Here is a 57,671-nt window from a genome sequence, read left to right as displayed (position 1 = left end):
CGGTGGTATTTTGGTTGTCTCCGCAGCAGATGGCCCCATGCCTCAAACTCGTGAACATATTCTTTTAGCGAAACAAGTTGGTGTACCTCGTCTTGTCATCTTCTTAAACAAAAAAGACCTAGTAGACGATGAGGAATTAATTGAGCTAGTCGAACTAGAAGTACGTGAACTCTTGAGCGACTATGGTTTCCCAGGAGATGATACCCCCATCGTTGCGGGTTCTGCTGTCAAAGCTTTAGAGGCAATGGTAGCCAACCCCAAAACCGTTAAAGGTGACAACGAATGGGTAGATAAAATCTATGACCTGATGACCGCAGTAGATGAATACATTCCTACCCCTGAAAGAGAAATTGATAAGCCCTTCCTGATGGCAGTAGAAGACGTATTCTCCATTACAGGACGGGGTACAGTAGCGACCGGACGGATCGAACGCGGTAAAGTCAAAGTTGGCGAAAACGTCGAACTCGTCGGCATTAAAGCCACCCGCAGTACCACCGTTACAGGTGTAGAAATGTTCCAAAAATCCCTCGAAGAAGGGTTAGCTGGAGATAACGTAGGTTTACTTCTTCGTGGTGTGCAGAAAGAAGATATCGAACGGGGTATGGTTATCGCTAAACCAGGTTCGATCACTCCTCACACTCAGTTTGAAGGAGAAGTTTACGTTTTAACTAAAGAAGAAGGTGGTCGTCATACCCCATTCTTTAAAAACTATCGTCCTCAATTCTATGTACGGACAACCGACGTAACTGGAACCATTAAAGACTACACCTCTGATGATGGAGATGCCGTAGAAATGGTTATGCCTGGCGATCGCATCAAAATGACCGTAGAATTGATCAACCCGATCGCTATTGAAGAGCAAATGCGTTTTGCGATCCGTGAAGGCGGTCGTACCATTGGTTCTGGAGTTGTTACTAAAATTCTGAAGTAGGATGACCTAAAAAATAATGGAGCAGATCATTGGCATTTTGTCAAGTATTTAGTCTGCTCCATTCTTATCGTTTATTATTCATTTGGCACCTTGAAAACTAAAGACTAAAACTATGGCTACACTTCAACAACAAAAAATCAGAATTCGTCTCAAAGCATTTGACCGCCGTCTACTCGACACCTCTTGCGAGAAAATAGTAGATACCGCTAATCGTACCAATGCTACAGCAATTGGACCTATTCCTTTACCTACCAAGCGTAAGATTTATTGTGTACTGCGATCGCCTCACGTTGATAAAGATTCCCGTGAACATTTTGAAACTCGTACCCATCGACGCATTATCGATATTTATCAACCTTCTTCTAAAACCATTGATGCTTTGATGAAATTGGATTTACCGGCAGGGGTAGACATTGAAGTTAAGCTATAAATATCCGTAGGGGTCGCGGAAGGCGACTGCACGCCGTTTCGCTGACTTTAAAAGTCAGCGAAACGGCGTGCAGTTTGGTTGTCAAACCCTTTTTAAAATGCTTGGTAACCAGTAATCAAAAACCGCCTTTGCTACAGACAAAAGCGGCTTTTAAACATTGGAAATCGGGAAAAACGGCTAAAGATACTTTTCGAGGGTAGTAGCTAAAGTCGTTTTGGGAACAGCACCAACCACCATATCAACTCGTTGACCCCCCTTAAAGATCATCAGAGTTGGAATGCTGCGAATTCCGTATTGACTGGCAATATTAGGATTTTCGTCTGTGTTGAGTTTGACTACCTTAATTTGGCCGGCATATTGTTCAGAAATCTCATCGACAACGGGAGCGACCATACGGCAGGGTCCACACCAAGGAGCCCAAAAATCCACCAGAACAGGAATTTCGCTATCTAAAACCTCTTCTTTAAAACTTGAATCTGTAACTGGGGCTGCTGTTGACATATTGAAAATCCTTTACTGAGCGCATTACTATCTAAGACTTGACAAATTCTATCGAGTGACATACCCACGATAAATCAAGGGTTTCTTGGGCTGAATAACTCTAGTTATTCATGTCCTACCCGAAGCACTACTTTTAGGTAGCCTCCACTTAACGGATAGATCCCACAAGCGTATATTTCCGTATGCCCTACGGTATATGTCTACTTTACAACGGGTTGGGAGAGATTTCAATATCTTAAGTGAGATTCATCTTTTATTTTAACTGAAGTTTTGTATCAAAAAATGATAAACAGCTTATTTTAAAAGACTTCTAGTATTAATTTGATTGACTGGGGATGCTCTTTGTTTCTTTGTGTTTCTTAACTATTGATAGACCAGTTGCTTTTCGTCCAACAATAGCCAACAAATTCTATCATTACCCAATGACTTAAATTATATCCCTCGTTATCATCAGTACTCTATATCTTAAATAAGCTGATCATAATCAAATCGGTTTATTTAACTTAATAACGTGCAGTAAATTAATATAATAACTTAGCTCAGGTTGACCTAAATATGACTATTAAAATAAGCTTAATTAATTTATATATTTTCTTTAAAATGGGCGATACAGGATTTGAACCTGTAACATCCTGCTTGTAAGGCAGGCGCTCTACCGTTGAGCTAATCGCCCTTTTCACACGCTTTACTAGGATAACATATACTTTTAAGAATTGACAACTATTTTTATCTTTTTTTTCATGCCTTCAGGTCGCACACACGATCGCATTACCCTTTGGTCATTGCCTTGGCTCGTCGTTTTATCCTTACTGCTCAGTCGAAGTGGCGAACTCACCTTAATTATATCGAGTGGCTTTCTATTTAGCGGGCTAATGTTTGGACCCGATCTCGATATCTATTCGGTTCAGTACAAAAGATGGGGATTTTTGCGCTGGATCTGGCAACCCTATCAGTCAATGATCCGCCATCGTTCTTGGTTATCTCATGGCTTGTTAGTTGGTACTTTTGTTCGTATACTTTATCTTAGTTCTGTGCTAATTTTGCTCGGATTGCCGTTTATTTTGACCATACAATTATTTTGGGGGAATAATTGGAATAAGGAGCAAATATTTGATGAAATATGGCAATTATTAACGCGAGTATATCCTTATGAGGTTATAGCACTTATAATCGGCTTAGAACTCGGAGCAATGAGTCATAGTATAAGTGATTGGTTAGGCTCGTCATACAAAAGGCTAAAACGGAGATCTAAGCCACAAAAACGCAAAAAAAGACGCTAGAACCTTAAATATCTAGCAGTTTAAAGCATTCTGAAAAAAAGAAAAAATTAATGGCAAAAAGCCCGAATAACCTTATACTGCTAGAGCGATCTTTTTAGCATTAAGCCACAGAAAGTGTCAAATTATCCTGACAAACGTTTTTTCTCTGGAATCAGATCATCTAGGATTAAGCATATCAGCCTAAAGGACAAGTAAACATGGAGAACATCTATCTATCTGAAACTGAAAATAGCCTTGCTCCGACTATTGAACCTACTATTAAAGTAGAAGACGATCGCACCGGAATGAGTCCTAAAGCACTCAAACGGGCTTTCTTCGATAATCTTTTCTTTTTACAGGGAACAAATAGGGCTGATGCCTCTCTGTATGATTATTATGTTGCTCTGGCTTACACAATTCGTGATCGACTTTTACTACGTTTTCTCAAAACGGTAGACACCTACAAAACCGAACAAGGAAAATTAGTTTGCTATCTATCAGCAGAATTCCTCATGGGTCGCCATCTGGGTAATAATCTAGTTAATCTAGGAATCTATGACGAAGTACGCCAAGTGATCGAAGAATTGGGCTTAGATTTTGATGAAATTCTAGAACAAGAACCCGATCCAGGTTTAGGAAATGGCGGTTTAGGACGTTTAGCCGCTTGTTTTCTCGACTCTCTAGCGAGTTTAGAAATTCCCGCTATTGGCTATGGTATTCGCTACGAATTCGGGATCTTCCATCAAATGCTAAAAAACGGATGGCAAGCCGAAATTCCCGATAATTGGCTCAGATTTGGCAATCCTTGGGAGTTACCTCGTCCTGATGAAACAGTCGAAATTAAATTAGGTGGCTTTACCGAACTCTATCACGATGATAAAGGAAATACAAAAGTTAATTGGGTTCCCGAACGAATCGTTTTAGCGATCCCTCATGATACACCAGTACCTGGCTATAAAACCAATACCGTTAACCCACTACGGTTATGGAAAGCTGAAGCAAGCGAAGCATTTAACTTTGATGCGTTCAACTCTGGGCAATATGATCAAGCAGTCGCCGAAAAAATGGACGCTGAGACGATCTCAAAAGTTCTCTATCCGAATGATAATACTCCTGCCGGTCGAGAATTACGGTTAGCTCAACAATATTTCTTTGTCTGTGCTTCCTTACAAGACTTGATCCGTCTTCACCTGAAAACTAATAAAAGTCTAGACAATTTCTACGAACGATTTTCAATTCAGCTTAATGACACTCATCCTGCAGTTGCGATCGCTGAATTAATGCGTTTACTGGTTGATGAAAATGGCTTAACTTGGGAACAAGCGTGGTCAATAACTCAAAAAACCTTTGCTTATACCAATCATACCCTAATGCCAGAAGCCCTCGAACGTTGGCCCGCCAGTTTGTTTGGAAAACTCCTACCCCGACATCTTGAAATTATCTATCTCATTAATCATCACTTCTTAGAAGATGTACGCATCTGGTTTCCCGATCAAGAAGAATTAGTCTCTAAACTTTCTATAATCGAAGAAGTAAGAGGAGAAAAGCTAATTCGTATGGCTAATTTAGCTTGTGTGGGTAGCCATTCGATCAACGGTGTTGCAGCCCTCCATACTGAACTCTTGAAAAAAGATACACTACGAGAATTCGCGCTATTATGGCCAAAAAAATTCTTCAACAAAACCAATGGAGTTACCCCGCGACGCTGGATATTACTCAGTAACCCGAAACTTTCTCAACTCATTAGCGAAAAAATTGGGGATAATTGGCTTAAAGATCTCTCGGAAATGAGACAACTTGAAGCTTATATTGATGATCCTGAGTTTTGTACCCGTTGGCGCAATATTAAACAAGAAAATAAGCAGAATTTAGCCGCTTATATTCTAAAAACGCGCAATATTGAAGTTGATGTTAATTCGATCTTTGATGTTCAAGTCAAACGTATTCACGAATATAAACGCCAACATCTAGCCGTATTACACATCATTGCTTTGTACAATCGGATTAAACAAAATCCCAATGTCGAAATAGTACCCAAAACCTTTATCTTTGGTGGTAAAGCCGCACCTGGCTACTTTATGGCAAAATTGATCATAAAATTGGTCAACTCTGTCGCTGAGATCGTCAACAAAGATCCCGATGTTGCAGGTCGAATAAAAGTCGTCTTCTTACCTAATTTTAATGTTTCTCTGGGACAACGCATCTATCCTGCAGCCGATTTATCCGAACAAGTTTCGACAGCAGGGAAAGAAGCTTCTGGTACAGGTAACATGAAATTCGCTATGAATGGCGCGTTGACCATTGGTACACTCGATGGGGCTAATATTGAGATTCGAGAAGAAGCAGGAGCCGAAAACTTTTTCCTTTTTGGCTTGACAGCAGAGGAAGTTTATGCTAAGAAAGCAGAGGGATACAATCCGATGGATTACTACACCCATAACCGAGAACTCAAAGGCGTAATCGATCGCATTAAGAGTGGTTATTTTAGCTACGGTGATCCTGATTTATTTAAACCCATTGTCGATTCACTGCTGAATAATGATCAGTATATGTTGTTAGCTGATTTTCAATCTTATATCGATTGTCAGGAAAAAGTTAGCCAAGCTTATAAAGATCAAGAACAATGGACAAGAATGTCGATCCTCAATTCGACTCGGATGGCTAAATTTTCTAGCGATCGCACGATTCGAGAATATTGCAATGAAATTTGGAAAGTTAGCCCAGTTAAAATCCAATTAGAAGATTAGTTTCGCTCTCTCAATCGGGTTTGTAATAAGCTTTTACAGATGTAAGAGTCTAATTACAAATCCCAACAAATTTACTTTTCATATATCCAAAGAATTAAAAATCTCATACCCCTCAACAGAGATTTTGCTCCTCAAGGGAGATAACTAAAAGCCAGACCTTCCATTAAACTTTAATGTAATCTAGGTAAAAATTCTTATTGAAATTACCTTAAAACATAAAAATATTTTTTAGATTAGCATCTAAAACGTCGATTTTGTCAATAGTCTAAGTGCCGATGTTCGGTAATCCCTACTTGTTTATTGTTTCTTAACAAAACTAAATTGTATCAGTAAAGATACAAAAGGATCACAAACTTAGAAACCAGACGAAACATCAATAAATTCATAAAAAAAGGAGGAATAAGCATGAGGATAGCCCAAATTGCACCCCTGTGGGAACGTGTCCCACCTCCCGCATATGGCGGAACTGAATTAGTAGTTGGTTTACTGACAGATGAATTAGTCAGAAAAGGACACGATGTAACCTTGTTTGCATCAGGCGATTCAATAACTCTCGCCAAGCTTGAATCAGTACACCCTCAAGCTTTACGCCTCGATCCAAACATCAAAGAATACGGGATTTATGAGATGCTGAATCTCAGCCGAGTTTATGAACAGGCTGATCAATTTGATATTATTCATTCTCATATAGGCTGTGCCGCCTTACCCTATGTCAATTTAGTCAAAACGCCCACCGTTCATACCTTGCATGGTATTTTCACCCCCGATAATGAAAAGCTGTTCATCCATGCAAAAAAACAGCCATTTGTCAGTATTTCTCAGGCACAACGGGAAAAAAGATTAAATCTGAATTGTGTAGCAACGGTTTATAACGGAATTGATCCAAATCGCTATACTTACCATCCTCAACCAGATAACCCACCTTATCTGGCTTTTTTAGGCAGAATGTCATCCGAAAAAGGACCTCATTTAGCCATTGAAATCGCCAAACGCACAGGTTTACCGTTGAAAATGGCAGGTAAAGTCGATTTAGTCGATCAAGAATTTTTTGCAACCCAAGTTAAACCTCATATTGACGGAAAACAAATCCAATACCTAGGAGAAGCGACACACCAAGATAAAAGCCCTTTACTCGGTGGTGCAATTGCAACCTTATTTCCGATAACATGGCGCGAACCTTTTGGTTTAGTCATGGTTGAATCGATGATTGTCGGAACACCCGTCATTGCAATGAACTTAGGATCTGTACCCGAAGTCATATCTCACGAGAAAAGTGGCTATATCTGCAATTCGGTCGATGAATGTGTTGCCGCAGTTGAGAGAATATCAGAACTAAAGCGTCAAGACTGTCGAGATCATGTGTTAGAGAACTTTAGTGCTAAACGGATGGCAGACGGTTACGAAGCTGTGTATCGCCAACTTTTAGCCGAAAAATTCGCCAAAAATGGTCATACACGAAAAGCAATGATTTCTAACTTCTCGTACTAAGGATTAGGTGAATTATGATTAGTAATAACCGTCAAGCGATCGCTTTAATCTCAGATCATGCAGATCCTGCCGCCGTGATTGGCACTGAAGAAGCAGGGGGACAAAATGTATATGTCCGTCAAGTGGGAGAAAATCTGGCTGCTTTGGGATGGCAAGTAGATATGTTCACCCGCAAAGCAAATCCAGACGATCCAACTATTGTTCAACATTCTCCCTATTGTCGCACAATTCGCCTAAAAGCCGGGCCAGAAACCTTTATCCCCAGAGATCGACTATTTGAGCATATGCCAGAGTTTGTTAAATCCTTTTGCGATTTTCAGACTTCACAAGCATATTACTATCCTTTATTACATACCAACTATTGGCTATCCGCTTGGGCTGGACTACAATTACAACAAAAAACAGGAATACAATTAATTCATACTTATCATTCTTTAGGTACCGTTAAGTATGATGCAATATTAGAAAAACCAAAAATTGCTCAAACCCGTATTGCGACTGAAAAGAAAATTTTAGAACAAGCAAGTTGTGTTGTAGCAACCAGTCCCCAAGAAAAAGAAATCCTTAGAACACGAGTTTCTCAAAAAGGACATATTGAAATTATCCCCTGTGGAACCGATACGAGTAACTTCTGTGCCATTCCCCCATTAAGTGCTAGAAAGAAACTCGGTTGGCATCCCCAAGATAAAATTGTTCTTTATGTTGGACGTTTTGATCCCCGTAAAGGAATTGAAACTCTTGTTCGTGCCTGTGCTGTTCTCAAAAATCAAGGCTGTGATAACCTTAAACTCGTTATTGTTGGCGGCAGTATAAACGATCGCATCGATGGACAAGAAAGACAACGTATTGAACAAATTGTCCAAGAAATGGGCTTAAGCGAAGTAACTTTATTTACTGGCCAAGTTGGACACGATTTGTTACCCTTGTATTATAGTGCGGCTGATGTCTGTGTCATTCCCAGTCATTACGAACCCTTTGGTTTAGTAGCGATCGAGGCGATGGCTTGTGGAACACCCGTTATTGCTTCTAATGTTGGAGGATTACGCTTTACAGTCCTTCCCGAAGAAACTGGGTTACTCGTTTCACCCAAAGATGTAGAGGCTTTTGCTCAGGCGATAGAGCGCGTTTTATTAGACGAAGTTTGGGCGAAAAAACTTAGAAAACAAGCGTCAGCCAATGTAAATCAACGATTTACATGGAATAACGTAGCCATTAAACTAAGCCATCTTTACCGTTATACTCTAGCTCGAACCATTATGCACGAGCAACCTTGGAATCCGCCCCTCACCTCTCCTTTATGGACTCCTGTACCTGTAGCAGCAGAGGCTAAACAATTAGCGGTATAATTCTTGTTGTCTGATTCGTGGTTCATCGGTTTGAGAGAAACAAAGTTTAACTTTTTCACTTACATTCCGTTTGAACGCGAATCATTTTTTGTCAGCTAGATTGCTACACTATACATTTTGTTTTAATTTTATTGTTGACCACCTAGGTTCACTATGACAGAAATAATTGAATTTGAAGGACGAAAATTTGTTCAGTCCGATTTATATGCTTCTGATGATTGGTCTTGCGCGATTGATAATGAACATCCAGTCCCCACTCTGACTTTAAAAAATGATGATATTTTTTTGATTACTGATACATTAGGTAATGTTGCGAGTTCTCGCTGTTCAACCAACGGAGTTATTAACAGCATGGGACTATTTTGTAAAGATACTCGCTATCTGAGTCGTTTAGATTTACAGATTAATAGACAAGCACCTATTTTACTCAGTAGTACGGCTCAAAAAGGCTTTTCTTTAACAGTTTTAGCAGCAAATCCTCAGATTAATAATCCCGATTCTGAAGAACCCATTTTAGCGGAAACAATTGGTTTTGAAAGAGAAATTATTATAGAAGGCGGTTTATTTGAAGAAATAAAAATTACTAATTTTAATACATTTGCAGTTGAATTTACATTAAGTATTACTTTTGATGCAGATTTTTTAGATATTTTTGATGTCCGGGGTTATAGTCGAGAAAAAAGAGGAAATAAATTACAATTCTTAGAATATTATTTGGGTAAAATTTATCATCCCGAACCAGAAATAATTTTAGCATATCAAGGTTTAGACGGAATAATCACAGAATCAAGAATCCAATTTAATAATTATTTACCCGATAAAATCCAGGGAAATACAGCAATATGGACAGTGCAATTAGAGGCTAGAGAAAATAAAGTATTAGGCTATCACGTTCAATTTTTTAGTGATAATAAATCAGCTTCAAACATAGACGATTCAACAACTTTAAGACAAGCAAAAGCAGCCGAATTAATGGAGGCTCATCACTGGCGCGAACAAGCTACTAAAATTCAAACAGATGATCAAGAAATTAATGAAATTATTCAACAAGCTGAACAAGATATTTATCTACTCAGACAATCAATTGAAGGTCGTTATGTTTTAGCGGCGGGTGTACCTTGGTTTTCTACGCTATTTGGGCGAGATTCGATTATTGCAGCCACTCAAACCCTCAGTTTAGATCCCTGTCTTGCTCGTGATACTCTTTACGTTCTAGCGCAATATCAGGGGAAAACGGACAACGATTGGCGTGATGAAGAACTGGGTAAAATCATGCACGAGATCAGATACGGCGAAATGGCAAGATGTCAAGAAATTCCCCACACGCCTTATTATGGAACGATCGATGCAACGCCGTTATGGTTGATGCTGTATGCAGAGTATTTCGCATGGACAGCAGATGAACAGACATTAGAAGACTTATGGGATAATGCACTAGCAGCAATGGACTGGTGCGATCGCCGTCTCAAAGATACAGGTTATATCCATTATTATTGTCGTTCCCAAAGAGGATTAGTCAACCAAGGTTGGAAAGATTCAGGTAATTGTATTGTAGATCGTAAAGGCAAACTCGCAGAAGGCGCGATCGCACTTTCGGAAGTACAAGGATATGTCTATGCAGCCAAAATTCGTTTAGCAGAAATTGCCTACCGCAAAAAATTATATGATTTAGCTGATCGTTGGCGCAAAGAAGCTAAAGAGCTAAAAATTCGATTTAATCATGATTTTTGGCTAATCGATCAAGGCTATTTTGCAGTAGCTTTGGATGGAAAAGGAAAACCCGTCGATAGTATTACCTCTAACCCTGGACATTGCTTAAATACTGGTATTGTCGACATCGAAAAAGCCCCCAGTTTAGCCGAACGTCTGCAAGCGCCCGATATGTTTAATGGCTGGGGAATTCGGACTCTAAGCAGTCTTAATCCAACTTATAACCCGATGGGCTATCATATTGGGGCGGTGTGGCCTCATGATAATGGTATGATTGCGACAGGGTTGCGATCGCTCGGTTTTGTTGAACAAGCCTTAGAAATCGCCCAAGGACTTTTTGATATGACTCTAGCACAGCCCTATCATCGTCCACCCGAATTATTTTGCGGTTATGAGCGTTTCGATTCAAATTCACCCGTTAAATATCCTGTAGCTTGTTCCCCGCAAGCTTGGGCGAGTGGATCGATCTTCCAACTTATTCTCATGATGTTAAATTTGGTCCCTGATGCACCAGGAAACTATCTACGCATCATTGATCCAACGCTTTTACCTTCAATTCATTGGTTATCGATCCAAAATTTAAGAGTAGGAAAAACTTTACTTGATTTAGAGTTTGAAAGATCGAATGGAACAACCGCTTGTCGGGTGGCGAAAAAACGCGGTAACTTACGGGTTGTTATTGAAGCGTAAGAGTTTATGCTGTAATCATTTCAGGTTTTGAATCAAATGATACTGGTTCAAAACGTAAAATGATTATCTGTTCTGGATATAAACCAATAGATTCATAAGTACGCCCATTACGGTCACTAAATTCGACTTCAAAAGCCGTACCACCCGCTAATAATTCTACTACTGTACCAACTTGACCTTGCCATAAATTGTATTCAGGAAGATCAACAGCTAGAGCAACTACATCCAGTAACTTCGGTGTATTCGTTTTCATTTTTTATTATCTCCAGATTCTCATATAGGATAGCAGGTTGTTAATTTTGGAATATTAGAATGATGTTCAATGATCCAGCCACTCCTAACTATCGCACTTCTATTTTGCCATTCGAGAGTAAAGTCTATGGTATAGCGCTGTCCAAAATGATCACGTCGTCCCAATTTTGTCTCATATGTTTGAACGATCTCTAAAAGAATTTGTTGTAATTCATCAGCATTCTCTACAGTCATCCCCAAAATTGAGCTAAAAAGTCGAGCTTTATGTTTTCCTTCGTCATGTTCTAAGTTTAAACAGTATTCACGCAGTTTGCGAATATCAACAACTGCATTTTTTGCATTTGGGACTAGCATTAACTTTTTGAGTTGGGATAAAATTATAGATTAATTAGCTATATTAATAATTATGGATTCAAATGAAATTATAGTTGATAATATGACAAACCAAGAAAGAATCGAACAAATCTTACTTAATGAAAGAAAATAATAAAACAATTCCTCTTATGCTACGGAAGTCTAGTATTGTTTGGATTTCTAACTTATCAAATGAGCGGCCGACAATTAGATAAGCTTCATGTTCTAAAAAATCTGAAATTAAAAATGAAGAAACTCCTGATTTATCGAATTAAATACTTTAGTTTTACCGCCAAATCTCTTTTAATAATTCTTGAAACTTAGAACGTGAAAGCTGTTCTTCTTGGGGTGATAAATCTAATTTGGATAATTGGGATAAAAGGGGAATGACTTCCGTATCTAGTGCAGGACGAAAAAAATTAAAAGGAAAAATCAGATCAGAAACACAACGAACATCAAAAACGTCTTGGGAATCATCCTGATCTAAATGAAAAACTAATAATAATGGACGAACCCAACAAGATTCACGTTGTAATATAACTTGAATAACTTCGCTATAAAGCAAATAGTTTTGATGTTCTAAACAAACAATTTGACAAGGATAAAATTGCTCCATAACCTTCAATTTTATTTTAACTAGCCGTTGAAGAAACTTCACAATTAAGCATTTCTTTAAAACGAACTTCATCCCGATGGGGATCAGCATTTTTAACTTGTAAACTCATGCGATCGCCTAAAGATACAGGTCGTTCAAAACGATGGGGTAATTCTAACCCTAATTCTTCAAGCAAAATTAACCCTAAATTTTCCTCTTCTCTTAACCAACGCAATAACAACGCTTGCCAAACTTCATTTTCATTGCGGCGTAGGAATTCTAGACTCCAATAACGATTTGTTTGACGTTCTACTGATGAAGCTTCTTGCGCTGAAGAAGTGACGCTATAAATAATCTCTTGCATCTGTTCTCTAGTAAACGGTAGTTGATCCCCTCGTAAATGGGCTTTAATTTGAAAATGAGCCAGTAAATCGGTATAACGACGAATTGGCGAAGTTACTTGAGTATAAGTATCTAACCCTAAACTGGTATGACGACTTGGTGTAACGCCCATCTCACTACGAGGCATACAACGACGCAAAGCACAAGAGCGAACCGGTCCAGCCGGAAGTAATAATAACTCTTCTTCGGAGGGTAATTCGGGTTGGGGTTGTCCGCGAAAAGGAACGGGTATATTATGTTTTTGGCAATAGCGTCCTGCGACTTCCCCAGTTAGGATCATCATTTCTGCGACTAACTGACGCGAGGGAGAAACTTCTAATATTTCAACGGTAATCTCATCATTATTCTTGACTTTGATCATCGATTCTGGCATCTGAATATTAATCGAACCTTGAGATTTACGCCATTGATGACGTAATTTAGCTGACTGGGCTAATACTTTTATTTCTGGTTCTGCTTTGATATCCATCAACAACATCTCATCTACATCGTGGTAAGTGAGACGATAAGTCGGTTTAACGTGGGTAACTTGAATTTGATAGTCTTGAACTGCCCCTGTTTCGTCTAAGATCACACCAAAACTTACGGCGGGACAGAGTTTCCCTTGTATTAAACTCATTGGCCCGGTGGCTAATTCCCCAGGAAACATCGGGATCATTCCCGTCGGTAGATATAAACTGGTACTACGTTTCCTTGCTTCGAGATCGAGTTCATCGTTAGGGGCGACAAAACGAGATGGATCAGCAATATGTATCCATAGCCTAACTTGTCCATTTTCTAGGTATTCTACACTTAAACCGTCGTCGATTTCTTCGGTACTTTCATCATCAATCGTGTAAATTTTGAGATGAGTCAGATCCAACCGGTTAACATGAGGATCATCAGGAGGAGACTGCAAGCATTTATGAGCCACTTCGAGTACCTTTTTCGGAAAGTGAACAGGGTAAGAACTACGTCTAAGAAAGAGATTTTCGTTTTGACTCCACCATCCTAACTCAACAAGCAACTCAAAGGTTGCCTCTGGAGTTTGCGATCGCCCGAAAATGGTTAGGATCTCTTGTACTATATTTGATTTTTGTTCAGGCTGCAAAACAAATCGTTCTAAAGCCTCTAAGCGATTGCGATCGCTATCTTTCCATTCTACCTTTTCTTTGGCTAAAGCTTGTTTAACCCTTTTCAAAAAGCCCTCTTTTTCTTGAGAGCGTTGCTGTTCAACTAAAAATTGATGTTTAATTTCTTCAACTTGTGTCGTCGAACGGGGTTCATAGCCATCACCTTTACGCTTGAAATAGATCTTATCTTCGGCTAATAAACTGTGTGCCGCATAACAAACGACTGGTGTTTTTGATGAAAATAATAATTGTGCTAAATCTTCTGGTGTTATGTTAAGTCCTTCTTCGACTAATATTTCCCAGGCGACTTCTAGACTATCAGGATCAATATAAGGCTGTGCTTGTTGCACAAAACCGCGAATATCCGAAGAGTTATAAAGTCCTTTGATTTGATATTCTACTCGTTGAGGACGAATTTTATGGGCTTGTCCTCCAGAGTCGATCACGATCCAATCTTTTTTCCCTTCAGGGCGATCAACAACCGCTAACCGGCGTTCTCCTTGTATTCTAATCTCAACGAGAGTTCCCTTATCCACCAGTGTTCTATCTACTTATCTCTTTATTAAATGAATGCCTTTATACCAATCTATCATTGTCAAGGAACTCATGGCGAGAGGGCTAGATGAAGTTTTACCGATGTTTCCGATTTTCAATATGAGAAAATTATGAAAATTTGTACGCTAATTACTACCTATAGACACTATCCTTGAAGCCGGAAAGATCGATATCCTATAAATAAAGGCGAGAAAATTTAGAATTGTTCTATGATTAACGAACTACTGTTTAAGCTTAGATCCGTGATCAAACCGCTCTTAAAACCGTTGATCGCTGCTGGTTTATTGATTTCCTTAACTTTAGGTCATCCTAGTGAATCTTTAGCGGCTGGTAGCGGAGGACGTATGGGAGGAGGAGGCTTTAGCTCCCCTCGGATGGCACCGACACGGACTTATCAACCTGCTCCTAGTGGTGGTTATGGTTACGGATATGGTTACGGTGGTGGTGGGTATGGCTTACCCTTTGTGTTACCCCTTTTCTTTGGGGGAGGTGGTAGCTTATTTACCGTTCTAGTATTTTTTGCGATCGCTGGGTTTCTCATTAGAACGATCCGAAGTTCGGGTGTAGTGGGCGATGGTTATACAATGGATAGCCCGACAACAACAGTGTCTGTAGCCAAAGTACAAGTCGGTTTACTGTCTAGCGCACGTTATTTACAAAAAGAACTAAATCAAATTGCTCAAACTGCTGATACAAGTTCTGCGACTGGACGTGCCGAACTTCTGCAAGAATCAACTTTAGCATTGTTACGTCATCCTGAATACTGGATTTATGGTGCGACGGACTCCGCTCAAGCGGCTTTAAATAGTGCTGAAGCTAAGTTCAATCAATGGTCTTTAGCTGAACGCAGTAAGTATCGTGCTGAAACTTTGTCGAATATGAATAATCAACTCAAACAAGCCTCACAGAACGCTTTACTGGGTGCAGGTGGAGAATTAGTACATATAGACGAAGATAATGGAGAATATATCATCGCTACGATTATTGTCGGTGTTGAAGGTCGTCTAGAACTTCCCCCAGTTAGGGATTCTCAGGATTTACAAACGGTTGTCAGACAACTCGGTAGTATTGGTAGCGATCGTTTATTAGCGGTTGAAGTTCTTTGGAGTCCCCAAGCGGAAGGCGACGTGTTGACCAAAGATGATATTATCGCTCAATATCCTAATCTTACTTTGGTATAGTTGACAAAATTACTATAATAGTGTAAGCATTTTTAGGGGTTGAAGTTTTTCGCCCCTATTGTTTTTCTGATTTTTTTCGGTAACTTATAAAATTCTTTTTACGGGGTGCAGTCGAGGAGGCATAGAGGGTGCCAAACTTGTTCGGCATACAGCCCCTTGCCTACAGATATACAATTAATTTACGCGCTTTTTTTCTTAACTTTTGTTAAGATTCCACCGATTCCTAAAATGAGTAATCCTAACCCTGTTGTTGGTTCGGGGGTTGTTGCTGCTGCATATATAGTTGTTGTTCCACTGACTTCATTTGTTGTGATAACTAAAGATTGATTGGTTGGACTATCAATCGAAGGAATAAATAATACACCTTCTGGAGCAAAATCGCCCTCTGTTCTGGTATAAGTGACAAAAGTCGGATTGAGTGGATTAGTGATATCGTAGACCATTAAACCGCCAGTTCTTTCTAATCCAATAAAAGCATAGAAGCGATCGCCTATTTTTCCAACGGTTAATCCTTCGGGTTCTGGCCCTTTGTTATCGCTGCGACTATCAAAATCTGCGGCTTCTCCTTCGGAATTAAATAGACTGGGAATTAACGATGCTGTAATTTGTTCAAACGCATCACCACTATCATAGATTAGATTCCCGTTAGAATCCCAAATAGAAAATGAACGCCCACCATAACTATACAATACATCAAAATCACCATCTTTGTCAAGATCACCATCAACGCTGGACACATTCAATCGTCCTAAGTTTTCATCTTCAAGGAGTTGCGCGGCATTAGGAAACGCTGTGGGATCTAGCGTTAGATCGCTAATACGTTCGTTTTCTCCTCGATCGTCTCCTTCATTTGCTGTAATAATGTAAGTCTGACCATTTATTTCAACGGTGGCGATACTATCGGGCATATACATTCCAGATATCGGCCAATTTTGGATATTAATTCCACCATCCTCGTCACTAGCATCTAAACCATTTCCAAGAGTATTATAATTTTTTAGACCCAAGGGCAAAATATCAGTAATGGTTGCACTGTCAATATCTAAAACAGCGAGTGCATTATTTTCTTGCAAAGATACATAAGCTTTTTTATTGTCTTTGGAAATTGCAATATATTCGGGTTCGACATCTTCTGCTACCGTTGCATTACCGTTTTGTCCAAATATGCGGACTCCTGCTGCTTGTAATGCGGCTTTTTGGCTATTAAATGCGGTAAAATCAGCCGTATTAACTGTGGCACTTCCTACACCACCCGAAAGATCTATAATACTAATTGAACCTTCAGGATCGACAGTTGGGCTAATACTCAAAGGTTCGGGTTCCCCTTCATTAGCAACTAATATTTTGGAACCATCTGAAGTAAAAGTCAACATATCGGGTAATGCACCCACAGTTACAGAATTTAGAAAACTCCCAGACGTATTAAAAAATGCCACTGTACCTGGATTTGTTTTAGGATCAGATCCAATAGCAACCGCAACTAAACCATTTTTTACCGCAACGCTGTTAACTCCCGCACCATAAGTATTTAGATTAATGCTAGAAATCAAAGAAGGAACGCTAGGATTACTAATATTGAGGATATCAATTGAATTTGTAGACCCATTGGTGATAAAAAGATTTTTACTGATGGGATCATACGCAGAAATTTCGGCCGCACCTTCTCCATCTGGTGATACATATGTTCCTAAACGTGTTAGATTTAAAGCTAAAGTTTGATCGGCAAAGGTTCCTAGTACAATAGGAGTAATAATTGCTGTGGTTCCCCAAAAAGGAAGAAAACGAGAATTAGAACGAGACATGACAAGTTCAAAAAATTAATTTCTCGTTTAGCATCTCTGGTTAACTTTAAGAAGACCTAAACACTCGGTTAATATACGACAAAATGCGTTAAATTTATACAAATCTTAAACTTTATCAGTACAATTCGTGATTTTTAAACTAGAGTATGCGATCGCGCTTTGTATCCTTAAATTTATCGCCTAATTTCTATCATATGCTGTATTATTTACCCAGAATTCTTTCAACTGCTATAGATATGTCTGGAAAAGCTAAGGATTGAATAATTCCTTGAGTATATTCTGTCTGGGTTCGATAATCTTCTGAAAAGGGATCACAGAAAACTTTCAATAGTTGAGATTTCGCATTAACCACCCAATATTCAAGAATACCAGCACCAGCATAAATTTTTTTCTTCTGGTCTAGATCACCTGTTAAAGTACTATCAGAGATCTCGATTATCCAGTAAATATCTTCAGGAATAGGATGACGAGTTCGATAACGTTCAATAGGAAGGCGTACAATAGCGATATCGGGTTCTGGTTCAGAATCTGGTAAAGTTATAGGATGCGCTTCAAAAATTTTAGCTTTTCCGAAAAAGAGGGAACGCAAATAATCAGCAGCAGTATCGGTGACATATCTGTGTAATGGTCCTTCTGGAGTCATTTCTACTATTTCTCCTGCGATCAATTCTAAACGACGATCGACTAAAATCCCCGTTTCGATCATTCGATGATAATCCTCAACTGTCCATTTTGCTAAGGTTCGCATCTTTCAATTGAGTTATAGTTAAACTGTTTTTATTATAGACTGATGTAAAATTAAGCGATTTCCGGCTGGATCATAAGCATAAATTTCTTTACCATGAGAAGCAATGGTCATTTGTCTCGTAGGTGGATAGCCCATTGTAGTCAGAAAAGCGATCGCATCTTCTAAATTTTCCACTTCTAAGCACAAACTCATCCCACTTTGAAAAGAGTTAGCAAATTCTTCTTGATGACTTGTTTTTGGTTTAAAGATACCCAAATTTAAACCCTTAAGTTTAAATTCTGCATAAACCGAGGGTATATAAAGGTTAGGCTTTTGGTTAAGTAGTTTTTGATAGAATTGAACTAACTGATCGAATTCAAGAGCAGCTAAAGTAAGAAAAGCTTTTGTATAGTTAACCATATTAAAAATTATGTCTAATCGTTTGGCCCGTCACCAAGATTTATTGACCGATTTAATAAACCGTTATAAACATAGAGTAGACTTTCTCACCATTCGTTTAGAAGAAGGACAAGGAACGAATATTTTACTTAGAGGAGACAAAGTAGAAACCCTAAGTGAAGGAATTTCTATCGGCGGACAAGTCAGAGCGTGTTACAAAGGAGGTTGGGGATTTGCTACATTTAATCAATTATCTACTTTAGCAGAACGAATCGAAGATGCGATCGCTGCTGCTAGATTAGTCGGTGAAGAAGAAACTATTTTAGCACCCGTAGATCCTGTACAGATTTCTTGTAAACTGCCCTTAACGGGAACTGATCCGCGTTTGATTTCTCTGATACAAAAGAAAGAACTTTGCGATCGCTACAACGATATTTTACGCCATTACAACAACCAAATTACCACGACATCCGTCCGTTATGGCGATAGTACCCAACATATTATTCTAGCCACATCAGAAGGAACTCTCATCGAACAAACTTGGGCAGATATCGAGATGAGATTTTCAGCAACCGCGAGAAATGGTGATATTGTACAAAGTGGTAGAGAAACGACAGGATCTCGCAAAGCTTACGAAGATTTAATTAATTTAGATAAACAGGTGGAGGGTGCGGCTAAACGTGCCGTAGAATCCCTGATTTTGCCACCTGTAAAAGGCAATACTTACACCGTAGTGATCGACCCCATTCTAACAGGATTATTCGTACACGAGGCATTTGGCCACCTTTCAGAAGCCGATATGCTGTATGAAAATCCCGACTTACTCGAAGTGATGAGTATGGGTAAGCGGTTTGGTAATGAAGAATTACAAATTTTTGATGGAGCAGCCCCAGAAGGACATCGCGGCAGTTATCTTTATGATGATGAGGGTACACCTGCAACCACGACTCAACTCATTAAAGATGGAATTTTAGTCGGGCGTTTACATTCTCGTGAAACCGCAGGAAAATTAGGAGAAAATCCCACAGGTAACGCACGTTGTCTAAACTATCATTATGCCCCCATTGTTCGGATGACGAATACTTGGATCGAACGCGGTAAAACTCCTGTAAAAGAGCTATTTTTGGGGATAAAAGAGGGAGTTTATGCAGTAAACTGGCAAGGTGGCATGACAAACGGTGAAATGTTTACCTTTAGTGCGGGGGAAGCATGGATGATCCGAGATGGGAAGATTGCTGAACCTGTGAAAGATGTTACACTCTCAGGGAATGTATTTAAAACTCTAGCCAATATTGAAGCGATCGGCGATGATTTTTATTGGGATGAGTCGGGAGGTTGTGGAAAAGGTGGACAAAGTGGTTTACCGGTAGGCTGTGGGGGACCTAGTTTACGCATTCGAGATGTTGTTGTAGGTGGTGAGGCCGTAGAAGAATAATTTAGTATAATAACCCAGAAAATAGCTCGTTTACGGTTAATTTTAGCTCGCTGGCGAAAGTGGGTACAGAAAGTAATTGATCGCCCTCATCGAATATTTCTGGTTGTTGATTAGGATAATATACAAATACGGTTTGTTCATTTGGATCAATTAACCATCCCATTTGAGTACCATTTTGTAAACTATGCAAAATCTTTTTAGTAACTTTAGTTTGACTTTGCTCAGGTGTTGACACTCCCCGCCCTAAAGGGCTAGGATTCTTGGGCTGAATCTTGCCTCTACTAAGTAAACTTAGCTTTGGTCTTACAGTTTCATGTCTGACTCGACTACACTTTTGACAGCAAGCCTTTTAATGAGCCAATCCCACAAGCGTAAATTTGGGTATGCCCTACCCTATTTAATTTCTTTGTGTCCTTGCCGTGTGGATTCATTTTAATACCATTGACGGTTCAGCTTCCTAGTCTACGGAGTGTCTCTTGTTTCCTCACGCCTAGCAGGTCAACGACCAAATTAATTGTAGCACAAAGCCGTCATAAATGACGGGGTTTTTTACACAATTTTTCGATAAGATTTCTATAGTCCAATCAGGCGATAATAAAAAATCATTTGCGATCGCGCCATTCTCATCACGTTGAATTCTATCCCAAACAAATACCGCAATATCTGGTACAGTTGATCGACCACCAAAAGTACAACGTAGTTCTATAAATGCACGAGCGATTTTTTGAGGTCTAAGAATAGCATTAAGGACAGCAGAAAAATCACCTTGAATAGCACTATGTTTTCCTTTTGGCATAGGTTTTTGTATAATTTGTCCATCAATGTACTCACTAGCGGGTTTAGTTTCTGGTAGCTTGAGAAATTCTGCTAGAGTAAGAGTTTTAGAGGGTGTTTGTACCATTTGGGATAGCTTTAATTTTATTTCATAACTAACAATTCATTTAGCTTATTTTTCAAAACCGACGAAACTAACAAAGGTTTATAAACTTCGCCTTCGTATGGTTTCCAGACGTAACCTAAACTAAATGTGCGAAAAGCTGAAGGTTTATTCATCTCATTCCAAATTGTTTCGGCTAAAACTAATCCAGGAAAAGATAAAATTGAAGAATCTTCTATTAATTCGCTGTAGGTTCTAAACTCGTCAACTTCTACACCGACTAAAGCATAACGAAAATCTGGCGCAGATTGCAAATGTTGATAAAGCAAAATCCCTAATTCTGTCATTAAATAAGCTGTTTCAGGTGTATTAATGCCAATTTCACTAATTTGCTCACAACAAACTCGACACCACCAATTTTCTTCTAGATCCTGAAAGATATTAGCGTAACATTGCGATCGAGTTCCATTTGAGAGTACAAAAGAAATCTGATCAAAGTACTGAGAAAACTTTTCTGCATCAAGAGAGACGCTCCCACATTCAGCAGATAAACTAAAAATCCATGTCATTTTTATTACTCCTTTTAATTTATCTAACTTTCTCCCAATCGTTTTGAGTATTTGCTAAAGCTGCTTCGTATTTTTCTAATAACATTGTCATTCTTGGTAAGATATAGTCTAGCACTGCGACCTACTCGTGGTTTGCCGTTTTGTTCTGCCATTGCTCGATAGTAGAGTATTGTCATGATTTTAACTGCTGACATTGGGGGCAAAAATGAGACGATCGCCCCGCTAATTTTATCCGTTCTATTGGTGTACCACAAACCCGACAAGCTTGACCAAAACGACCATAAACCCAAGCAACACCGCTATAATTTCCATTAACTCCCGTCACACCGCGAAAACTACTAAAAGTTGTCCCACCTTGGTCTATTCCCTTTTGTAAAACCTCTAAAATGGCTTGGTGTAAGCGTTCTATTTGAGTTGGAGTGAGTTTACTAGCGATCGTTGTTGGTGAAATGCCACTTTTAAATAGTGCTTCATCTGCGTAAATATTGCCGATCCCTGCGACTAATTCTTGTTCTAGAAGTAGGGTTTTAATGGCTTTGTGACGCGTTTTAAGACGTTTTGTAAGGTATTCTACAGAAAACTCATCCGAGAAGGGTTCTGGACCGATTTTTTGGAGACCTGTGATGATCTTTTCGGGGGAGGTGTGGGGTGGAATGCCCCAAATTTTGCCGAAAGTTCGAGTATCGACAAAGCGTAATTCTTGGTTATCTGGAAAAAAGAGCCTGATACGAGTATGTTTCGAGACAGGTTCATTTTGTGTTAACCAAAGGAGTTGCCCCGTCATGCGTAGATGTACTCCTAACATCCCTTGGGGAATACCATCAGCATCGACTAACTGAGCGAGTAGATATTTACCGCGTCGGTTCCAAGATGCGATCGTAGTTCCCGTAATTTCGTGTAAAAATTCATCTATAGAAAGAGGGTAGGCAAGTGTACGATGTAACAACACTTCCCCACCCTGAATGGTTTTTCCTAAAGTTAATTGATTTAACCCTCGGCAAACCGTTTCTACCTCCGGTAATTCCGGCACAGTAAGTACAGTTCCTTTTCTAGAGCAGTTATTTAGCTTCAGCTTTTGCTTTTTTTGGTGCAGCTTCGACGACTTGTAATTCGCCTTCAGCAAAGTTATTAGTATTGACTCCAGTTGCACTACCACTGTAGCCATTGCAATTGACACTATCAAAACGAACAATTACAGGATAAATAATCCCACTTTTGTCTACACTGGCAACGGTTCCCACATCGCCATACCAGAAAGACTCTTTTCGTAGGACTTTAACTTTAGCACCACGTTCAATAGCAGCCATAAGCGTTTTGTTAAAAAAATCGGTTCAAATAACAGACTACTACTGGATCGGGCTTCTCTGTACAGTGAAATCTTTAATTTTTATTGCGACTCTTGCCATTGTACCCGAACAAAATACGCTGAACGTCCCCAAAAATCCTTAGTTTGCGTGACATCCACCATTTCTAAATTAAACGGTATAGAAGTTGTTAAGTATTTTTGCGCGGATTGTCCTAAATCGGGTGAAACTTGAAAGGCATATGCTGTAGCGACACCTAAACCGATTAATTGTTCGATCGGGCCTTTGGGTAATAATAAATGAATACCAAAGGCTAACCCTCCTGTCACGAACATTGCCACCGATAAATTAGTTCCGCAGCGAGGATGTACTGCTAAATTCCATTCACCTGTTTTAATCCGATACAAGGCTTGACGTACGGCTCTTTGTAATTCTAGCGGATTGACTTGACCATAAAGATAAAATCCTTGATCCGTTGATAAACCGCCTAAATTCTCATTATCGGCTTTTTCTTCATTATCCCAGTCCGAGCGATTTCTTTGAGATTGCATTTCGCTCAATACCCAGACGGTAGAATGTTCTAGTGCATGTACCTGACGCAGCATTAAAATTTCTTTGAGTCCAGGGAGAAAGCCAAATTGCTTAACAAGTGTGCTATCTTGATCACAATTGGGTTTAATCCAATCTGATTCCCAACCAGTGGCAGATGTTGTATTGTTCATAGAATTGTATGCTCTTAAGAATTGCAGTTTACGCCTCGATGAATTGCAGTCAATCCTAAGTTAGAATTTAAGTTAAAATTTTCCCTCTTCAAGATTTCTTTATTTGTGTCTTGTTTTCTAGCTTTGACGGATGACCTTAAGATCCATTGTAATCAATCCAAGTTTAAGCGTCGAAAAAGTCTTCATCTAAGATTTGTTCAACCGAAAAAGGACAAGAATTAGGATATTCTTTGTCTTGTGGGATGCGTACACCATTTTCTAAGACTTTTCTTTGATTAAGGCTAAACTACTATACAAATGAAAAACTTGATCCCAAAATGTGTCTTCTCGTCGCAATAAATCAAGATGAGGTTGAATTAATTTTAGCGTTTCGGGAAAGTCTAAAGCTGTTTCGGCAAATGGTGTAAACTCGTCATAAACTGGATGATGAGGAAATTGTTTTTTAAAATAAGACATTAAATGATTCCAATGATCTCTAGAGATGGTTGTTTCATCAAGAGTTTGTTTGTCGATAACAGCAGTTTCCTGATTAAATTTATAAGTTTGGTCACATAGCCGTAAAATCATATTACGTTCTTTTAGATGCAAATCACAAACTTGTACATAATCTAAGGTTTTTGTTTTACGTTCGATTTTCCCTCTAAGTCCCATTTCAACGCATTCTTCAAAAATGGGTAACATTCCTTCAACTCTTTGAGATAATTCTGACCAATCAAATTTAAAAATGACGGGTTTACTTTGGGAAAGATGACAAACGACTATTGCAATGGGAAAGACTTCTTTAAAATAATCAATTTGATAAACTTTTACATTCTGAATATCTTTGACAGTGGCACAAAAACAAGGAATATTCACGGCTTTTAATGTTTCGACAAATACCCCCAATTCTCCTATTGTACCTGTTCGATATAACCGCCATGCCCGACTCGGTAACTGTAATCTTGCGGTATAAGGATCAATTTCCATCACTTGTGCAAACTGTTGCGCTGCTTGTTTTTTTTCTTCGGTTGGGATAGGTTCTAAAATTAATATTCCCGCTTCTTGGCTACCTGGTTCTAGTTTCGCTTGAGCAAGTGCTTTAAGATGTTTTTCCTTGACTTTTTCGTGTAATTGTGCTTCAATTTCAGTCAAACGATCGATACCTTGACGAATCTGAGCAATGAGTTTATGATTACTGGTTTGTTGTAATAAATCTCGATATTTTTGATGAGCTAAATCATATTTTCCTGTAACTTCGGCTAAACGTGCTTCATAGAAATCAATCCAAGGATTATCTATTTCTTGTTTTTTCCATTCTTGTAATAAATAATCAGCCTTTTTGTAATTATAATGATCGATCGCTTCAGCAACTTGATTTAACATATAATTATTCTTTTTTTATTGACTTTCGGTGATAGCTGCTACAATCGTCATAGCAACCAAAGGCGCAGTAACAGCCCGCAGAATTCGAGAACCTAAAGAAACAGCCTGAAAACCTTGATTTATTGCTTGTTCTACTTCCTCAGTTGTCCATCCCCCTTCAGGCCCAGTTAAGAGCATAATAGATTGAGAAGATGTTTTCTTGAGTGCTTGCATTAAATGTTCTGATTGTATGCGAGTAACACAAATATAACCGCTTATTTTTGGATCGGCTATCATTGTTAAAGCATCTTTAAAGAGTGTTACATCACTAATAACAGGTGTATTTTGTCGTTCTGATTGTTCTGCTGCTTCTTTCGCTATTTTTCGCCATCGTTCTAATTTATGCGAACTCGGTTGTACTAAAGTTCGTTGACTAATGATGGGTACAATTTGAGTGACACCCATTTCTGTACAACAGCGTACAATTTCATCAAAACCATTCCCTTTGGGTATTGCAACCATCAAAGTAATAGCTATGGGTAATTCGGTAGTTTCTTTTAATAAATCGCGTAATATTGCTGTATTTTCTTGTAATTCGGCATTCCACGCGCTCCCTTGTCCATCCATAATAACAAAGCAAGAACCTGTTTTTAGCCGAAGAACCCGTTTTAAGTAATGTTGTTGTTCAACCGTCAAAATAATTTGACCGTTTTGATTTTGAATGGGGTCGATAATTAAACGATAAACCAAGATTTTTATTAATTATGATATTATTTTACTATTATCAGTTAAATCATTGCAAAATTATGACGGACAACGCGGAAAATAGTGATGATAAAATCATACAACTAACAGAACAACACAGAGAGATGCACGCGCAAACGATGGCCGAATTAAGTGAGTTGAAAACAATTAGCCAACAACAATTACAAATAGCAACACAGCAAACAGAAAGTATTAGAAGTCTTGCTCAAGCATTTGTCGAACAAGCTAGAGCTTATCGTGAATTTAGTCGTAGTTTACCTGATGTGGTAAAAGCTTCAAGACGAGCAGCACAAGCTAGTGAAGCTGCATCATTTATGGCACAACGAACTAAGACAGCAATGCGAGATTTAATTGAAGAATTAAGAGAACAAAGAAATAGTTAAATTATTTGGAATTAGATTTCAATCCCATACAGAGGTTATAAATGTATTGTAGGGGTTTGGTCGCCACACCCAGATTATATTATTCTAAATTTTTTGTCTCTATTCAATCAATATGCTTTTATTACAATTCAGTACATCTCAATATTGCCGTAAAGCGCGTTTAGCTTTGGGATATAAAAAAATTTCATATCAAGTCGAAAATCTTACACCGGGTTTGCATATTCTTAAACTCAAACCGAAAACAGGTTTATCTACTGTACCTGTTTTACTCCCCCAAGAAGACGGACAACCCGAAGTTATTGCCGATTCTACACCTATACTAAAATATTTAGAATCCTATCGACCATTACCCTCTTATATACCTGCTAATCATCAAGAAAAAACGCAAGCTTGGTTATTGGAAGATTGGTTAGATGAGAGCATCGGTACTGCAACACGTTTTGTATATTACCATTATCGCTTAGGAGAAGGAAAAGCGATCGATCCTTCTTTTTCTTCTCAGTTAGTCATTAACATTGTGCGGTTTCAATATAATATTAATCCGTCTTCCGTTAAACTAGCCGAAAGTCGTTTAGAGAATGCGATGCAAGTTTTATCACCTTGGCAAACTCAACCGTATTTAGTGGGTGAAAATATTAGTGTAGCCGATATCGCAGCCGCAGCATTATTAAGTCCATTAGCTTTAATTCCTCATTATCGTCAGACCTATCCTTGGTTATTTCAAAGAATTAAAGAAATACATCACATTTGTAACGAAACATTACCACCAGGATTGGATTAAAGTTACATAACATGGCTCGTAACAATACTCTTGACGATCAATTCGCTCCGTGAGAGTATTATTATTAAATTGTTAAATTAACATTTTTTGGCTCACAAATATTTAAGATTTTTGTATTTTCTTGCTTGCTATGCGCTGATTGTACTCCATTGAACAATAGTCATTATCAAATCTACGGAGATAATTAAATAATGCCTTCCTCTATAGCTTTTAGTTCTTCGCTGTTCAGCGTTAACGAAGACGGTACACTTATTAATACGATTACTTTAACTCGTAGTAATGATAGTGTGGGTGAAGTTAGCGTTACTCTAACCCCTACTGACGGTATTGCCACGTCACCTAATGATTATAACTCTACAGCGCTTATTGTTAATTTCGCAAATGGGGAAACAACTAAAACGGTTAATATTCCTATTGTTAATGACCAACTCAGAGAAAAAACGGAAACAATTAATCTAACATTATCTAATCCCACTAATGGAGCAACATTAGGCATTCAAAATACAGCACTTTTAACGATTGTAGATAATGAGAATTCAGTTGGGACACTTCTTTCGCAAAATCTTCCATCTTCGAGTTATACTGCTAGTCAGTCTTGGACTTCCGAGCTTTCACCCGATAAAGCTTTTGATGGTGATGAAACAAAAAATTGGAATGCTGGAAACTATGCGACTCAGTGGATTGAAGTAGATTTAGGTCAAGTATATTCTTTATCTTCAATTCAGCTTTTAATTGCTCAACTTCCAGAAGGTGATACTACACATAAAATCTGGGTTTCTAATCAACCTATTGGTAATTCAACCAGTAACGCGACTTTAGCAAGTACTTTCCAAAGTTTAACGGATAATGGGCAATGGTTACAGGATGATTTCAATAACACTACCACAGGTCGTTATGTTCAAGTTAAAACCGTTGCTTCACCATCTTATGCTTCATGGTTTGAAATAGAAATTTATGGTCAGTCTTCCCCTCAATCAACTGTTTCTGTTTCTGTTTCCTCTACCAGTGTCCTCGAAAACGGTACAACAAATCTTGTCTACACCTTCTCTCGTACGGGTTCTTTCACCTCACCTTTAACTGTCAACTTTAGTGTTGCAGGTACGGCTACTTTCAACACTGACTATACTCAAACAGGGGCAACCAGTTTTAATGGAACCACAGGAAGTATTACTTTTGCTGCTAATTCTGCTACCAAAACCTTAACGCTTAATCCTACAGGTGATACAACGATAGAACCTGATGAAACGATCGCTTTAATTCTAACTCGTAATGCAGCTTATAACATCGGTACAACAGATATAGTAGTTGGCACTATTACTAATGATGATGGTGTTTTACCCACTCTCTCCATCAACGATATCACTTTAACTGAAGGCAATAGCGGCACGAAAAACGCTACTTTTACTATAACTCGAACTGGTACAGCAACCCAACCGATAACCGTAAACTTTGCCACTGCAAACGGAACCGCAACCGCAGGAAGTGACTATACTGCTACTTTGGGTAGTTTAACCTTTGCGACAAATGAAACCACGAAAACGATTAATGTTCCAATTATTGGAGATACGACAGTAGAACCCAATGAAACTTTCTTGGTTAACCTAACTAACCCGACTAATGCGACTCTTGCGGATGCACAAGGTTTAGGAACAATTACCAATGATGATACAAATGCTAATGTAACTCTCGCTCTAGACTATAGCGGTATCAGTGAAAACAGTACTACCAACTTTACTTATACTTTCACTCGTACAGGGAATCTCACTAATTCTCTCATCGTTAATATTAACGTAGCAGGAACCGCCACATTTAATACAGACTATGTACAAACGGGTGCAACAAGCTTTAGTAATACTACTGGAACAATTACATTTGCTGCGGGTTCTGCAACCGCAAACTTAGTCATCAACCCAACCGGAGATACAACGGTAGAACCCAATGAAACAGTTGCTTTAACCTTGACAAGTGGGTCAGAATATGATATAGGAACAACATCAACCGTCACCGCTACCATTATTAATGATGAAACACGTCGTCAAGTTGCCACCAATGGTAATGATGTAATTCTGGGTAGTAGTAAAACTGATGTAATTATCGGTGGTTTGGGTAATGATACTCTAACTGGGGGAGGAAATGGCGATTTATTTACCTTCACTAATCCCAATGAAGGAATCGATCGCATTACCGATTTTACCCCAAGTGATGATCTAATTGTTGTCAAAGGCTCTAGTTTTGGTGGTGGGCTAACTTCTAGCGATATTATCAAAGCTACTCAATTTGTTATCGGTACTGCCGCGACAACTGCCAAACATCGTTTTATTTATAATTCTGCCACAGGTGCATTATTATTCGACAAAGATGGAACAGGTACAACAGCAGCGATACAGTTTGCTACCCTGAATACGGGTTTAGCTTTGACTTATGAGGATATTTTTGTAAGTTAGGGGAAATTAGAAAGGGTTTGGTTTTACAACCCTTTTTTATTCTCTAATTTCCAGTCAACGAATCAGAAATCCTTGTCTATTGTGAAAACAGATACACTTTTCTATCAACTCTTTCAAACATTTCCTTACTGCTTTTTTGAACTGCTTAACCTGCCAGTGCGATCGCTATAATTTTTGCTCTTAGGATTTAATCTACCACTGATCAGTCACTTCAATCAAAGCACTTGTGATACCAGGTTCAGTCATCGAATGACCCGCATCAGGAACAATAATTAATATAGATTCGGGCCAAGCTTGATGCAGTTCCCACGCGCTAACCATTGGGCAAACAACATCATAACGACCTTGTACAATAATACACGGAAGATGTCGAATTTTCTCAACATTTTCAATTAACTGATTATCCGTTTTCAAAAAACCTTTATTAACAAAATAATGACATTCAATTCTAGCAAACGCTTCAGCAAAACGGTTCTCCCCAAAGCGTTTAATTGTTTGATCAGAAGGAAGTAACTTACTCGTACTACCTTCCCAAATTGACCAAGCTTTCGCCGCTTCTAAACGAATAAATGGATCAGGACTGGTTAATCTTTTATAATAAGCTGATAGAAAATCATGTCTTTCTTCTTGAGGAATAGGTTTAATATATTCTGCCCAGGCATCGGGAAAAATATTACTACAACCTTCTTGATAAAACCATAATAACTCTTTGCGTCTTAATAAAAAAATGCCTCTTAAGATTAAACCTAAACAAGAGTCAGGATAAGTTTGACTATAAGCTAAAGCGAGGGTACTTCCCCAACTTCCCCCAAAAACAACCCATTTTGTTATCCCTAAATGATGACGAATTTTTTCAAGATCATTGACGAGATCCCAAGTCGTATTTTCTTGTAATTCAGCATAGGGGGTACTTTTCCCGCAACCCCGTTGATCAAAAATAATAATTCTCCATTTTTGCGCGTCAAAATATTGACGATAAATAGCATCAATTCCGCCACCAGGTCCACCATGCAAAAATATAACAGGTTTTCCCGTAGGATTTCCCGCTTCTTCATAATAAATTGTATGTAAATCGGATACTTGTAAATAACCCTGATAGTATGGATTGATCGGAGGATAAAGTTCTGGCATCTTTGGTAACTAAACACAAGAAACTAAACAATAAACTTTACAATAAAAGTAAAACACGCTGTTAGGCTATGTATATGCCATTGAGTATCATATAATATGGTGTGTCAAATACAGGCGGTAGTTTTTAGAAGGTGAAATAATAGTTAAGCCTAGACCCCCCGCTCCAACCGTTACATTCATTGATACATACTGTAAATTATACCAAGACTTATTTATAGAAGTTAGAGCTTATGAGTGTTTTAAATATATTTATGTAGGGCTAATAAGTAATATTAAAAAAAATTTTACCAGAAATAGCAAAAGTAGTGGGATTACATCATTTGCTAACTGATTAGCCTTGGAGCAAAAAAGACTTAGAAAAAAGAGAAATCGAGGTAACTTATTTATTTAATAGATTAACATTTAAAAAGCTCCCTTATTTTTAGTAGTATTCTTAGGTTTTCATACTTAATGGGCAAGGAAAAATGTGCGGCTAATCTTGAGAGGCGTACAAGATCCGTTCAATTTTCACGTGTTTATAGATTTGTAGCAGCCAGACGAGGATCTTTAGAGTTAACAATTGCGCCTGAGTGAATTGACTTGATAAATGGATGCGATACAATTCTGGTAAAAATATGTTCAAATCTGTCTGCTAACATTTTTGAAAGCGATCTTTTTTTACCATGAATTGTCTTACATCTTTCCTAAGCTACCTTTGAGTGTGGTTGTCACCTCGTCAAGCTTCGTCTGTACTCAAAATTTGAGGCACTTTAAAAAATTCCCCTTCTGGTTCGGGTGATTCCTTAAGTAATGCTTCTCGACTACCATAAGGAAATGTGGTATCAGAACGAGTAATATTACTTAATTCAATTGCTCTTGTGGTAGGTGGTACGTCGGTTGTATCTAATTCGCTCAACTGTTCGGCATATTCTAGAATACTGCTAAGTTGTGTGGCAAATTGTTCTTCTTCTTCGCTTGTAATGTCTAAACGGGCAAGAAGGGCGATTTTTCTAACTTGTTCTCGATCGATCATTTGGCAATTTATCTGATGGGTAAAATAGTTAATTTAAGAAGGGTATAAATACCAAAGGGTTTGGAGACCAAACCCCTACGAGACTCTAGAAATAAACATCCATTTCAGAACGTCCAGTTATTTTTAACCAGTTTTGCGCTTCTAAATAGTTATTTGGTGCGAGACGTACTGCTTGTTTCCAATATTCGGCCGCTTTATCAAATAAAGCTTCTGCTTCATCATTTTGGCCGTTTTCTTTAGCTTTTTCGCCTTGATAATGGTAAATTACCGCAATATTATTAAAAGCAGAACTATATCTAGGATTAAGTTCGGCCGCCTGCTCATAATATTCTAGAGCCTTTTCGTGTTCCCCATTACTGGCGTGAATTAGCCCAATATTGAATAAAATATAACTGCGATCGTTTGCATCTTCTTCTAGCGTCAGGGCTTCGTGATAGTTTTCTAACGCTTCAGCATATTCCCCCTCAGCTTGAGCGGACATTCCATCTCGGTAGTAAACAAATGCTTCTTTTGCTTTTTTATTGACTGGCAGAGCTTTTAAAATAATATCTGCCATTACTGTAAAAGATTTATCGATAAAATTATCGTTGCGTTGAGTTCTTGGCATAGTACAACATTAAAGAGGATGACTAACTTTTAAAATCCTAGCGTTTTTTCGAGTGCTTAGAATTCAAAATTTTCTTGGGTACTACCTTGATGAACTGTTTTAACCCATTTTAGTCGTTTAGGCCGAACCGACATTCGAGCCGTAATACTAGGGATAATAACAAACCAGTGCATCATATACACAGTCCCTTTAAAAGTAACCCAAGCAATATTCATCAAGTTTGCAAAACTTAACTTTTCTTCTGCTTTAATACGTCTTAGTCCAGTTGACATCCCCAAAAATGAGAAAAATAATAGCAGCCCCGTAACAGGAGTCAATAAAGGGGGTCGATGGCGCGTTATAACCATAAATAGATCGGGTATTGCTGCCGTCGGGAGAATATATTGCAGAAAGAGAAAATAGAGCAAATCCATTTTTTTCTTGAGTCCCATCGGTGCATTAATCATCCATCGCCAGTAGTCCATATAACGCTGATAACCACCTTCTGCCCAACGGTTGCGTTGATGCCAAAGGGCGAGAGCATTTGTCACCCCTTCTTCACCCACCGCAGGAGTCATCAAAATTCCGATTTTCCAATCATCCAAATGTAACCTAATCGTTAAATCTAAATCATCGGTAATGGTTTGTTCATTCCAACCGCCACAACTTATCGTAGCGGTTCGACGGACAAACTGACCATTTCCTCGTAGTTCACCCATACCACCAATGGCGATACGCTGTTGTTGGTAGTAGCTATCCACAGCCATTTCGGCCATTTGTCCTTTAGTCCAAAAGTTTACGCCGTCGTTGGTGATGGCTTTGCGAACTTGTATTGCTCCCATACGGGGCGCTTCAAACATAGGAACAACGCTTCTGAGGAGATCTGCACTAATAAGAGCATCGGCATCAAAAACCCCAATGATATCGCCTTTGGTGAGCCGTAGAACTTGATTTAATGCGCCAGACTTACCCCCCCCTGCATTCGCTGGCCGATGGATTACATTTAACTGAGGGTATTGCTCAACCAGTTGATCTAAAATAACTGGTGTTTTATCGGTACTAGCATCATCGATCATCCACACGTCATATTTGTCTGATGGATAATCTAAATTACATAATGAAGCAACCAGACGGCTAATAACCGCTTCTTCGTTTTTGGCGGCGACAAGAATAGAAACATGAGGCGCGGTGAGCAAAGCTTCATCAGATAAAGGTGTTGGAGTTGCTTCGGGTTTGGCTAACATTAACCGTAGCCCTTGAATGACTATAATTGCAGTTAAAGCAAGAACTACCCACATCCCCCAATTAACGAGATGTAGTGCGATCGTCACAGTCCAAATCGTGATTAGCACAAAAGCTGCTTTTTGTCTACGCCCTGCTAAACCTTGAAAAAAATCACTTCTAAACTCTTCTTCGTCTTCTTCTGGATCTGTCCATTCTGATAGTAGAGAGCTAATGGGATCGAGTTCCTCAGAAGATTCGTCTGACCAATAGTTTTTTGTCATAATGATTTAAAATGCTGATCACGATTGCTGTGACTAAAATTATTAATTGTTTTATTTTAGCTAATGTTGTTCAAGTTTTTGGCGATTTTATTCGGTTATTTGGGTAAAAACAGGATAGATTTTTCTTAAATAAAAGATTAATCTCATTCAAGGCGAAGTTTTTTAGACATCAACAAATTAATTATTATAAGGATTAGATAATGTTAACGATCGCCATCATATCAGGGTTGATTCTTGTTTCAATTCTTTGGGTAGAAATCATCAGAGATAGTTATCATGCTCTGTCCCATCATTGGACACCCTTATATCGTCTTCATATTTGGCATCATAAGGTATTCCGTCCCGACTTAACCGCAGCCAGTGAGGAGATTTATCGTCAAGCTCATTGGTATAATGATGTTCCTGAAGCTTTGGTGATGTTACTTCTTAGTTTCGTTCCTCTGTGGTTGGGTTATTTGTTTAATTGGCCGTTTTATTGGGTGACAAGTGTAGGATCGCTTTATACAGCTTTTTTTCTCGTTTGTGCGATCGCTAGAGGTTTCGGTGTTTCTGGTATAGATGAACTAACGGATATTACACATCGTCCTGGTCAATTTGAAAGTTTACCCGCAGAATGGTTTATTAATCGTACCTATCATTGGCGACACCATTTCGATGACCAAAAAGCTTATTATAGTGGTACTTTTGCACTGGTTGATAAAATTTTGGGAACAGCACTATCACTCAAAGGAAAAACGATCGCTATTACGGGAGCATCGGGAACACTAGGATTAGCATTATTGAAACATCTTCATCTAACAGGCGCTAAAGTCATTGCTTTATCTTCTAAAAGTGAGCCCATAAAACTCGAAATTAATGGACAAAATTTACCGATAAAAACCATTACTTGGCAAGTTGGACAAGAAAACGAATTAAAAGAGCTTTTAGAATCTGTTGATATTTTAATTATCAATCATGGAATTAATGTAAATGGCGCAAGAACACCCGAAGCTATTGCCAAATCATATGAAGTTAACGCCTTTTCTTGTTGGCAACTTATGGAACTTTTTTTTACGACCGTTCGTACTAATAAAGATATTGCTTGTAAAGAAGTTTGGCTCAATACCTCAGAAGCAGAAGTTAACCCCGCATTTAGTCCCTTATATGAACTTAGTAAGCGTGCCATAGGAGATATTATTACTTTGCGTCGTTTGGATGCGCCCTGTGTCGTTCGTAAACTCATTCTTGGCCCCTTTAAAAGTAATCTTAATCCCGTTGGTGTCATGTCTGCTGATTGGGTTACCCAACAAATTATTAGACAAGCTAAAGCCGATTTTCGTAATATAATTGTTACAATTAATCCAATCACCTTTATCGCGTTTCCTATTAAAGAGTTTTTTGTTTCTCAGTACTTTAAATTATTTAGTAAAAAAGTTGGATAAATATTTCTGTGTTTGTCAAGATAATTGTAGGGGTTTGGTCTCCAAACCCTTCATTGAATTTTCTTAAATATAACCTATGCTAATAGAAATCATCATTAATCGGATTACAGCAGCTATCACCACAGGATTAGATATCAAAGATTGGCTGATTATTGTAAGCATCTTATTGATTTATGCAGCTATTTCAATTCCGATGGGATTAAAAACAGGATGTTTAATAATAACACCTCTACCTAAAGGATGGCCTAAAAAAATCCTTAGTATGATTCGTGTTTTGATTATTCCTGTCATTCCCGAAGAATTACTATTTAGAGTAATCTTACTTCCTCATCCTTTCATCGAAAAAGCATCAGAAATGCAATGGATGATCATAGCAATTCTTGTTTTAGCTGTATTTATTTTCTATCATCCTGTTTTAGCCCTAACCGTTTTTCCTCCTGGATATCCAACATTTTTAGACCCAATTTTCTTAGCATATGCGGGACTTTTAGGATTAGCTTGTACCATTGCTTATCGTATCACGGGCTCATTTTGGGGAATTGCTTTTATTCACTGGCTCATTGATTGGCTATGGATTTATTATTTAGGTGGTAGAACTAAACTCGCCAAATACGATTTATTGTGAAATTATAGAAGAAAAATTGCATAACTTATTTAATTTTTGAAAATTCAATAAGATTTTAATTAATTAATGCCGAGAAAAAAACGTCCTAGAGAACACATTATTGCTGATCTCAGTACTAATCATGTTGAACGATACATTTTCTTGTGCGGTTATTCGGTTGAACGAGTAGAATGTGATTATGGCTTTGATTTAATTCTTTTTACCTATGACGACAATGGAGAGATAGAAAATGGTCAAGTTTTTGTACAGCTTAAAGCTACAGACTGTATCAAAACGCTTTGGGATAATCAAACTATCGTTTTTTCTCTGAATCGTTCAGATTTGGAACTTTGGTTATATGAGCCAATGCCTGTGATATTAGTTGTATTTGATGCTCAGACAAATCAAGCTTATTGGTTATATATTCAAAATTACTTTGAAAAAATCAAAGATTTTAATTTACAAAATATTGGAGAAACAGTTACAGTTCGTATTCCTAAATCTAATTTTATTAATGAAGATGCTATTAGAAAATTTGCTAGTTATCGAGATAGGGTTCTTGAGCAAACTAAGGAGATAATTAAACATGAAGAATAAAAATATTATTTACAATCAGTTAGAAGAACTTTTATTTAGTTTAGGATTTATTCCAGTTGAAACAAAAGGTAATCATAAAGTCTATAGTCATCCTAATTCCAAGGCTTTAATTCTTTTACCTAATTACCAATCTACAGACAGACTTAATCTTGTCCACTATTTAGCAATACGTCGCACTCTTAAAGAGTATGATTTAATGGATGAAATGACTTATGAAAATTGGTTTGACACCAAAATCAAAATATATCAGAATCAATGAGAGAAAAGTTTATTGTAAGAGGATAAATTTTTATAGATTCACTCAATGATTATAGCCAGACTCTTACTTTAAACGAATAGTTCATAATTAAAAATTATTATTTACTTAACTACACTCCTATGTCATTTGTTGGATTACACATACACAGTGATTACAGTTTGCTTGATGGCGCTTCACAGTTACCGCAATTAGTAGATCGCGCTGTTGAATTGGGAATGAAAGCGATCGCCGTTACGGATCATGGGGTAATGTATGGTGCGATCGAATTAATTAAAACTTGCCATAAGAAAAATATTAAACCTATTATTGGCAATGAAATGTACGTGATCAATGGTGACATTGAAGTTCAACAAAAAAGCCCTAAAGAAGGGGGACAAAAAATCCGTAAATATCATCAAGTTGTTTTAGCAAAAAATACGCAAGGCTATAAAAATTTAGTCAAATTAACTTCTATTTCTCATCTTAAAGGAATGCAGGGTAAAGGAATTTTTGCTCGTCCCTGTATTAATAAAGAATTACTCGAAAAATATCACGAAGGATTAATCGTTACCAGTGCTTGTTTAGGTGGCGAAATTCCACAAGCGATTCTAGCAGGAGATAGAGCAAGAGCAAAAGAAGTGGCTAAATGGTATAAAAAAGTATTTGGTGATGATTATTATTTAGAAATTCAAGATCATGGCTATCCCGAAGATAGAATTGTTAATGTAGAAATTGCCAAATTAGCCAAAGAATTAAATATTAAAATAGTCGCCACTAATGATTCTCATTTTACATCTTGTTACGATGTAGAAGCTCATGACGCATTATTATGTATTCAAACAGGGAAACTAATTACAGAAGAAAAACGCCTTAGATATAGTGGAAATGAATATCTAAAATCAGCCGACGAAATGCGGTTATTATTCCGCGATCATTTATCGAGAGAAATTATCGAATCAGCAATTAATAATACAGTAGAAGTTGCCGAAAAAGTAGAACCATATCATATTATGGGTGAACCTCGTTTGCCTAATTATCCTGTTCCTCCTATACATACTGCTGATAGTTATTTAGAAGAAATTACTTGGCAAGGATTACTAGAAAGATTAAAATATCGCTCTCGTTCAGAAATCGATCCTGTTTATAAACAGCGTTTAGAATATGAATTAAAAATGCTCCAAAAAATGGGATTTTCTACCTATTTTTTAGTGGTTTGGGATTATATAAAATACGCAAGAGATAATAATATTCCCGTTGGTCCCGGAAGAGGATCGGCGGCGGGATCTTTAGTTGCTTATTGCCTAAAAATTACTAATATTGATCCCGTTCATCACGGTTTATTATTTGAACGTTTTTTAAATCCTGAACGTCAATCAATGCCAGATGTTGATACAGATTTTTGTATTGAAAGACGCGATGAAATGATTCAATATGTCACCGATAAATATGGTGAAGCGAACGTTGCTCAGATTATTACATTTAACCGACTCACTTCAAAAGCAGTTCTTAAAGATGTAGCTAGGGTATTAGATATTCCCTACGCTGAATCAGACAAAATGGCGAAACTTATTCCAGTTTCAAGAGGAAAACCAACCCCTTTAGCTGTGATGATTTCTGATCAAACTCCTGAACCAGAATTTAAACATAGATATGATAATGAGTCTTGGGTTAAACACTGGTTAGATATGGCCATCAGAATTGAAGGAACTAACAAAACCTTTGGGGTTCATGCTGCGGGTGTAGTAATTTCTTCTCAGCCTTTAGATGAAATTGTACCGCTACAAAAGAATAATGATGGTGCTGTGATTACTCAATATTATATGGAGGATTTAGAACCACTAGGTCTATTAAAAATGGACTTTTTGGGACTAAAAAACCTAACAACACTGCAAAAAGCAATCGAATTTATCAAACAAAATAAGAATCCTGATCTAGATTTAGATAAAATTCCTTTAGAAGAAAGAAAAGCAATGAAAATTTTATCTAAAGGAGATGTCAAAAAATTTCCACCCGATATTCAAAAAACCTATAACTTATTAGAAAAAGGAGATTTAGAAGGAATCTTTCAACTAGAATCTCAAGGAATGCGTCAAATTGTCCAAGAATTAAAACCCTCTGGTATTGAAGATATTTCCTCGATTTTAGCTCTCTATCGACCAGGTCCATTAGATGCCGGTCTTATTCCTATATTTATTGCTCGAAAACATGGTAAAGAACCGATTCATTATCAACACACTCTCTTAGAACCGATCTTAGAAGAAACTTACGCAGTCCTTGTCTATCAAGAACAAATCATGAAAATGGCGCAAGATTTAGCAGGTTATTCTCTAGGAGAAGCTGACTTATTGCGTCGTGCGATGGGGAAGAAAAAAACGTCAGAGATGCAGAAACATCGAGAGACATTTATTGATGGTTCGATGAAAAATGGTGTAGAGCGAAAAACAGCCGAAAATTTATTCGATCAAATGGTTAATTTTGCTGAATATTGCCTCAGTTATGATACTCAAATTTTAACCGTTGAATATGGATTAATGCCGATTGGTAAAATTGTCACTGAACAAATCGAGTGTAAAGTTTATACAGTCGATCCTAATGGCTATGTATATACCCAAGCGATCGCACAATGGCACAACCGAGGAGTACAAGAAGTCTTTGAATATACCCTCGAAGATGGTTCAATCATTAAAGCCACCAAAGATCACAAATTTATGACGACAGATGGGACAATGTGTCCGATCAACGAAATATTTGAGAAAGGACTAGATTTAAAACAGATTAATATTAGACTCTAGGCGAGCCACATCACATCATTGCTAAAGTGGCAGTCCCTCGATTTGGGATTTAGGAAAAGACCCTAAAGCTTTTTTTAAACGGAGAGGGAGGGATTCGAACCCTCGAGGGGATTGCTCCCCTAACAACTTAGCAGGCTGCCGCTTTCGACCACTCAGCCACCTCTCCAAAATTGCAGAATTTAATTATAGCACATTTTAATAATTTGTCGCTAGGGGTAAAAATTTTTTCTTACGTTAAATATTGCAACACATTCTCTAATCAGGTTAACGCAAGGATTTAAACTCCATAACTGAAAGTTTGGAGATGGGAACGGCGGCTATAATGTCGGACGCTCTCTGTTTTTCAACATCGGTGCTTTATAAATCGTGGACAGGGGTTGTGTGTTATAATTTGTCAATCTTGACCACTTCTTCCAAGGCGAAAATCAAGTCAAACGGGACGTGTTGCAAGAAAAAGTATGGGTCTTGGGAACCATGACTCATGCCTGCGGAGGGAAGGTAAGACTCGCTGTCTTTTAGGATAGAAAGCGCATCCCGTTGAAACAGGAAGCCCACGCTATATGCGTAGCAAAGCGCGATGGGTAGTTCACGATTAGATACTTAAATACAGCCTTTTTTTAAGGAGAACTCAATGTACACATTATTAGTAGCGGCTGCTTCTTCTGTTCCCCGTACTGTAGAATGGAGTCCAAAAATCGCTATCGTCATGATTATTTGCAATATTATAGCGATCGCTTTTGGTAAAGCTACCATTCAAAGACAAAAAGACGGCCCTCAGTTACCTTCCCCTGAAATGTTCGGTGGTATGAGCTTAGGTGCTTTACTAGGAACCACTAGCTTTGGTCACGTTTTGGGCGCAGGAACTATTCTAGGTCTATCCCGACTCGGTGTGCTATAAGATTTTGTAGAGACGCGTCATGGCTCGTCTCTACGTCTCTAACTGTTGAAATAATTTTTTCACTTTGGCTAAATCTTTATCACCTGGCGATCGCTCCACACCACTCGATAGATCAATTCCATCTGGAGAAATTAAACCCAGAGCCTCATTAATATTATCGGGTGTTAAACCGCCAGCCAGCAACCAGGGAATAGGCGGCGTAAAACTGGCTAATCTGTCCCAATCTAAGGTTTTACCCGTACCACCGAGCATAGATGGATGATAAGCGTCTAAAAGCAAAGTATCAACACAATTAAAATATGCTTGTGACTCGACTAAAGCATCCGTCGTTTTAATTCGCAGTGCTTTAATAATTTCTATATTCGGTAAACATTGTTTGAGAAAAACGCAAAACTCAGGAGATTCATCACCATGTAATTGTACACCTGTTAAATGAGTCTGTGAGACCGTCTGAAGGATTAAATCAGCCGACGCATTCGCAAATACCCCAATCTGATTAACCGTATTGGGAAGGCGTTCAATGAGCATTTTTAGTTGATTGGGTGATACATAACGGGGTGAGGTTGGCACACAAATAAATCCTAAAGCTGTTGCGCCAAAATCAGCGATCGCTTTTCCCTGTTCTATCTGAGTAATTCCACAAATCTTAATTCTCATTTATCCTTAATTCGTGTAGCAAAACGTAATCAAAACCGCGAAAGGCGTTCATCGCAGGCACTGCCTTCGCAAGGCAGTATACCGATGAATGTTAAGTATTCAAACAAAATCTATTTTAGGGGTGAGAGCTATTTATAATGCCTCTTGTTAATATCATTATCAAAAAGTTGATCAACAATAGGAGACAAAAATAATGTTTACTTCTACTTTAATCTTAGCAGCCCAGTCGACCACACCTCATACCGTCACTTGGAGTCCTTCAACCGCATTGATCATGATTTTTTGTAATGCACTAGCGATCGTCATTGGATACTATGCGATTCAAAACCCCGGAAAAGGGCCCGGTTTACCCATTCCTCAGTTAGCCTCTCGTAAAAGTTTTGGTGTTCCCGAACTCTTAGCTACAGCTAGTTTCGGGCATATTTTGGGCGCGGGAATGATTTTAGGATTGTCTAATGCAGGAATCCTTTAGAATAGTTATTAGTAGTTAACTGTTGAGCCATTTCAGATGTTGAGCGAGTAAGTTTTCTAAATTATACTTTTGTACAATTGTTTGTCTTGCTCGTTCTCTAATTTCTGCCATCCGATCCCGATGAGCAAAAATTTCATCTACTCGATCTGCGATCGCTGTCGGTGAAAAAAAGTCAACTAATAAACCATTTTTGCCGTTTTTAATCACTTCTTTTACGGGTGCAGTATTTGAGCCTAAAATTAGACATCCGGTTGCCATCGCTTCAAGCATTGACCAAGATAAAACAAAGGGATAAGTTAAATAAATATGGATCGATGACGCTTGTAAAACCTGTAGATAATCGCCATAGGGTAACAATCCCGTAAAATGTAAACGAGATAAATCTAAGGGTAAAGTTTCTAACATCAATTGTTTATAAGTTTTGCCATCGGGAAGTTGTTTTCCATAGGCAACTCGATCATTTCCCACAACTACTATATGACAATTCGGACGACGTTTTTGTATGAGGGAAACGGCTTCCATAAATTGCGGAAACCCTCGATAAGGTTCCATCCCTCGCGCTACATAAGTAATAATTTCATCAACTCCCGATAAATCTAAATTAATCCCACTTAAAATAAGTTTACTATTTGGTATTGGTTGAAAATAGTTCGTATCAACACCATCATGAAGGACTTTAATTTTAGATTGTAATTCTTTGGGAAATTGTTGTTTTTGCCACAGAGTTGGGGAAAGTGCGCGATCGCAACTCGCCAAATCTAACAAAATTGCCGCGTTTTTAATCCTAATTCTCGCTTCGGCATCCGCATCAAGGGGATCATCTGGGTTAAAATCTGCATCAGAGCCATGAGCATGATAAAACCATTCAAAATAAGCGTAATATTTGGATTTTGGAAAAACATCTTTAATAAATAATCCAGGTCCCCAACCTGAATGAGCATAGACAACATCTGGATAAAAACCCTGTTTTTTTAAGTCTACAGCCATACGGTATACGGCTTGACCTTGAATTACAGCACCTTCTAGATTTCGGACATACTGATGTGTTTGGGGCGCAGGTTCACGGGTGGGCTGATAAATAACTTTATTAACTCCGGCGATTTGTCCTTGTTGACTCGTTGTCCCGAAAACAACTTGATTTTTGGGATTTTGTCCTAGTACCGTCGCTAAATGACGAAATTGTGCTGGAAAATTGGGATGTAAAAATAAAATACGCATCGGCTAAATTTTTTAAAAAGTTAGGGTAGGCAAAATCCTACCCTTAATCATCATGATCATAATTGATCCGATAAAAATTAAGCGATTCTACAAGAATCTCGATAACACCAGCGTAAAAGTGTTAAACCAGCGATAAACTTGATTGCTTCTAATACCCAATATCCCTCATGCAGATAAATCATCCCTGTTGGCATGGTTTGAACCGTGTCAAAGGCATTTAAGCTGAGTCCTAAGCCACTCATTTGAGGCGTAAGAATATAGGTATAAATTAGGGGAATGACGAATAAAACACCCGCTAAAGCGATCAACCAAGTTTGACGTAAATGAATTAAAGTATGATTGCGAGAAAAAATTAAAAAACCACTCAAAATAGTAGCAGCACAGACTAATTCAATACGATTAAAAATACCAAAAAGTGAATAACCTGCACTAGCAAAACCGTTTTGCGCCATCATTCCTGAAGCCGATAAGCTAGGCATAATTACTAAGTCTAAAATCAGACTTGCACTCAACCAAAACCCTAACGTAAACATGACTAGAGTTGGCCAGTCAATGCTTTTATCATTGCGTGTAGAAATACTATTCATCGGCATAATTCCTCTTTCTATACCGTCCTACTTTTATTCTACAAGCAAATGACTAATGGGTGAATTCGTGAGATCTCACCCAGTTGTATTCGTTAGCAAACCTTTACAATTGAAAAATTGTTGCTTTGATTAACTAAAACGATTGTCCGCTAAAGGTTGGAACACTACTAAATTTTTTTGAATCTTCTCGATCGTCAAAAATTGTTAAATTAGCAGGCTTACAACGCTTAATAGAAACTTTGATATTTTTCGCCCCTTCGCTTTGTAAGTCTTCGACATATCCGACTTGGGCGGCCGTTGCTTCCGCTTTTTGCAAAAATGGGCCGAAATAGTATGTACACCGTGGGTTTTCGGTTGTTATTTCTACCCAAAAGGCAAGTCCGACGATATCCAATAGCTTAAGCAGTAGTTCTTTCATCCTCAAATTGTCCTGTCTAAGGTTGTTTGTTAAAGTCAGAGGCAGTTAATATTTATTTACAATTTTTGACCTTTCGTCATCTTAGTTATACTTTGTAATGTCATTTTTGGGAAGTGCTAGAAGATACAGATTCTAGATAAATCGGATCTGAGTAGCGTTGTCGATAAATCTCATATAAAGCCATCGCTGTAGCCACTGACGCATTTAAACTAGGAGTTTTCCCCGCTAGGGGAACCGAAATCAACTCATCACAACAACGCTGTGTTAGTAAGCTTAACCCTTCGCCTTCTGAACCGACAACCAAGCCTATAGCCCCTTTTAAATCAACGGTGTGTATGTGTTTACCATTGTTAGCGGCTGTACCATAAATCCAGAAACCAGCCTCTTTAAGTTCTTCTAAAGCACGGTGCAAATTAACCACTCTAGCAACAGGTAAATGTTCTAAAGCTCCTGCTGCGACTTTTAAAACAGTAGATGTGATCCCCGATGCGCGTCGTTGCGGAATAATCATCCCTTGTGCGCCGACGGCTTCGGTTGTCCGAATAATGGCACCTAAGTTATGGGGATCAGTGATCCCATCGGCAATAACAATAACGGGTGATGATGTTTTAGTTTTCGCTCTTTCTAAAAGATCCGATAATTCGGTGTAAGTGTAAGGTGATACTTGCGCTACGATCCCTTGATGATTGCCACCTTGAGTAATTTGACTCAGACGTTGGGGATCAACTTCATCAATAACAGTTCCGTTGGCTTTTGCATCATTTAATAAAGGAAGAAATCGGGGATCATACCGCAAGCGAGAGATAATCCAAATACGATTGAGTTGGCGATCGCTTTCCATTGCTGTTAAAACAGGATGACGACCATAAATTAAATCATTGCTTTCAAGGTCTGTTTCCACCGTAGAAGGCGTAATTCGAGCTTGAATCGGCTTAATAGAGCGTTTAAAAGACGATTTTGGTTTACGATCTTGAATTCGTTTGGGTTTTGAATGTTGTTCAACCATGATTTTTAGACAGATAAGAATAATAAAACTATAATTCCTACAAGATTAATAAATACTATTAAAAAACTAATCGAGCTTCAGCTTTCCTAAGAGTTGCTTCAAACGCTGAGGATCAGACAAATAAAGATAACCGATTAATGTTTCTAAACTACTCGCTTGTTGATAGAGTTGGGGTGAAAGACGTTTAGGCTCTCTTTTCGCACCATTGCGCCCACGTCTAATAACATTCTGTTCAGATTCAGTTAAATAGGGTTCTAATTCTTGAAGATAAGCGGCTTGAGTTTCGGCGCGAACTTTGGACACAACTTGATTATGATAGTCAGAAATTTTTTTAGGGGGTAATAAAAAATGAGTCCGAATATACAATTCATAAACCGCGTCTCCAATATAGGCTAAAGAAGTGGGCGATAATTGTGCTACGGGTATAGCTGATTTTTCAACCCTTAAAATGAACTGAAGACGCAATAAGTCAGAATCATCCATCATTACAATTTTAATTAATCATCATTCTCATTAGTAATTTTTTCACTTAAAAACTAAAACATGATGCAACCCATTTGTTCTTAATTGATACATGGGCTTGCACCACTGCGGACACCAAATTGATTCCTCTAACTCTTTTCTACCTTAGAAATCGCTTCTTCAACAGAATTTTGGAGAGAGAGAAACTTTTCTAAACGAACCAGTTTAACAGTTTGAGTGACTCTTGGATTGGTCACAATCTGTAAACTACCGCCCTCCGTGTTCGCTTTTTTAACTAACTGAACTAATGCTCCTAAGCCAGAGCTATCGATAAAATCAATCTGAGAAAGAACCAAGATCACATTAGCTGGCCCTTCTTCAATATGAGTCCCGATCACTTTTCGGAAAGTCGGTTCAGAAAAAGCATCGAGTAAGCCAGTTAGACGAAAAATTTGATAGTTATCCTTGACCTCACGAGTTCCTCTTAAACTAACGGTCAAGTTGAGTGGTTCAGGAATAGCTTCCTCCTTGATAATCGGCCTAGTCGAACAATGGTCTAGTATAGCGTAGTTTTTTTCTTTTTTTCTGACGCTACTACAGATTATTTACGATTGTCTCGCATCAGATTAACAAACTTTTCAAACAAATAATCGGCATCGTGTGGCCCAGGGCTGGCCTCTGGATGATATTGTACTGAAAAGAAAGGTAAAGATTTGTGTTGTAGTCCGGCTACGGTGCGATCGTTTAAATTCAAATGAGTAATTTCAACATCAGCCCCTAATGAATCTGGACTAACGGCAAAACCGTGATTTTGGCTAGTAATCTCGACTTGTTGCTGTTCTAAACCCGCAGGTTGATTCAATCCCCGATGACCAAATTTTAATTTAAAAGTTTGAGCCCCCAAGGATAAACCTAAAATTTGGTGTCCCATACAAATACCAAAAGTCGGTTTTTGGGCTTCTAGTAAAGCTTTGGTGGTTTCGATGCCCTCTAAAACAGCCGAGGGATCACCAGGGCCATTCGATAAGAAAATTCCATCAGGATTGTATTTTAAAATTTCTTCTGGGGGGGTATTCGCTGGAACAACAATCACGCGACAGCCGTAACTCGCTAAACGACGTAAAATATTGCGTTTAACCCCAAAATCAATCGCAACGACGGTTAAAGATGCTTTTTCTTCTCCATTTTCGGGGCGAAACTCCCAATTAGGAGCAGTTGGGGTAGACCATTCATAAATCGTGCGGGTTGTCACTTCTTTAACTAAGTTTAGACCAGCCATCGACGGTGTTGCTTGAATTTGACGCGTAAACTCATCAGGGTTGAGGATTTCGGTTGAAATTCCTCCATTCATGGCACCGACTGAGCGCAGTTGTCGAGTTAAAGCGCGGGTATCAATGCCATAAATGCCGATAATTTTGTGTTGTATGAGATATTCGCTTAAAGATTGAGTCGATCGCCAATTACTGGGACGATGGGTTATATTACGAGCAACCACCCCGCGAACTTGAGGGCGTTGTGATTCTTCGTCTTCGGGATTAACTCCAGTGTTCCCCAATTCAGGATATGTAAACGTAACAATTTGACCAGCATAGCTCGGATCGGTCAAAACTTCCTGATATCCTGTCATTCCTGTATTAAATACAACTTCTCCGACGGTTGTTCCTGTCGCACCAAACGACCAACCTCGATAAGCTGTTCCGTCAGCTAAAACCAGTAGTGCGGGTTTACCTTTGAGAATTGACATAATCGTAACTTTTTAGTTGTTAGTAGCGATAAAAAATGTTGATGAGCGATAGACTAGATCAAGTGATTAATTTCACCTATTAATGAGTGAGTTTTGGCTCCTGTTAATACTAGCAGATGCAAAAGCTCTGACCAACTTTTTTAAGAACAGCCCAAACCACCGTAAAAGGATATGAGTCCCAAAAAACTGACCGAAGACACAAAACAAGAAATTCTTAAGCTTTATCGGGAGACGGAGGAAACCACTTCCACTTTAGCCGAGCGTTATGGGGTGAGTAGTTCGACGATTAGCCGTTTTTTGAAAAGTTTTCTGTCTGAGTCAGAATACGAAGATTTAATTCAACAAAAACGCCTCGCTCGTACTCCCAAGCGAGGGAATGATTCAAAAGACGAACCACAACACCAAGAAAATGTTCTCGAAAAGCCATCGGTTGCGGTAGATTTGCCTGTTGTTAAAAACAAAACTGAGAAAAAGGTAATCGACAAACCCACAGAAAAAGCTCCAATTGAAAAACCGATTAAACAAATCGAACTTCCTTTGTTACTGAAAGAGGAGGAAACTTTTGAGCCTCTAGAAGATGACGAGGATATAGAGGAAGCGGTTTCCCCAATGGAAGTCATGGTACTCGAAGAACTGTTAGGGGAAGATTTATCCGATCTTGAAGATGATGATGATGATGACGACGATGAAGACGAAGACTGGGAAGATGATGAAGAGGAGATTCGTTTTACTCAACCTTTACCCAAAACAGCCCAGTTAAAAATATTACCTTTATCCTCAGCGAGTTTCCCTAAAACTTGTTATCTTGTAATCGATCGCTCCTCCGAATTAATTACTCGTCCTCTAAAAGATTTTGCTGAATTAGGAAAAGTTTCTGGGGATGAAAATCAACGGCGTACTTTACCCGTTTTTGATAGTCATCGTGTGGCTAAACGTTTTTCAAGGCGGCGCGAACGGGTGATTAAAGTTCCTGATGCTCAAGTTATCGCTAAAACTCATAGCTATCTTGAGGCTAAAGGAATTACTCGTATTTTGTTAGATGGTCGGATTTATTCCGTTTCTTCTAATTAGCTTTTGTTCTGTTATAACAACTTTTGGTCTTAGCTATTTGTTTTTTTATGTCTTAAGACTAATTTTTTTGTGGACGGTTTTACGTCAAAGTTAGAGATAAGGAGTCAATTTTTATTTCCTTTCCATTTATTCAATTTGCTCAGAGCTTATATCAATTAATTGATAAATTCAGTATTTTTTCTGAGCTATAGATTAGCTAAATTATGGGTTTAGTTATTTATACTGTAATTGGTGTTTTAAACACTAAGTTTTTTAACAAAATAGATTTATCTCTTATGATTTGGCTCAATCATAGAGTAACATTGGATACAGACAAAATAATCTAAAGACGAGAAAAACAAGATAAGAATAAATTAAAAATACATATATAACATTAATTTTAAACGAGTTTTTTGTTGGTATAAAACCATTGATCCTACAACCAACGAGCGAAAATTTAAGCCTATGAAACTTCATCAATTACTCAGATCCTATGAAAAAGGAGAAAGAGAATTTACTGGAATAGAACTTAAAAGCGCGGATTTGGCTCGAATTATGTTAATCGGAGTCAACCTGAGTGAAGCTAATTTGATGGGAACGGATTTAAGTCGAGCTTTTTTGACTAAATCTCAGTTAGAGCGAGCAAGATTAAATTGGGCAAATCTAAGCTTTGCTAAAATGAGTCAAGCACAATTAGCCGAAGCTGATCTGACAAAAGCAAGTCTTAATGGTGCTTTTATGGTGAAATCGTCGCTAAGAAGAGCTAAATTAAGTGGGGCTGATTTACAGAACGCAAATTTAAGAGCCTCGGATTTAGCAGGGGCGAACCTTTGCGGTGCGAATCTTTATCGCGTCAATCTACGAGAAGCTAATCTGACAGATGTTAACTTAAATTGGGCAAATTTACAAGAAGCTAGATTATCTGGAGCCAATTTCAGTAATGTTAGTTTAAATCACGCTAATTTAAGTTCAGCTTTTCTCAAAGAAGTCAACCTCAGTAATGCTAATTTAGAAAACGTCAATTTAAAAGATGCGCGATTAAGTGGTAGTGATTTAACTGGAGTAAATTTAACAGGCGCTAATCTAGAAGGCGCTAATTTACGATCGGTAAATCTAACAGGAGCCAATTTAACAGGAGTTAATTTATTTGGTGCGTGTTTAGAAGAGGCAGATTTAACGGATGCAGTTCTTGTTCACACCTCTTTTCTCGATGCCCAAATTAGTCAAGTTCAAGCCGCTTTATCTAATTATATGACTCCCTTTTCTAATTTTCAAACTGGATTTGCTACTTAGTATGGAACAACAATTTACCCGTTATGGAATTGTTTTAGTAACGGCTAGTTCAGAAGCGGAAGGAAAAGCGATCGCATCTAGTTTAATCTCTTCTAAATTAGCCGCTTGTGTCTCTCTTTTTCCCGTTCAATCAATCTACACATGGCAAGAAGAAATACATCATGAGCAAGAATGGCAATTAATAATTAAAACCGATTTAACTCACTTTAATACATTAGCTAAAAAGATTCAAGAATTACATTCTTATGAAGTTCCAGAAATTATAGCTTTACCGATTATAGAGGGTTCTCAGTCTTATCTTAATTGGATTGGGGCTAATGTCAGCTAATTTTTTTAAGCTTTAACTTCATCATCCCAGGGTAGAAAAAAGATAGTTGCTATGCCAACTAATGCCAATGCACAAACAACAATAAAAAAGTATTTATAGCCGATTTGTTGTTGAAGATAACCACTGATTGCACCTGGGATCATCATTCCTAAAGCCATAATTCCTGTCGAAATTGCATAATAAGACGTTTGATAAGGTTCTTTGGCAATTTTCATTAAATAAATCATAAATGCGGTTAATCCTAAACCATAGCCAAATTGTTCGATCGCTACTATTAAAAGAACAACTGATAAAGGTGGTTGATTAATTGCCATATAAATGAAGAAAATATTAGGTAAATGTAATGCTAAAGCTAGAGGAAATATCGTTCTTCTTAAGCCATATTTAGCAACAATAATACCGCCTAAAATTCCTCCAATAATTAGAGATAAAACCCCAAACGTTCCATATACTAAGCCTACATCGGCGGTACTTAATCCTAATCCTCCTGCTTCTAGATCATCTAATAAAAAAGGCGAAACTAATTTAAGTAGCATTGCTTCTCCAAAACGATACAGCAAAATAAAAGCAATAATTGAAGCTATTTTAGGTTGTTGGAAATAAGAGGTAAGAATTTCTAAAAAAGGAATTTTTTGAGTTGTTTTTTTAGAAGAATGCTCCTCATTAGGATAGGGTAAAACAAATTGATGATACAGAAAAATAACACCAAAAATAAGAGCCGCTAAACTTATTGATATTGTCCAACTAAGAGCAATATTTCCAATTTTTACGCCTAATGAACCCGCAAAAAATACTAAAAAGCCAGAACCAAAAATGACAGCACCTCGATAAAAAATTGTCCTAATTCCTGCAAATACGGCTTGTTGTTCAGGATTTAAGGCAATTAAATAAAAACCATCTGCCGCAATATCATAAGTTGCCGAGATCAAGGCTCCTATTGTAAATATAAGTAAAGAAGGAAAAAAGAAATTTTTTAAATTAAAAGACAACGCAGCTAATAGTAAACTAGCCATCATCGCTAATTGTGTTACTAAAATCCATTTTCTTTTAGTGGAATACCACTCAACCAATGGACTCCAAAACATTTTAATTACCCAGGGAAGATAAAGAAGACTTGTCCAAAGAGCAATCGTCGCATTATCAATTCCCAAACTTTTATAAATAATCACAGACACACTATTGATTAAAATATAAGGAACCCCTTGAGCAAAATAAAGGGTAGGAATAAAAAACCAAGGATGCAAAGTTCTGAGTTTTTTTTGATTAGTGATCATATCGGAATTAATTTTAATGGGAGAAAAACAGCCCTTAAGCCATCGTGCTAAACAATTGATTGCACAAATGAGTTATTATATCGTGAAACATAAACTAGCACTGTTGCGAGAAACTTATGAAATGTTAAATAATATAGCAGATACAAAAAGGGCTACCGCTTTAGAATAGACGATCGTTTTACTCATTGTTTTTGCATTAATTATGCACAATTAGTTATTTTTGTCAACCCCTATAAGATTAATTTGGTTGATTGGATAACCATAACCTTAAATCATCGACACTGGTAAAATCTAATAATGCTTCTCCTAATGCTTCGATTTGCTCAATTTCTAAACTTCTCACTTGTGTTTCGTATTCTGACTCAAATTCTCCTAGCTTACGTTTGAGTTGACGTATAACTAAATCTTTTTCTCGTTCTAAACCCTGAGATAAACCTATCTCAATTCCTCGTCTTTCAACACTGGTAATATATGGCATTCGTCTTTCTTCCTCAAAATTAGTGATTTCAATCCAAAATTCATTTTCTAATTCTTTCGGTAAACTCATCACCCAATCAATAAACCGAAAGAGATTAATAATATTTTCTCTGCTGTAACTTTTTTCATACAAACTTTTAGTTAAAATTAGTTTCCATTCTTTGCGTCTCCTTCTATTTTTACGAGTTTCTAATGCCCTTAGATGTGCCATGACAACGGTAGCAAAAGGATTTCGATTTACTTCTAATTCTGACCATTGTTGTTTTAAGTCTAGCAGTTTGACGATGGGAAATTGACTATCGAAAAATCCTTAAGGAAAAATCTCAAAATAATCAATTTTTTCGGTTTGAAGTAGTCCAAAGTGCCGTCTATCTAACGTAAAAATCTGCTGAATCTTATGTCGTTGAGCCAAAACGACGAGGGTGGCATCTACTAAACCTAATGGCAAACTTCTGTAACGTGCCATAATAGTTGTCGCTTGCGCTATATCTTCTAAATCAATAGTTAAATAAGTGTAGCTCCCTTGAGCCAAGTCTTCTAAAAATGCTCTGGCGACTTGTTCACCTAAATATTTAGTAGCTAAATAGTCCACTTCGGGTAAGACAGTGGCGGGAATCAAAATGTTTTTTGTCCTTACAATTTCAACGGCAGCTTGATGGTGTTTGTCATCTCGATCAAGAAATGCGATAATTCCACTGGTGTCTGCTATTACTCGTCCGACCACAGCAGTTCCTCGCTTCTTTCCGATAAATTAGACATTCCACTAGCCCCTATTCCAACAGATTTGGGCAAGACCTTCGTTTTTTGTCTGGCTAAGTAATCTTCAATTGCTTCCTGAATTAATTCAGCTTCGGTTCGTCCCGTTTGATGGGCTATCTGTTGGAGGGTTTCTTGAGTTGTTTCAGCTAAGTATACGGTGGTCGGTTTCATAATTGGCTCGGCCTGTCTGGGTAGGTGCGATCGTTGGTAATATTATATTCATTGTCTTTTCAGGTTAGATCAAATCCGTAGAAATTGTCCCTAAATAATTGTAGGGGTAGGGAGTCCAAACCCTCTTTTATCCCCTTTTTTCTACCAATTCCCATTTAAGAAAATTATGATTGATAAATGCGATCGGGATTTGGTCTATTTTACCCTCATTTTTACAGGGTTTGGAGACATTACCCCTACTTGATTTTTGATTACTACATAAATTGTCAAATGTCAGCCGTATTTATACTGATGTTGGTCATTAATTATTATCCAAAAAGGTATGATTAATGGAAAATTCAGATATTTACGAAACTTTATATATTAATATTTAAAAAAAAATTGACATTTGAATTTTAAAATAGCATTTTTAAAATTCAAATGTCACCTTCTGAAAATTTTTTTGGGTTTTTTAACCGTTTTTCAATGAAGTAAAATTTTGGTATTTACCTTGCTATAAAGTTTGCTTTTTTAAGCTTTGAGTAAAAATATCTAAGCTTAATCATTAATTTCAGCTTGCCTATTAAGGATTTATCGAATTGATTTACTGAGTTTTATTTTTTCTTGTTTCTCAATAATCCTAGCTTTTTTTGTCCATTAAAGTAAATATTGCCTCATTTTTAGCTAATCTGGAGTAAACGCAAAATGTCTAATTCATCTCTTAATTTCGCCCTTCTTACCGTTCAAGAATCGTTAATTTCTTGGGGAAATAGCGATCGTTTTCTGGGACAATTAGCAGTAGCATTTGGTGAGAATTTTGATGTGACGGTGGCGCGAAATTTAGCGTATTCTTGGCAGAATGGGGATTTTAGCGTTATTCCTGAGATTGAGGTTTTAAGTGCTTCGGCGATGAATGGCGCTTTGGGTGGGTTTGCTGTATCGACGAATAAGATTTATATTTCTGAGGCTTTGTTAGGTGATGCGGATGCTTTGGTGAGAGTTTTATTAGAAGAAATTGGGCATAAATTAGATAGCGTGTTGAATGTGGGTGATAGTGCTGGAGATGAAGGGGCGATTTTTGCGGCGTTGGTGTTGGGAGAAACGTTGACAGATGATGAGTTAGCGTTGTTGAAAGCAGAAGATGATAGGGGTTTTGTTACGGTTGATGGGCAAATTATTGCGGTTGAGCAGGATAATATTGTCGGAGACGATAACCCTAATAATATTCTGGGTACTGCGGGGAATGATTCGATTCAAGGACTAGGCGGAAATGATACCCTTGATGGAGGTGCGGGTATTGATACTCTTGTTGGTGGCACTGGAGATGATATTTATATTGTTGATACCAAAACCGATACCATTACGGAAAACTCTAACCAGGGAATAGATACAATTAATGCGAGTGTTACTTTTAGTTTAGCCGCACTGCCCAACATCGAAAACCTAACCCTTACTGGTACAAGTAATATTAATGGGACTGGAAATTCTCTAGATAATATTCTTACGGGAAATAGTGGGAAAAATACCCTTAATGGTGGATATGGTAATGATATTCTAAATGGTGGAGATGGTAACGATACATTAAATGCAGGTTTAGGAGTAAGTGATAATGTTTCTGGTGGTGCTGGAGATGACCTACTCATTATAGACTACTCAGTTGGTGATACAGGAAAAGGAATGTATCTAACTACCTACAATGATACAGAAGGCTTCTCTGGGGCAGCCTACCGCGAATACAGCAATAATACCAATTATTTAGATTATATTTCCTTTTCTGGTATCAACCGCCTACAGGTGACTGGCACGAGCAAAAATGATACTATTTATGGTGGTGATGGCAATGATACCGTTGATGGTGGCGATGGCAATGACCTCATCTATCTCGGTGCTGGTGACGACTATGTTTATATTAGCTCATCAGGTAATGATACCTTTTATGGCGGTCTAGGAAACGATTATATTTACGGGGATAATGGCAATGAATACTACTACGGTGAAGATGGCAATGACACTCTTTTAGGCTATTCGGGTAATGATTATCTTAATGGTAGTGATGGAGATGATACTATTAATGGTGAAGATGGCAATGATACGATTTATGGTGGTAATGGCAATGATACCGTTGATGGTGGTGATGGCGATGATCTCATCTATCTCGGTGCTGGTGACGACTATGCTTATATTAACTCATTAGGTAATGATACCTTCTATGGCGGTATAGGAAACGATTATATTTACGGGAATAATGGCAACGAATACTACTACGGTGAAGATGGCAATGACACCCTTTTAGGCTATTCGGGTAACGATACCCTTGATGGCGGTACAGGAATAGATACTCTAATAGGTGGTGGAGGAAATGATACTTATATTGTCGATACCACTGGCGACACCATCACCGAAGCGGCTAACGTAGGGATAGATACGATTAATGCCAGTATTACCTTTAGTATAGCTACACTCGCCAACATCGAAAACCTCACCTTAACGGGTACAGATAACATTAATGCTACAGGCAATACTAAAAATAACGTTATTACGGGAAATACTGGCAATAATCGACTCGATGGCGGTGCGGGCATTGATACTCTTGGTGGTGGTGATGGCAATGATATTTATGTGGTCGATACTACTACAGATATCTTGACAGAATCGCCAAATAATGGTAGTGATACCGTCGAATCTACCGTTACATTTAGTCTAGCAGCGATCGCAAATATTGAAAACCTAACCCTAACAGGTACAGACAACATTAATGCTACAGGAAATACCCTCAATAACCTTATTACGGGAAATACTGGCAATAATATTCTTGATGGTGGAGATGGTAACGATACCCTTGATGGCGGTACAGGAATAGATACTTTATTAGGTGGCACTGGAGATGATATTTACATTGTAGATACAACAACTGATACCATCACCGAAAACGCTAACGAGGGAATAGATACCATTAATGCGAGTGTTACCTTTAGTCTAGCTGCACTAACCAACATCGAAAACCTAACCCTAACCGGTACAGACAACATTAATGCTACAGGAAACAATAACAATAACGTATTTACGGGAAATAGCGGTAATAATACCCTTGATGGTGGTGCTGGAATAGATAGTTTAATGGGTGGTATGGGAGATGATAGTTACATCGTCGATACAACAACCGATACTATTACCGAAAATGCTAACGAAGGAATAGATACAATTAATGCGAGTGTTACCTTTAGTCTAGCAGCGATCGCAAATGTTGAAAACCTAACCCTAACCGGTACAGACAACATCAATGCTACAGGAAACAATAACAATAACGTATTTACGGGAAATAGCGGTAATAATACCCTTGATGGTGATACTGGAATAGATACCCTAATAGGTGGTACGGGAGATGATAGTTACATCGTCGATACAACAACCGATACTATCACCGAAAATGCTAACGAAGGAATAGATACAATTAATGCGAGTGTTACCTTTAGTTTAGCTGCACTGACCAACATCGAAAACCTAACTCTAACTGGTGCAGATAACATTAATGCTACAGGAAACGCCCTCAATAACCTAATTACGGGAAATAGCGGCAATAATACCCTTGATGGTGGAGATGGAATAGATACTCTAATAGGTGGTACGGGAGATGATACTTACATCGTCGATACAACAACCGATACTATCACCGAAAATGCTAACGAGGGAATAGATACAATTAATGCCAATATAACCTTTAATCTAGCTGCACAAACCAACATTGAAAACCTGACCTTAACTGGTGCAGGTAACATTAATGCTACAGGAAACGCCCTAAATAACGTTATTACGGGAAATACTGGCAATAATACCCTATCTGGTGGAAATGGAATAGATAGTTTATTAGGTGGCTCTGGAAATGATACTTATGTAATTGATACAACAACCGATACCATCACCGAAAACCTTGACGGGGGAACTGATACTATCAGAACTAATCTTAGTCTAAGCCTTGTTAGTTACACAAATATCGAAAACCTGACCTTAACTGGTGCAACTAATCTAAATGGTACAGGAAACACCCTCAATAATGTTATTACGGGAAATACTGGCAATAATACCCTTGATGGTGGAAATGGAATAGATACCCTAATAGGTGGTACGGGAGATGATACTTACATCGTCGATACCACAACCGACACCATCACCGAAAATGCTAACGAAGGAATAGATACAATTAATGCGAGTGTTACCTTTAGTCTAGCTGCACTGACCAACATCGAAAACCTAACCCTAACCGGTACAGATAACATTAATGCGACAGGAAACAATAACAATAACCTACTCACAGGAAATAGCGGCAATAATACCCTTGATGGTGGAAATGGAATAGATACTCTAATAGGTGGTATGGGAGATGATAGTTATCTTGTCGATACAACAACCGACACCATCACCGAAAATGCTAACGAGGGAATTGATACAATTAATGCGAGTGTTACCTTTAGTATAGCTGCACTGACCAACATTGAAAACCTAACCCTAACCGGTATAGACAACATCAACGGTACAGGAAACACCCTAAATAACGTAATTACGGGAAATACTGGCAATAATACCCTTGATGGTGGTGGTGGAATAGATACCCTAATAGGTGGTATGGGAGATGATAGTTATCTTGTCGATACCGCAACCGACATCATTACAGAAAATGCTAACGAGGGAATAGATACAATTAATGCGAGTGTTACCTTTAGTTTAGCTGCACTGACCAACATCGAAAACCTAACTCTAACTGGTGCAGATAACATTAATGCTACAGGAAACAATAACAATAACGTATTTACGGGAAATAGCGGCAATAATACCCTTGATGGTGGAAATGGAATAGATACTCTAATAGGTGGTATGGGAGATGATACCTATATTGTAGATACAACAACCGATACTATCACCGAAAATGCTAACGAGGGAACTGATACTATTAGTGCGAGTATTATCTTTAGTCTAGCTGCACTAACCAACATTGAAAATCTCACCCTCACCACCAATAAAAACATCAACGGTACAGGAAACGCCCTAAATAACGTAATTACGGGAAATAATGGCAATAATCGACTTAATGGCGGTGTTGGCAATGATACCCTAACGGGCGGTGCAGGAATTGATACAATAATCGGTGGAACTGGAAATGATATTCTTATTGGAGGAACTGGAAATGATAGCCTAACTGGTAACGCTGGACAAGACTACTTTACCTTTAATGCACCCACCGAAGGCATCGACCTAATTACCGATTTCTCCTTGACAAATGACAAGATATATGTGTCGGCGGCAGGTTTTGGCTCTGGTCTAATTGCTAATACGGCTTTAAATGCGAATCAGTTTACCATAGGTACGGCTACAACTACTGCCGACCAACGCTTTGTCTACGATTCCAGTACAGGTGCATTGTTCTTTGATGCTAATGGTAATGTTTCTGGTGGCGTAACTCAAATTGCTACACTCAGTACAGGTTTAGCGATGACAAGCGCTCAGATTTTTGTCACCGTTTAATTTATTTCGTTGGTTCACTAAAAAACTTTTTCGGTTAACCCTACCTAAGTTGTAGGGTTTTTCTCTTTTTTTACTTTGTCAAGGGGTTGCAATAAAAATTTACATTCTTTACAATAATTTACAAATGAGAAAAGAAACAACAGGAATTAATCATGGCTACCACTAAAGGCTACACCACCGAAGAATTAGGAAGATTAAATAACTTTGCCGTTGAACCCAAAATGTATGTAGATAACAGTGTACAAGCGGGTTTCACCGAATATGCAGAAAAACTTAATGGCCGTTTAGCAATGATTGGTTTTATCTCTCTTCTCGCGCTAGAAGCATTCACCGGACATGGTATCGTAGGATTTCTCACCAGTCTCTAAAAAAG

At 38.1% G+C, this 57,671-nt stretch carries 57 protein-coding genes, 2 tRNA genes and 2 pseudogenes (1 of these 61 cut by a window edge); 27 read left to right on the top strand and 34 right to left on the bottom strand.

From position 1 onward, the window contains the following. Both tuf and rpsJ read left to right on the top strand, forming a co-directional pair. On the top strand, positions 1 to 931 hold the 3' portion of the coding sequence (tuf, locus tag C7H19_RS12810; protein WP_106457272.1) for an elongation factor Tu. It extends 299 nt beyond the left edge of the window; only the last 931 of its 1,230 coding nucleotides appear in the window; the start codon falls outside the window, past its left edge; the stop codon is at positions 929 to 931. A gap of 112 nt (positions 932 to 1,043) precedes the next feature. Continuing rightward, positions 1,044 to 1,361, top strand: a complete 318-nt coding sequence (rpsJ, locus tag C7H19_RS12805; RefSeq protein WP_002800099.1) for a 30S ribosomal protein S10 — start codon at positions 1,044 to 1,046, stop codon at positions 1,359 to 1,361. 177 nt (positions 1,362 to 1,538) lie between these two features. Here rpsJ and trxA read toward each other — a convergent pair whose 3' ends face one another. Together trxA and C7H19_RS12795 are read right to left on the bottom strand one after the other, a co-directional pair. After that, on the bottom strand, positions 1,539 to 1,862 hold the full coding sequence (trxA, locus tag C7H19_RS12800; RefSeq protein ID WP_106457271.1) for a thioredoxin: 324 nt from the start codon (positions 1,860 to 1,862) through the stop codon (positions 1,539 to 1,541). Between the two features lie 601 nt (positions 1,863 to 2,463). Further along, positions 2,464 to 2,535 (bottom strand) — tRNA-Val (locus C7H19_RS12795). Positions 2,536 to 2,602: 67 nt separating this feature from the next. Here C7H19_RS12795 and C7H19_RS12790 point away from each other — a divergent pair. The 5 genes from C7H19_RS12790 to C7H19_RS12770 all read left to right on the top strand — a co-directional run bounded on the left by C7H19_RS12790 (position 2,603) and on the right by C7H19_RS12770 (position 11,102). Further along, complete coding sequence (locus C7H19_RS12790; protein ID WP_106457270.1) at positions 2,603 to 3,142, top strand: metal-binding protein; 540 nt, start codon at positions 2,603 to 2,605, stop codon at positions 3,140 to 3,142. A 197-nt stretch (positions 3,143 to 3,339) separates the two neighbouring features. Continuing rightward, entirely contained in the window at positions 3,340 to 5,868 is a 2,529-nt protein-coding gene (locus C7H19_RS12785) for a glycogen/starch/alpha-glucan phosphorylase (RefSeq protein ID WP_106457269.1), read from the top strand. A 405-nt stretch (positions 5,869 to 6,273) separates the two neighbouring features. After that, entirely contained in the window at positions 6,274 to 7,356 is a 1,083-nt protein-coding gene (locus C7H19_RS12780; RefSeq protein ID WP_106457268.1) for a glycosyltransferase family 4 protein, read from the top strand. Between the two features lie 14 nt (positions 7,357 to 7,370). Beyond that, a complete protein-coding gene (locus tag C7H19_RS12775) occupies positions 7,371 to 8,702 on the top strand; it encodes a glycosyltransferase family 4 protein (protein ID WP_106457267.1) in 1,332 nt (443 codons plus the stop codon). A 153-nt stretch (positions 8,703 to 8,855) separates the two neighbouring features. Then, the gene (locus C7H19_RS12770; protein WP_106457266.1) at positions 8,856 to 11,102 is read left to right on the top strand and encodes an amylo-alpha-1,6-glucosidase; all 2,247 of its coding nucleotides are present in this window, start codon (positions 8,856 to 8,858) and stop codon (positions 11,100 to 11,102) included. A 4-nt stretch (positions 11,103 to 11,106) separates the two neighbouring features. On the opposite strand, the gene C7H19_RS12765 is transcribed toward C7H19_RS12770, so the two are convergent. From C7H19_RS12765 to C7H19_RS12750, 4 genes are all read right to left on the bottom strand, one after another. Beyond that, positions 11,107 to 11,355 (bottom strand): DUF4926 domain-containing protein, encoded by a 249-nt coding sequence (locus C7H19_RS12765; RefSeq protein ID WP_106457265.1) that lies wholly within the window; start codon positions 11,353 to 11,355, stop codon positions 11,107 to 11,109. 20 nt (positions 11,356 to 11,375) lie between these two features. Then, entirely contained in the window at positions 11,376 to 11,708 is a 333-nt protein-coding gene (locus C7H19_RS12760; protein WP_106457264.1) for a DUF6883 domain-containing protein, read from the bottom strand. Between the two features lie 286 nt (positions 11,709 to 11,994). Then, positions 11,995 to 12,324 (bottom strand): hypothetical protein, encoded by a 330-nt coding sequence (locus tag C7H19_RS12755; RefSeq protein WP_106457263.1) that lies wholly within the window; start codon positions 12,322 to 12,324, stop codon positions 11,995 to 11,997. A gap of 16 nt (positions 12,325 to 12,340) precedes the next feature. Beyond that, positions 12,341 to 14,353, bottom strand: a complete 2,013-nt coding sequence (locus tag C7H19_RS12750) for a ribonuclease catalytic domain-containing protein (RefSeq protein WP_106457262.1) — start codon at positions 14,351 to 14,353, stop codon at positions 12,341 to 12,343. 228 nt (positions 14,354 to 14,581) lie between these two features. Here C7H19_RS12750 and C7H19_RS12745 point away from each other — a divergent pair, with 228 nt between their 5' ends. Beyond that, the gene (locus tag C7H19_RS12745; RefSeq protein ID WP_106457261.1) at positions 14,582 to 15,553 is read left to right on the top strand and encodes a DUF1517 domain-containing protein; all 972 of its coding nucleotides are present in this window, start codon (positions 14,582 to 14,584) and stop codon (positions 15,551 to 15,553) included. A gap of 179 nt (positions 15,554 to 15,732) precedes the next feature. On the opposite strand, the gene C7H19_RS12740 is transcribed toward C7H19_RS12745, so the two are convergent. From C7H19_RS12740 to C7H19_RS12730, 3 genes are all read right to left on the bottom strand, one after another. After that, positions 15,733 to 17,355 carry a choice-of-anchor I family protein gene (locus C7H19_RS12740; RefSeq protein ID WP_106457260.1) on the bottom strand — a complete coding sequence of 541 codons (1,623 nt, stop codon included), beginning with the start codon at positions 17,353 to 17,355 and terminating at the stop codon, positions 15,733 to 15,735. A 202-nt stretch (positions 17,356 to 17,557) separates the two neighbouring features. After that, positions 17,558 to 18,103, bottom strand: coding sequence for a Uma2 family endonuclease (locus tag C7H19_RS12735; RefSeq protein WP_106457259.1), 546 nt, complete (start codon positions 18,101 to 18,103; stop codon positions 17,558 to 17,560). An 18-nt stretch (positions 18,104 to 18,121) separates the two neighbouring features. Next, positions 18,122 to 18,502: a VOC family protein gene (locus C7H19_RS12730; RefSeq protein WP_106457258.1), complete on the bottom strand. Its 381-nt coding sequence runs from the start codon at positions 18,500 to 18,502 to the stop codon at positions 18,122 to 18,124. A gap of 10 nt (positions 18,503 to 18,512) precedes the next feature. Here C7H19_RS12730 and C7H19_RS12725 point away from each other — a divergent pair, with 10 nt between their 5' ends. Beyond that, positions 18,513 to 19,916, top strand: coding sequence for a TldD/PmbA family protein (locus C7H19_RS12725; RefSeq protein WP_106457257.1), 1,404 nt, complete (start codon positions 18,513 to 18,515; stop codon positions 19,914 to 19,916). A 1-nt stretch (position 19,917) separates the two neighbouring features. Here the strand turns inward: C7H19_RS12725 and C7H19_RS12720 are convergent, their stop codons facing one another. The 8 genes and pseudogenes from C7H19_RS12720 to C7H19_RS12680 all read right to left on the bottom strand — a co-directional run bounded on the left by C7H19_RS12720 (position 19,918) and on the right by C7H19_RS12680 (position 25,479). After that, positions 19,918 to 20,151, bottom strand: coding sequence for a Uma2 family endonuclease (locus C7H19_RS12720; protein ID WP_245927493.1), 234 nt, complete (start codon positions 20,149 to 20,151; stop codon positions 19,918 to 19,920). Between the two features lie 327 nt (positions 20,152 to 20,478). Continuing rightward, positions 20,479 to 20,817, bottom strand: a pseudogene (locus tag C7H19_RS12715) (Uma2 family endonuclease); the annotation flags it as partial. A 17-nt stretch (positions 20,818 to 20,834) separates the two neighbouring features. Further along, the gene (locus tag C7H19_RS12710) at positions 20,835 to 21,362 is read right to left on the bottom strand and encodes a hypothetical protein (RefSeq protein WP_106457254.1); all 528 of its coding nucleotides are present in this window, start codon (positions 21,360 to 21,362) and stop codon (positions 20,835 to 20,837) included. 172 nt (positions 21,363 to 21,534) lie between these two features. Beyond that, positions 21,535 to 22,392, bottom strand: coding sequence for a DNA-formamidopyrimidine glycosylase (locus C7H19_RS12705; RefSeq protein ID WP_106457253.1), 858 nt, complete (start codon positions 22,390 to 22,392; stop codon positions 21,535 to 21,537). Between the two features lie 28 nt (positions 22,393 to 22,420). Further along, positions 22,421 to 22,669, bottom strand: coding sequence for a photosystem I reaction center subunit IV (locus C7H19_RS12700; protein WP_106457252.1), 249 nt, complete (start codon positions 22,667 to 22,669; stop codon positions 22,421 to 22,423). A gap of 80 nt (positions 22,670 to 22,749) precedes the next feature. Then, positions 22,750 to 23,388: a DUF6391 domain-containing protein gene (locus C7H19_RS12695; protein ID WP_106457251.1), complete on the bottom strand. Its 639-nt coding sequence runs from the start codon at positions 23,386 to 23,388 to the stop codon at positions 22,750 to 22,752. Positions 23,389 to 23,646: 258 nt separating this feature from the next. Beyond that, positions 23,647 to 24,750: a hypothetical protein gene (locus C7H19_RS12685; RefSeq protein ID WP_106457250.1), complete on the bottom strand. Its 1,104-nt coding sequence runs from the start codon at positions 24,748 to 24,750 to the stop codon at positions 23,647 to 23,649. Between the two features lie 15 nt (positions 24,751 to 24,765). Then, entirely contained in the window at positions 24,766 to 25,479 is a 714-nt protein-coding gene (locus C7H19_RS12680) for a 16S rRNA (uracil(1498)-N(3))-methyltransferase (RefSeq protein WP_106457249.1), read from the bottom strand. Positions 25,480 to 25,535: 56 nt separating this feature from the next. On the opposite strand from C7H19_RS12680, the gene C7H19_RS12675 reads away from it, so the two are divergent. The 4 genes from C7H19_RS12675 (at position 25,536) to C7H19_RS25320 (ending at position 29,273) form a co-directional block, all read left to right on the top strand. Further along, on the top strand, positions 25,536 to 25,877 hold the full coding sequence (locus C7H19_RS12675) for a hypothetical protein (protein ID WP_146136515.1): 342 nt from the start codon (positions 25,536 to 25,538) through the stop codon (positions 25,875 to 25,877). Positions 25,878 to 25,989: 112 nt separating this feature from the next. After that, positions 25,990 to 26,658 carry a glutathione S-transferase family protein gene (locus C7H19_RS12670; RefSeq protein ID WP_106457247.1) on the top strand — a complete coding sequence of 223 codons (669 nt, stop codon included), beginning with the start codon at positions 25,990 to 25,992 and terminating at the stop codon, positions 26,656 to 26,658. A 191-nt stretch (positions 26,659 to 26,849) separates the two neighbouring features. Beyond that, a complete protein-coding gene (locus C7H19_RS12665) occupies positions 26,850 to 29,102 on the top strand; it encodes a Calx-beta domain-containing protein (RefSeq protein WP_106457246.1) in 2,253 nt (750 codons plus the stop codon). Positions 29,103 to 29,183: 81 nt separating this feature from the next. Then, positions 29,184 to 29,273, top strand: coding sequence for a DUF2887 domain-containing protein (locus C7H19_RS25320; RefSeq protein ID WP_425428903.1), 90 nt, complete (start codon positions 29,184 to 29,186; stop codon positions 29,271 to 29,273). 21 nt (positions 29,274 to 29,294) lie between these two features. On the opposite strand, the gene pip is transcribed toward C7H19_RS25320, so the two are convergent. Next, positions 29,295 to 30,233, bottom strand: coding sequence for a prolyl aminopeptidase (gene pip, locus C7H19_RS12660; RefSeq protein WP_106457245.1), 939 nt, complete (start codon positions 30,231 to 30,233; stop codon positions 29,295 to 29,297). A 139-nt stretch (positions 30,234 to 30,372) separates the two neighbouring features. On the opposite strand from pip, the pseudogene C7H19_RS26760 reads away from it, so the two are divergent. Next, positions 30,373 to 30,562 (top strand): annotated as a pseudogene (locus C7H19_RS26760) (IS701 family transposase); the annotation flags it as partial. A 386-nt stretch (positions 30,563 to 30,948) separates the two neighbouring features. Here C7H19_RS26760 and gatC read toward each other — a convergent pair. The 3 genes from gatC to C7H19_RS12640 form a co-directional block, all read right to left on the bottom strand. Then, entirely contained in the window at positions 30,949 to 31,245 is a 297-nt protein-coding gene (gene gatC, locus C7H19_RS12650; RefSeq protein ID WP_106457244.1) for an Asp-tRNA(Asn)/Glu-tRNA(Gln) amidotransferase subunit GatC, read from the bottom strand. Between the two features lie 85 nt (positions 31,246 to 31,330). Continuing rightward, complete coding sequence (locus C7H19_RS12645; protein ID WP_106457243.1) at positions 31,331 to 31,852, bottom strand: photosystem I assembly protein Ycf3; 522 nt, start codon at positions 31,850 to 31,852, stop codon at positions 31,331 to 31,333. Positions 31,853 to 31,908: 56 nt separating this feature from the next. Continuing rightward, a complete protein-coding gene (locus tag C7H19_RS12640; RefSeq protein WP_106457242.1) occupies positions 31,909 to 33,336 on the bottom strand; it encodes a glycosyltransferase family 2 protein in 1,428 nt (475 codons plus the stop codon). Between the two features lie 200 nt (positions 33,337 to 33,536). Here C7H19_RS12640 and C7H19_RS12635 point away from each other — a divergent pair, with 200 nt between their 5' ends. From C7H19_RS12635 to C7H19_RS12615, 5 genes are all read left to right on the top strand, one after another. Further along, positions 33,537 to 34,757, top strand: coding sequence for a bifunctional sterol desaturase/short chain dehydrogenase (locus C7H19_RS12635; protein WP_106457241.1), 1,221 nt, complete (start codon positions 33,537 to 33,539; stop codon positions 34,755 to 34,757). 76 nt (positions 34,758 to 34,833) lie between these two features. After that, on the top strand, positions 34,834 to 35,382 hold the full coding sequence (locus tag C7H19_RS12630) for a CPBP family glutamic-type intramembrane protease (RefSeq protein WP_106457240.1): 549 nt from the start codon (positions 34,834 to 34,836) through the stop codon (positions 35,380 to 35,382). Between the two features lie 66 nt (positions 35,383 to 35,448). After that, positions 35,449 to 35,958 (top strand): DUF4365 domain-containing protein, encoded by a 510-nt coding sequence (locus C7H19_RS12625; protein ID WP_106457239.1) that lies wholly within the window; start codon positions 35,449 to 35,451, stop codon positions 35,956 to 35,958. Beyond that, positions 35,948 to 36,217, top strand: coding sequence for a type II toxin-antitoxin system HicA family toxin (locus tag C7H19_RS12620; RefSeq protein ID WP_106457238.1), 270 nt, complete (start codon positions 35,948 to 35,950; stop codon positions 36,215 to 36,217). Before C7H19_RS12625 ends, C7H19_RS12620 begins: the two co-directional genes overlap by 11 nt. 119 nt (positions 36,218 to 36,336) lie before the next feature. Further along, a complete protein-coding gene (locus tag C7H19_RS12615; RefSeq protein WP_106457237.1) occupies positions 36,337 to 38,988 on the top strand; it encodes a DNA polymerase III subunit alpha in 2,652 nt (883 codons plus the stop codon). A gap of 79 nt (positions 38,989 to 39,067) precedes the next feature. Here the strand turns inward: C7H19_RS12615 and C7H19_RS12610 are convergent. Beyond that, a tRNA-Ser gene (locus C7H19_RS12610) sits at positions 39,068 to 39,154 on the bottom strand. A gap of 465 nt (positions 39,155 to 39,619) precedes the next feature. Here C7H19_RS12610 and psaK (C7H19_RS12605) point away from each other — a divergent pair. Beyond that, complete coding sequence (gene psaK, locus C7H19_RS12605) at positions 39,620 to 39,886, top strand: photosystem I reaction center subunit PsaK (protein ID WP_106457236.1); 267 nt, start codon at positions 39,620 to 39,622, stop codon at positions 39,884 to 39,886. A 30-nt stretch (positions 39,887 to 39,916) separates the two neighbouring features. Here psaK (C7H19_RS12605) and C7H19_RS12600 read toward each other — a convergent pair whose 3' ends face one another. Continuing rightward, positions 39,917 to 40,543, bottom strand: a complete 627-nt coding sequence (locus C7H19_RS12600) for a phosphoribosylanthranilate isomerase (RefSeq protein WP_106457235.1) — start codon at positions 40,541 to 40,543, stop codon at positions 39,917 to 39,919. Positions 40,544 to 40,736: 193 nt separating this feature from the next. On the opposite strand from C7H19_RS12600, the gene psaK (C7H19_RS12595) reads away from it, so the two are divergent. Continuing rightward, positions 40,737 to 41,015: a photosystem I reaction center subunit PsaK gene (psaK, locus tag C7H19_RS12595; protein ID WP_106457234.1), complete on the top strand. Its 279-nt coding sequence runs from the start codon at positions 40,737 to 40,739 to the stop codon at positions 41,013 to 41,015. Positions 41,016 to 41,030: 15 nt separating this feature from the next. Here the strand turns inward: psaK (C7H19_RS12595) and C7H19_RS12590 are convergent, their stop codons facing one another. The 7 genes from C7H19_RS12590 to carA form a co-directional block, all read right to left on the bottom strand. Next, complete coding sequence (locus C7H19_RS12590) at positions 41,031 to 42,233, bottom strand: glycosyltransferase family 4 protein (protein ID WP_106457233.1); 1,203 nt, start codon at positions 42,231 to 42,233, stop codon at positions 41,031 to 41,033. 77 nt (positions 42,234 to 42,310) lie between these two features. Then, complete coding sequence (locus C7H19_RS12585) at positions 42,311 to 42,820, bottom strand: hypothetical protein (protein ID WP_106457232.1); 510 nt, start codon at positions 42,818 to 42,820, stop codon at positions 42,311 to 42,313. A gap of 133 nt (positions 42,821 to 42,953) precedes the next feature. Further along, a complete protein-coding gene (locus C7H19_RS12580; RefSeq protein WP_106457231.1) occupies positions 42,954 to 43,238 on the bottom strand; it encodes a DUF1816 domain-containing protein in 285 nt (94 codons plus the stop codon). Positions 43,239 to 43,338: 100 nt separating this feature from the next. Further along, on the bottom strand, positions 43,339 to 44,244 hold the full coding sequence (gene rlmB / locus C7H19_RS12575) for a 23S rRNA (guanosine(2251)-2'-O)-methyltransferase RlmB (RefSeq protein ID WP_106457230.1): 906 nt from the start codon (positions 44,242 to 44,244) through the stop codon (positions 43,339 to 43,341). 66 nt (positions 44,245 to 44,310) lie between these two features. Further along, on the bottom strand, positions 44,311 to 44,730 hold the full coding sequence (locus C7H19_RS12570) for a Mini-ribonuclease 3 (protein ID WP_245927492.1): 420 nt from the start codon (positions 44,728 to 44,730) through the stop codon (positions 44,311 to 44,313). Between the two features lie 125 nt (positions 44,731 to 44,855). After that, the gene (locus C7H19_RS12565; protein ID WP_106457229.1) at positions 44,856 to 45,206 is read right to left on the bottom strand and encodes an STAS domain-containing protein; all 351 of its coding nucleotides are present in this window, start codon (positions 45,204 to 45,206) and stop codon (positions 44,856 to 44,858) included. A gap of 101 nt (positions 45,207 to 45,307) precedes the next feature. After that, the gene (gene carA / locus C7H19_RS12560) at positions 45,308 to 46,450 is read right to left on the bottom strand and encodes a glutamine-hydrolyzing carbamoyl-phosphate synthase small subunit (RefSeq protein ID WP_106457228.1); all 1,143 of its coding nucleotides are present in this window, start codon (positions 46,448 to 46,450) and stop codon (positions 45,308 to 45,310) included. 171 nt (positions 46,451 to 46,621) lie between these two features. On the opposite strand from carA, the gene C7H19_RS12555 reads away from it, so the two are divergent. From C7H19_RS12555 to cutA, 3 genes are all read left to right on the top strand, one after another. After that, on the top strand, positions 46,622 to 47,521 hold the full coding sequence (locus tag C7H19_RS12555) for a helix-turn-helix domain-containing protein (RefSeq protein WP_106457227.1): 900 nt from the start codon (positions 46,622 to 46,624) through the stop codon (positions 47,519 to 47,521). Positions 47,522 to 47,965: 444 nt separating this feature from the next. After that, positions 47,966 to 48,793, top strand: coding sequence for a pentapeptide repeat-containing protein (locus C7H19_RS12550; RefSeq protein ID WP_106457226.1), 828 nt, complete (start codon positions 47,966 to 47,968; stop codon positions 48,791 to 48,793). 1 nt (position 48,794) lies between these two features. Continuing rightward, positions 48,795 to 49,121, top strand: a complete 327-nt coding sequence (cutA, locus tag C7H19_RS12545) for a divalent-cation tolerance protein CutA (RefSeq protein WP_106457225.1) — start codon at positions 48,795 to 48,797, stop codon at positions 49,119 to 49,121. 5 nt (positions 49,122 to 49,126) lie between these two features. Here the strand turns inward: cutA and C7H19_RS12540 are convergent, their stop codons facing one another. Beyond that, entirely contained in the window at positions 49,127 to 50,395 is a 1,269-nt protein-coding gene (locus tag C7H19_RS12540) for an MFS transporter (RefSeq protein WP_106457224.1), read from the bottom strand. Here C7H19_RS12540 and C7H19_RS25685 point away from each other — a divergent pair. Further along, the gene (locus tag C7H19_RS25685; protein ID WP_181280600.1) at positions 50,388 to 50,564 is read left to right on the top strand and encodes a hypothetical protein; all 177 of its coding nucleotides are present in this window, start codon (positions 50,388 to 50,390) and stop codon (positions 50,562 to 50,564) included. The genes C7H19_RS12540 and C7H19_RS25685 overlap by 8 nt on opposite strands. Positions 50,565 to 50,633: 69 nt before the next feature. Here the strand turns inward: C7H19_RS25685 and C7H19_RS12535 are convergent, their stop codons facing one another. From C7H19_RS12535 to C7H19_RS12525, 3 genes are all read right to left on the bottom strand, one after another. Next, positions 50,634 to 51,083, bottom strand: a complete 450-nt coding sequence (locus tag C7H19_RS12535; RefSeq protein WP_245927490.1) for a DUF4351 domain-containing protein — start codon at positions 51,081 to 51,083, stop codon at positions 50,634 to 50,636. A 99-nt stretch (positions 51,084 to 51,182) separates the two neighbouring features. Beyond that, positions 51,183 to 51,596 (bottom strand): type II toxin-antitoxin system VapC family toxin, encoded by a 414-nt coding sequence (locus C7H19_RS12530; RefSeq protein ID WP_106457222.1) that lies wholly within the window; start codon positions 51,594 to 51,596, stop codon positions 51,183 to 51,185. Beyond that, on the bottom strand, positions 51,581 to 51,802 hold the full coding sequence (locus tag C7H19_RS12525; RefSeq protein ID WP_106457221.1) for a ribbon-helix-helix domain-containing protein: 222 nt from the start codon (positions 51,800 to 51,802) through the stop codon (positions 51,581 to 51,583). The genes C7H19_RS12530 and C7H19_RS12525 overlap by 16 nt, the downstream gene beginning before the upstream one ends. A 684-nt stretch (positions 51,803 to 52,486) precedes the next feature. Between C7H19_RS12525 and C7H19_RS26750 the strand changes: the two genes are divergently transcribed. Together C7H19_RS26750 and C7H19_RS12510 are read left to right on the top strand one after the other, a co-directional pair. Beyond that, the gene (locus tag C7H19_RS26750) at positions 52,487 to 57,298 is read left to right on the top strand and encodes a beta strand repeat-containing protein (protein WP_146136514.1); all 4,812 of its coding nucleotides are present in this window, start codon (positions 52,487 to 52,489) and stop codon (positions 57,296 to 57,298) included. Between the two features lie 152 nt (positions 57,299 to 57,450). Beyond that, on the top strand, positions 57,451 to 57,666 hold the full coding sequence (locus C7H19_RS12510; RefSeq protein ID WP_106457219.1) for a high light inducible protein: 216 nt from the start codon (positions 57,451 to 57,453) through the stop codon (positions 57,664 to 57,666). Positions 57,667 to 57,671 lie beyond the last annotated feature (5 nt).

It is taken from the genome of Aphanothece hegewaldii CCALA 016 (genome assembly GCF_003007785.1).
Classification (GTDB): Bacteria; Cyanobacteriota; Cyanobacteriia; order Cyanobacteriales; family Microcystaceae; genus Chroococcus; species Chroococcus hegewaldii.
Note: the sequence above shows the minus strand (reverse complement) of the source record. Positions and strands in the feature narration are given on the sequence as shown.

Bases quoted from the DNA above. Each gene is read 5' to 3' on its own strand.
- cutA (WP_106457225.1), top strand. From the start codon at position 48,795: ATGGAACAACAATTTACCCGTTATGGAATTGTTTTAGTAACGGCTAGT.
- C7H19_RS12770 (WP_106457266.1), top strand. From the start codon at position 8,856: ATGACAGAAATAATTGAATTTGAAGGACGAAAATTTGTTCAGTCCGAT.
- C7H19_RS12755 (WP_106457263.1), bottom strand. From the start codon at position 12,324: ATGGAGCAATTTTATCCTTGTCAAATTGTTTGTTTAGAACATCAAAAC.
- C7H19_RS12645 (WP_106457243.1), bottom strand. From the start codon at position 31,852: ATGCCAAGAACTCAACGCAACGATAATTTTATCGATAAATCTTTTACA.
- psaK (WP_106457236.1), top strand. From the start codon at position 39,620: ATGTACACATTATTAGTAGCGGCTGCTTCTTCTGTTCCCCGTACTGTA.
- rpsJ (WP_002800099.1), top strand. From the start codon at position 1,044: ATGGCTACACTTCAACAACAAAAAATCAGAATTCGTCTCAAAGCATTT.
- C7H19_RS12615 (WP_106457237.1), top strand. From the start codon at position 36,337: ATGTCATTTGTTGGATTACACATACACAGTGATTACAGTTTGCTTGAT.
- C7H19_RS12725 (WP_106457257.1), top strand. From the start codon at position 18,513: ATGTCTAATCGTTTGGCCCGTCACCAAGATTTATTGACCGATTTAATA.
- C7H19_RS12775 (WP_106457267.1), top strand. From the start codon at position 7,371: ATGATTAGTAATAACCGTCAAGCGATCGCTTTAATCTCAGATCATGCA.
- C7H19_RS12765 (WP_106457265.1), bottom strand. From the start codon at position 11,355: ATGAAAACGAATACACCGAAGTTACTGGATGTAGTTGCTCTAGCTGTT.
- C7H19_RS12670 (WP_106457247.1), top strand. From the start codon at position 25,990: ATGCTTTTATTACAATTCAGTACATCTCAATATTGCCGTAAAGCGCGT.
- C7H19_RS12685 (WP_106457250.1), bottom strand. From the start codon at position 24,750: ATGTTAAATCAAGTTGCTGAAGCGATCGATCATTATAATTACAAAAAG.
- C7H19_RS12555 (WP_106457227.1), top strand. From the start codon at position 46,622: ATGAGTCCCAAAAAACTGACCGAAGACACAAAACAAGAAATTCTTAAG.
- C7H19_RS12630 (WP_106457240.1), top strand. From the start codon at position 34,834: ATGCTAATAGAAATCATCATTAATCGGATTACAGCAGCTATCACCACA.
- C7H19_RS12745 (WP_106457261.1), top strand. From the start codon at position 14,582: ATGATTAACGAACTACTGTTTAAGCTTAGATCCGTGATCAAACCGCTC.
- C7H19_RS12510 (WP_106457219.1), top strand. From the start codon at position 57,451: ATGGCTACCACTAAAGGCTACACCACCGAAGAATTAGGAAGATTAAAT.
- gatC (WP_106457244.1), bottom strand. From the start codon at position 31,245: ATGATCGATCGAGAACAAGTTAGAAAAATCGCCCTTCTTGCCCGTTTA.
- C7H19_RS26750 (WP_146136514.1), top strand. From the start codon at position 52,487: ATGTCTAATTCATCTCTTAATTTCGCCCTTCTTACCGTTCAAGAATCG.
- C7H19_RS12570 (WP_245927492.1), bottom strand. From the start codon at position 44,730: ATGATGGATGATTCTGACTTATTGCGTCTTCAGTTCATTTTAAGGGTT.
- C7H19_RS12600 (WP_106457235.1), bottom strand. From the start codon at position 40,543: ATGAGAATTAAGATTTGTGGAATTACTCAGATAGAACAGGGAAAAGCG.
- rlmB (WP_106457230.1), bottom strand. From the start codon at position 44,244: ATGGTTGAACAACATTCAAAACCCAAACGAATTCAAGATCGTAAACCA.
- C7H19_RS12730 (WP_106457258.1), bottom strand. From the start codon at position 18,502: ATGGTTAACTATACAAAAGCTTTTCTTACTTTAGCTGCTCTTGAATTC.
- carA (WP_106457228.1), bottom strand. From the start codon at position 46,450: ATGTCAATTCTCAAAGGTAAACCCGCACTACTGGTTTTAGCTGACGGA.
- C7H19_RS12695 (WP_106457251.1), bottom strand. From the start codon at position 23,388: ATGAACAATACAACATCTGCCACTGGTTGGGAATCAGATTGGATTAAA.
- C7H19_RS12625 (WP_106457239.1), top strand. From the start codon at position 35,449: ATGCCGAGAAAAAAACGTCCTAGAGAACACATTATTGCTGATCTCAGT.
- C7H19_RS12590 (WP_106457233.1), bottom strand. From the start codon at position 42,233: ATGCGTATTTTATTTTTACATCCCAATTTTCCAGCACAATTTCGTCAT.
- C7H19_RS12785 (WP_106457269.1), top strand. From the start codon at position 3,340: ATGGAGAACATCTATCTATCTGAAACTGAAAATAGCCTTGCTCCGACT.
- C7H19_RS12665 (WP_106457246.1), top strand. From the start codon at position 26,850: ATGCCTTCCTCTATAGCTTTTAGTTCTTCGCTGTTCAGCGTTAACGAA.
- C7H19_RS12760 (WP_106457264.1), bottom strand. From the start codon at position 11,708: ATGCTAGTCCCAAATGCAAAAAATGCAGTTGTTGATATTCGCAAACTG.
- pip (WP_106457245.1), bottom strand. From the start codon at position 30,233: ATGCCAGAACTTTATCCTCCGATCAATCCATACTATCAGGGTTATTTA.
- C7H19_RS12700 (WP_106457252.1), bottom strand. From the start codon at position 22,669: ATGGCTGCTATTGAACGTGGTGCTAAAGTTAAAGTCCTACGAAAAGAG.
- C7H19_RS12780 (WP_106457268.1), top strand. From the start codon at position 6,274: ATGAGGATAGCCCAAATTGCACCCCTGTGGGAACGTGTCCCACCTCCC.
- C7H19_RS12735 (WP_106457259.1), bottom strand. From the start codon at position 18,103: ATGCGAACCTTAGCAAAATGGACAGTTGAGGATTATCATCGAATGATC.
- C7H19_RS12620 (WP_106457238.1), top strand. From the start codon at position 35,948: ATGAAGAATAAAAATATTATTTACAATCAGTTAGAAGAACTTTTATTT.
- C7H19_RS12640 (WP_106457242.1), bottom strand. From the start codon at position 33,336: ATGACAAAAAACTATTGGTCAGACGAATCTTCTGAGGAACTCGATCCC.
- trxA (WP_106457271.1), bottom strand. From the start codon at position 1,862: ATGTCAACAGCAGCCCCAGTTACAGATTCAAGTTTTAAAGAAGAGGTT.
- C7H19_RS12525 (WP_106457221.1), bottom strand. From the start codon at position 51,802: ATGAAACCGACCACCGTATACTTAGCTGAAACAACTCAAGAAACCCTC.
- psaK (WP_106457234.1), top strand. From the start codon at position 40,737: ATGTTTACTTCTACTTTAATCTTAGCAGCCCAGTCGACCACACCTCAT.
- C7H19_RS12540 (WP_106457224.1), bottom strand. From the start codon at position 50,395: ATGATCACTAATCAAAAAAAACTCAGAACTTTGCATCCTTGGTTTTTT.
- C7H19_RS12635 (WP_106457241.1), top strand. From the start codon at position 33,537: ATGTTAACGATCGCCATCATATCAGGGTTGATTCTTGTTTCAATTCTT.
- C7H19_RS12535 (WP_245927490.1), bottom strand. From the start codon at position 51,083: ATGGCACATCTAAGGGCATTAGAAACTCGTAAAAATAGAAGGAGACGC.
- C7H19_RS12675 (WP_146136515.1), top strand. From the start codon at position 25,536: ATGACGGACAACGCGGAAAATAGTGATGATAAAATCATACAACTAACA.
- C7H19_RS12740 (WP_106457260.1), bottom strand. From the start codon at position 17,355: ATGTCTCGTTCTAATTCTCGTTTTCTTCCTTTTTGGGGAACCACAGCA.
- C7H19_RS12710 (WP_106457254.1), bottom strand. From the start codon at position 21,362: ATGACATGGATTTTTAGTTTATCTGCTGAATGTGGGAGCGTCTCTCTT.
- C7H19_RS12550 (WP_106457226.1), top strand. From the start codon at position 47,966: ATGAAACTTCATCAATTACTCAGATCCTATGAAAAAGGAGAAAGAGAA.
- C7H19_RS12580 (WP_106457231.1), bottom strand. From the start codon at position 43,238: ATGAAAGAACTACTGCTTAAGCTATTGGATATCGTCGGACTTGCCTTT.
- C7H19_RS12790 (WP_106457270.1), top strand. From the start codon at position 2,603: ATGCCTTCAGGTCGCACACACGATCGCATTACCCTTTGGTCATTGCCT.
- C7H19_RS12585 (WP_106457232.1), bottom strand. From the start codon at position 42,820: ATGAATAGTATTTCTACACGCAATGATAAAAGCATTGACTGGCCAACT.